This window comes from Leptospira adleri (assembly GCF_002811985.1).
Classification (GTDB): domain Bacteria; phylum Spirochaetota; class Leptospiria; order Leptospirales; family Leptospiraceae; genus Leptospira; species Leptospira adleri.
The window spans coordinates 1-57,671 of record NZ_NPDU01000014.1; the positions used below are offsets into that span (position 1 = coordinate 1).

Genomic DNA, 57,671 nt, shown 5'->3' on the forward strand with positions numbered 1-57,671 from the left:
TTTCGGTGATGATGTCCATCAACTGAATCCCGGCGCGGTCCGCTGGAGAATCGTTCATGATCTGAACTACGACCGCCCCTCCGGAAATTTTCAACTGCTTCGCGTCTTCTTCATGAAGATAATCCACTCCGACTCCGAGCCAGGCTTGCGCGGGGCGTTTTACTTTTCCGGTCGTAGTTCAGATCATGAACGATTCTCCAGCGGACCGCGCCGGGATTCAGTTGATGGACATCATCACCGAAATCAACGGAACGAAGATCAATTCTCCCGAAGAAGTCGTCAATACGGTGAAGAAGAGCAAGGTGGGAGATAGGATCAACGTTACGATCATCCGTCAGGGAAACGTTTCGAGACTTTCGATTCAGCTTAAGGAAAGACCGAACTGATTGGCGAAATCCCATACCCTCAATCCGGAAGAAGAATTTGAAGAAGAGTCGGGCCTGCGCCCGTCTCTTCTCGGCGAATTTATAGGCCAAAAAGAAGTCCTTAACAATCTGGGCGTCTATGTCCAAGCCGCTAAGAATCGAAAGCGCGCCCTCGATCACGTTCTTATATCCGGTCCGCCGGGACTCGGAAAAACCACTCTCGCGGGAATCATCTCCAACGAACTCGGAACCAGACTTACGATCACTTCGGCTCCCGTGATCACAAAGGGAGCGGATCTCGCGCGTCTTCTCACGAGCATGGGCGAGAACGAAATCCTTTTTATTGACGAAATTCATACGCTTCACAAAAAGCTCGAAGAGATTCTTTATCCCGCGATGGAGAATTATATGATCGATCTTGTCATCGGCGAAGGTGTGACCGCGCAGATGGTTCAGATTCCTCTCAAACCTTTTACTCTGGTCGGGGCTACGACCAGAAGCGGTCTTATCAGCGAACCGCTCAAGAGCCGCTTCGGAATTCAGCTTCGTTTGGATTATTACAGCGACGAGGAGATGAAGGAGATCGTTTTGCGTTCTTCTAAAATTTTGGGCGTCGAAATCGAGGACGACGCCGCTCTGGAAATCGGAAAACGTTCCCGTAAAACTCCAAGGATTGCAAATCACTTGCTCAAGCGGATCCGAGATTTCAGCGAGGTCGACGGCCATTCTTCCGTCAAAAAGGATCTTTGCACAAAAGCATTTGATAAGATGGGGATTGACGATCTGGGACTGGATGCTATGGATAGACAGATTCTCGGTTGTATGATCGATCGTTACAAAGGCGGTCCGGTTGGTTTGAAGGCGATCGCGGTCGTGGTCGGCGAAGAGGAAAAAACCATCGAAGATACGTACGAATCTTTTATGGTTCGAATCGGACTGATCAATCGAACTCCTGCGGGAAGAGTCGCGACCGAAAAGGCGTATCAACAACTGAAGCGAATGGGAGATTTTCCCGGAAATCATGGACAAGACCCGACTTTATTCTGAATATTCCGGAATCCCCGAAGACGATAAAAGGCTGATCTACGCTTCTTTTCTCGTCCTCGCGCTCGCGTCTTTTTTTACCGCTCATCTACTCACGCGCAATATGCTCTGGAAAATTCTCGGAAGCGAACCTATGGTTAAGATGGAAAGCAACGAGGAAAAAGAAAAAATTTACGAAGTCCTCTTGGAACAGGACTTCGTGGACAAACATATCAAGGACGAATACAAAGCCCTTTCCAACGTGGACGCGGCGGGCGCGGGCGGAATCACGAAGAAAGAAGGTTTTCACTCCGCCAGTCCGTTCCGCGAATTCGTGATGGGAAGCGTCGCGAGAAGAAATTCCGAAGCTCAGAAACAACAGTCTCTTGAAAAAAACGACGAAAAGGCCTTTGAAGTCGGAATATACAAGATCGATCCGGTTCAAACGTCTAACACGGATAATACGAAACAGAGCACTCAAGTCTACGGACGGATGACTAAAATTCCGTTCAACTATCGTTTTGAGCAGGACTTTCTTTTTCGTTGGGACGGAAGCCAGGCTCTGTCGATTCCCAGAAAAAAACTCGCCGGTTACGAATACTTTAAACGGATGCTGAAACAGATCGAAGGGAGTTTTGCTCCTCCCGGCGGCGGCAACTTCGCCTATCGGGACATGGCCGGAACGGTAATCCGCGCCGGAATTTCTCCGGGTCAGGTCAAGGTTCAATTTTTGTTAAGCGACAGCGGTCAGGTGTTGGACACAAGACTTATCTCCACGCAAGGTCAGGATATCGTCGGCCAAGCCTGCGTTGATTCCATTCGCGGTCAGAATTTCGGAAAGGTTCCGGAAGAAGTGAAAGCGCAAGGTATGATCTTCGGTATCAACTTTATCTTCCCAGAGATGAGAAGCCGTTAGTCGAGAACTCTTTTGGATCCGATTCAGAAAGCCTTTCAAGAACGCCGAAAACTACAAGAGGCCGAAATTTCAGACTTTCGGAAGTCTTCCGCTCGAAAGACAAAACTTAGGAATCTTAAAAAGAACATACTTTTATTCTTTCGATGTCTAAGCAGAACAACACCGTTTTTGTATATTCAAAAATTCTTACGTTTTGTCCTGGCCGATCTCTGGATCCTCAATCAATCTCCGATTCTTTGGATCCTGGGAATGGGGCTTCCCAGCTTTTATATCACGGTTCTTTTGGTTCCGGAAATGCTGGAAAGTCCGACGATCGCCGCGATATTCGCTTTTTTCCCGCTCCTTCTCGCGGTCGATTGGTTTCGTTGGATCGGATTTCGAAGAATTTTTAACAAACTTTCGTTTCCCGTTTTCGGATTCGAATCTTTTTACGAGAATAAAAAATTGGACTACTACCGGTGGTTCGAACTCGAAGTCCGAATCCAAGCCGACCGCAATCGCGACGCGATCGAAGCTATATTAGAATCTTTTTGTATTCTTTCCAAAAAACTTTTTTACGCTCCTTACGTCGATGGCGGATCCGATCCGAGAAAACCTTGGAAACACGGCAAAAGTCCGGCCGCGATCGGAAGCGGGAACTCAAGGATCGCTCTGCTTTTGGTTCGGGATCTTTTTAGAAAATTGGACCGGCTGAACCGATTTGAAACCTCGATTCAAGGAGTGACAATCCTTATGACTTCGGGTCCGGTTTATGTGGATTCTCTCAGCAATCAGAGCAACGACTAAGATATATTCTAACTTTATAATCTACTTTCGAATTTTTTTGTAAGGCGAAATACACGGGGACTCGATCGTTCATCCCGATTTTACCCGGATTGATTCTGGAATTTCGTTTTGGGCAGCTCTTCCGAAAGTTCGATTGATCCGATGTTTGACCGAAAGTGTATTAGTAATATGGAATGTATATTTTGAATTGATTTTCGAGGCCGTCAGAATCGAGATCGAATTCCGCCTTGAGTTTTTCGGCTCGCATTCGGATATTGTTCATTCCGATTCCGGCGGATTCTTTCGGGTCGAGAGTGAATTTTTTTCCGTCGTCCGTTACTTTTAAACAGAGATTCTTTCCCTCTTTGTTCCACGAAATTTCGATCCGTTTCGCCTCGGAATGTCTGAGAATATTGGACATCAACTCCAAGAATATTTTCTGCACGTGAAGGCACTGATCCAATCTCAGAGCGTCCGAAACTTCCTTGATCTCCGTTTTGACCCGTATCGATCCCGTGCCTTGGATTCTTTCCGCGTATCGAATCATCACGTCCTCAACGAGTTCTTTGTGAGTTCCGGTGTGGTGCATAAGAAATACGATGTCACGAACGTTGGATATAAGATGTGTCACTTCGGTTTTTAGTTTTTTGAGCGTGGAATCGTCTTTGTTCTTGGATTCCAATTCGAAAAGAATTGCAGTGAGTTCGGAGCCGATCGTATCGTGAATATCGGAAGCGATTCTTGTCCTTTCCTCGGCTTGAAGTCTGAGTTGTTCGTTGTATTTGATCTGAAGTTGCGCGAACGCCTTGGCTTTTTCCAAGTCTTCCGTAAATCGTGAAGAAATGATATAAGAATTAAGAGCTACGAAAACGACGAGTCCCAACGGAAAACTATAAGGAAATAAAATATAGACTTCGAATAAGCCGTAGATCACGTCGTTCATCATCGTAAAAACGAGAACAAATCCGGTGATCACGATCGTTTTCGCTCTCGGTTCCCGATTTCGAAACGCCGCTATCATCGGGAAAAGGATGAAGACCGCGTAAACGGGCGGCGCGTAGAGAAACGCGGAATACAATCGAACCAGATTGTTTTCGTCCAGAGTAAGAATTCCGATCGCAAAAAAGATCGTGCTTGCGATCGCGATTCTGATCCATTTTTTTCCGAATTGTTCGGGAAACATTCTGCGCAGGATCAGATAAACCGTAGGAAAAAAAGAGACTTCGCAGAAAAATTCGATCCGGATTCTAAGATCGAGAGATAGACTCGGAAGAGCCATGTATTGAATCCCGGAAGTGATGAAAGTATAAAGGGAAACCAAAAAACAAAACATGGCAAAGTGCAGCGGCACGGGATCTTTTCTATAAGCAAAAAAGAATACGATATGATAGATCCCGAAAGCGCAAATAACGCTGATCAGGATGATCTCCAACCATTCCTCTTTTCTTTCCTCAAGATCGATTGAATTTCCGTTTCCGATCCGGAAAGGATTTCGAATCCCGCCTTTCAGATGATTTCCCTTAAAATTGGAAACTACTACGGTGATCCAAAAATCTCCGGACGGAACCACCACGCTCGTGATCAAAGGATGGGCCAAGAATACCGTATCGATCGTGTCCGTCCCGGTCAATCCGTTGGAATATACTTTGTGATCTCCGAAATAGACGTCGTAGACTCCGGGAAGCCTCGGGATTCTTATCTTGAGGTTCGGACGATTCCAGTCGCATAACACGTGCAAACGGTATGTCGCATAACCTTTCCAAGTGTAAGACGGATCGTAGTCCCTCCAAATCCCCGGAACCGGCTCGTATCGAGGAGTTCCCGCGGCGTTTTGGTCCGGTTGTATCAATTCTTTCCAGTGGAATTCCCAATCCCCGTTCAGGGTCGTTGTCTGTTCGTTGAGGTTGAAATTTCTGAGATCGATCGTTCCCTTTTGAGCGTTCGGGCGTTCGTGGGAAGAAACGGCCGGAGAACACCGGACCGTCAAAGAAAAGAGTATAATAAAAATTGAATATAATGTCCGTTTCATGTCGACCTTACGGATAACCGGGAACGTCCCGGATGATCCCCATTCTTCTTCCACGAATGATGGCCTCGGACCTGGAATGAACCTCCATCTTTTTATAAATTTTTTCGATATGCCTGCTCACCGTATGACTGGAAATATCCAACTCGTCGGCGATGTCGGGAAACGTCATTCCGAGCGCGACAAAGTTTAGGATTTGCAGTTCTCTTTCGGTCAAACCTAGCGTGTTCACGATCGGAGGGTTTTTTGTTTCCTCTTTTTTGGCGAATTCCCGGATGATCTTATCCGCGATCCTAGGCGTTAGAGGCGCGCCTCCTAACACGATCACTCTGAGTTCCGCGAGAAACAACTCCGGGGACGTGTCCTTTAGAAGATATCCCGACGCGCCGCCTCGAATCGCTTCCACAATTTTATCCTCGTCTTCGAAGACGGTAAAGATCACATACTTAGTGTTAGGCGTTTTGTCCTTGAGTTCTTTCAGACATTCCAGGCCGTTTTTTCCGGGAAGGCCGATGTCTAAGATGACGATATCCGGCGCCTCTTTCGGAAGAGAGGATATCGCTTCTTGCGCATTCGCGTAGTGCTTTAAAAATTTTAGATCGCCGGATGTGGAGAGCAATTCTTGAAGATTGAGCGCCGTATGGAGGTTGTCTTCGACGATCGAAACGGAATGGGTCGTTTGGGATTCTTTGACCATCGGCCTGATTCTTTGGAAGACTTTCTTTCGGTAAATTGTTTTTTATTTCGTTACGATCTTTGAAATCCTCTCGAGCTTGAGTCTCCGGAGATCGATATTCATCGTGATTCACAAACGCTTAGAACGAGCGGAGTCGAATCGCGGATTAATTAAAGAATTCGTTCCATTCTTCTTTTGCTTTTTCCCATCTCCGTTTGCGGTCTTCTTTGTCTTTGATCTTCAGATAAAGCCTCGGTTCCGCGCCGGGATACGTGATTCTTACCCTATGTTCGTGAAGAACTTCAACGAGGATCGTTCGATTTTGATCGGAGACGATCCGGTAGTTTACGACGCTCTTCATCTGCAAAGGAAGGACGCCTTGTCCGAGGTTCGCGATTCCTTTTCTAAAATCGAGTTCCACACATTCCACCGGTTTATGCCATGTATCGCAGAATTTTCCTTCGGGGGGAGGAACCGGTTTGAGTCCGCAGTCGGCGGAGACAAAAACAACGAAAAGTAAGAACGTCGAACGGAACGTTCTTTGAAAAGCCGAGGATGTCGTATTCAATTTCATTTCGTTTAACATTTTCCCGGATTCGAAATCTTACTGATCCGTTTCGAGTTCGAGATTGAGTTTTGTCTTGAGAGCGGGTTTTTCTTCGATGATCTCTCTTGCAAGTTTGATGATCTCTTCCTTTCTTTCCTCCGCTTTGGGAAAAAGTTCTTCCAGGATCGTAATCGACTTTGCGTGAAGATTTTGAAGTCTGAAAATTTTCGCTTCTAAGATCCAGGATCCTGTCGTGATAAAATCTTCGTTTTCATTTCTTACTTTCCGGATAAAATTCAAAGAAGAAACATACTGGCCCGCACGGAACTCGGAAAGTCCCGTAAGAAAATGAGCTTCTCTTTCCGTCAGTAGAATCGATCCAGTGGACTCGGGGCTCGCGAGATTCTTCTTTAAAAATTCCGTGTCTCCGGAAAGGGACGCTCCCAAAAGGGAAATCCAAGTATAACCCGTCTTAAACTCCGGACTGACTTTGTCGTAAGGAATCGAATTCAAAAGACTCGTCAGCGATTTTCTGGAAAGATGTTGTTTGATGGTTTCTCCGAAGGCGATCATCACTTCGTTGTCCGGATTCTCCTTCATCGCCGGGTCGACGGCCTTTGCGCGAAGAGCGTTGCGATACATATCTTCCAGAATCGGAAGATATGATCCGTCCTCTTGGAGAAAATCGTTAAAGCCGGAATAGGAAAGCTTGACTAACGTTCCTGAATCGAACGAAAAACCGTTCAGTAAAAAAGAATAATAATTTCCTAATGCGTTATAGAAATATCCCAGTTCGTCCGCGGGATTGGCGGTAACAAAATCTTTCGCGGCGCTCTGAAAATTTTTGACCGAACTTTCCTCCAAATTTCCGGCAAGGATCTGCTGCTGGACGTTCTTTCTTTCCTTTTCCAGAAGAATTTTTCGATCTCCAGCGAAGAGATTCTTGATATCCTGGCGGAAAAAAAATCCAAGCCCTCCTAAGGTAATCAAAAGAATCGTAAGGATATAAGGTTTATAACTGGTTTTCTTTTTGTAACTCTTCAGGCCGGACTGATACAGCATAATGCGTCCTAGTTTTTACCCGCCTATCCAGGGTTCACGTATTTTTTGAATTTGTTTCAGGCCCTAAAACTTGACACTAAAGGCACCTTTGATTCCGTTGGATCTATGCCCTACGATTACGATTTTGACGAAGAGTTTGAACTGGAAACCGGAGACGACGAAGATGCTACGGACGAGGACGTTGTAACTTTTGCATGTGAGGATTGCGATCACCGCTGGGAAGAAGAAGCCTTTGAAGCGGAGGATTACGGTCCGGAAGGGGCGATCTGTCCCATGTGCGGTTCGGCGGCAGTAATCGAACTTTGAAAAACGCCCGGCCGGTCAGGCGGTTCCAAGAGAATTTTGCCTTCCGGCTTCTCGGGTTTGCAATCATACTTTTATTTCTAATTCCCCAAAAACCCATTTCTTCCACAGATTTCAGCGACGTTTATGATTTTTATAAGAAAGGGAACTATGATACTCTTGTAAAGGTTTCTCGTTCCGCTCTTCGAAAGGAAGAAGTGGACTATCGAATTCTTCTTTTATATACCGCTGCGGAGAAGGATCCGGAAGAGATCGATAAAACTCTAAGGAGTATTTACGAAAAGAAATCCTCTCATCCCGGAATTTTTTATAACTCGGTCTTTTTGTTTTTGGAACGTTGTCTGGTATTGGAGGACGAGTCTTCCGGAATTCATTGGGGAAGAATTTTTTCGGAACACGGAGCGGCATCTGTGCGTTATGCGGAAGGTCTCTATACGTACGCCTGCATCCTGTTCGAAGCGGGAAAATTTCCGGAGGCCAAGCAGGTCCTTTCCAAGTTGAAAGAATGGAAATCGACCGAAAAGTTGAATAAAAAAATCCGGATCTTAGAATTGAGCATAGAGAAAAAAATGGAGACTCAAACATGAAATTACTCAGAGTGCAGACCGGAAAGCTGAAGGGTAAGTCGATAGAAACGCCTCCTGCGATCGCCGGGAATATGAACTTCACTCCCGCGATCGTTAAAAAGTCCGTCTTCGACGTGTTAGGTTCTCTTGTATTGAAGGGAAGGTTGATCCCGGAAGATTCCGCTTTTATCGATTTTTTCGCGGGTTCAGGTCAGATGGCCTTGGAAGCTCTGAGCCGAGGATTCGCGAGGGTCGTTTTGTACGAACTCGCTTGGGAAAGGTCGGACAGTCTTCGAAAGTTATTCGATAAGATCGGAGGAACTAGGGAAATCTTTCGGAAAGACGTATTCCGTTTTTATGATAAACTCGATATCCCGGAAAAATCCAGGATCTATTTTTTGGATCCTCCGTATTCTTTTTGGGATAAGAAGAATGAAAAACTAAAAAATCTGACGGAGGCTCTTTTGAACGAAGAATCCACCGTCGCCGTTTTTATTCAATCTCCCGTATTGCCGGGTTGGTCCGATTTTGTGACCCGCAAATTTGGAAAGAATTATTTGACTTACAAGGTGCGAGGGGTGGACGACTTCGAATCGGAATCGGACGGAGAAGTCGAGGAGCAGGAAGAATCGGAATCGGAAGATTGATTTCTTGATAGGGACGTTTCACGTTTGTCGGTGAAGAGCTCAGCGTCGTATTTCCATAAGTCGGAAAATCTTTTAAAATCGACAAGGTTCCCAATCGGAATTTTTGTAGGAGTTCCTACGTTTGGGATTTTTACTTGTGGAAAGTCGAACTCTGTGATAGAGAAAAGTCACCCGGAATTTTCCACCACCCGCCCCACCACCCAAGTTCAGGGTGGGGCTTTTATTTCACGGAGGATTGTCGTTGTTACGACAAATTCTTTGAGAGGTTCGGCGCGCTTGCGGGGAATGAGGTAATGAACGGTTTTATGGAAGTATGGCGTCTCGGTCCGTCTTGGAATGATTCTTACAAAAACGGAGAGGCGAGCGCGAAAATAAATACATTATGGTAATTGAATATTCTGGAATCATAAAGTTTCGGCGTTGGGAAAGCCCGAAAACGTAGGCCGCAGACTGACTTACTGAAAAAGTCTGAGCCCGTTTGAGATAAGATGGGACTCGTCAATCGAAAACAAAAGAGAAAAATCAACTTGGAACAAATCCGAAACATCCTCAAGGACGCCGCCGTCCGCAGTTATCTTCGATTCTTTGGAATCGGAATGGGAATTTCTTTTGTAACCCTGATTCTCAATTCTTCTTTCCAGATCATGGGGGTCGATCTTTCCGAATTCAAATCTCTCTTTTTGTCCTTCCTTCCTTTGTTTTTAAAAGACTACTTCGGAACAATCGTTTCGAGCGGAATCCTCTTTTCCGCGATCGCATTACTTCTCTTCGGCGCGGACGATGGAAAGGCGGATGAGAAGAATCGGCTCTCGGTAAAAAAAGAAATCGCAGTTTTCGGCGTCTTTGTATTTTTACTTTGGATCCATTCCGTCGTCTTTTACCCCCAACTCTACGGAGAATTTTTCTTTTATCGTTTTTCGTTCTTGCGATATTTTCTTTTTTTTCTCACAGACCGGGTTTCTCCTTGGATCCCTCAGGTTGCCGCCTTTCTCATGTTTGGCGGTCTCGCGGGTCGGAGAATTCGTTCCTTGGTCGTTCGTAAACAATGGAAATCTCTGAGTTATTTTATCCTATTCGCTTTCTTTGCGTTTTGTTTTCACAGATTGGGAAACGTTTTTGGAATCTGGATCGTATCGTGGGTTTATATTTTTAGCGTAATATTCCAAAATTATAAAGTATCCGTTTCGGTTTGGGCGGGAGTTTTTCTTTTTGTTTTGGGGATTTCTTGGAATGGAGGAAATAGGATCTCCGGATTGCGTCCCGAACGGCCGATCTCCGAAAATCTTCCTAATATTCTGATCATCAGCGCGGATAGTTTGCGCTACGATAGAATGGGTTATTCTCAAGGTAAAAAGGGACTGACGCCTAACATCGATTTATTGGCAAAAGATTCGATCGTTTTTCAGGATCATCACACTACGATTCCGAGGACTTTCCCCGCCTGGGCCGATCTTCTGACAGGACAACCGAGTTTTGTGCACGGGATCCAAGATATGTTTCCGGACGCAAAGGATCGGGGCGGTTTGAATGAACCTTCGTCGAGAACTCTTCCCCGGATCCTTGGGGAACTCGGATATAAAACCGGCGTGGTTTCCTCCTTCGCGGGAGATATCTTCCCGAGGGCCGAATGGGGATTTCAATCCGTAAGAGCGCCCGTCTTTCACGCGGGAACTCTCACGGCCCAGAGAATTTTAGAATCTCAGATTCTTCTTCTTCCGATCTTAACGGGATCTCTTCCAGGCGCCGGAGAATACTTTTCTTCGCTCAAGGGTCTTCCGAGTTTGGGGGACGACGAAAAGATTCTTCCGGATCTGTTGCCGGAACTGAAACGGGACGAATCCCCCTTTTTTACGGTTTTCTTCTCTTCCGTCACGCATTTTCCGTTCAGCCCCCCGTATCCCTATTACCATCGATTTACAAATCCTGAATATTATGGAAAATTTAAGTATTTCAAATTTGTGGATCCGAGCGATTCTTCCGCTCTGAGCCGGGAGGATCAAGATCAGATCAACGGACTTTTTCAGGCGTCCATCGCATCCTTTGACGAGTCGGTCGGAAAGATCATCGCTAAGTTAAAGGAAGAAGGGATTTACGATTCCACTCTCATCGTCCTCACGAGCGATCACGGAGAATCCCTTTTCGAAGCGGACCACAGTCACGGACACGGAGAACATCTGCGCGGAGAAGGGGTCACGCACATTCCTCTCCTCATTAAATATCCTTCGAACGCGGGCGCCGGGAAATCTTTCTCGGGAATCAGCAGTTCCTTGGATTTGTTCCCGACTCTTCTTGATTTCGTTTTAAAAAAGACAGGAGATTTTCCGGATAAAAAATCGATTCTCGAGGAGATCCGCATTCGACCGGGAAGGGATCTTTCTCTTGCGTTTCAATCTCCTTCCTGGAAGGACGATCGATCGGTCTATGGGGAAACCGGGATTTGGTTCAGCGATCGAGGAAATCATTTTTTTCAAAAGCAGAGAATCTTTTATCCGAACATTCTCCGGCTTCACTCGATCGAAACGGGAGAACTTCCTTTCATTTCCATCGGAGATTCTTACGCGAAGGAAAGCGTGATCGTTTCCAAACACAGGATGTTTCAGAACGGGAGATACAAACTCATCTACATTCCCTCCGAGGACGGAGTCGTTTGGGCTTGTTACGATCGAATCGACGATCCTTGGAATACGAAGATTCTTCCGGTTTCTCAGTGTTCTTCTCTCAAGGACTCTCTTCATTCGTTTCTTCTCGAGTCCGGAAAATTTAAGAAAGCAGGAGAGTATTTGCTCCCTTTGTCAAATTGATGCTTGAAGGATAGGGCTAAACTAAAAACCTGTATTTTAGTATGCCTAGAAGAGAAGATATCCGCTCTGTACTCATCCTGGGTTCCGGTCCGATCGTTATCGGGCAGGCATGTGAATTCGATTACTCCGGGACTCAAGCCGCGAAGGCCCTTAAAGAAAAAGGGATCCGCGTCATTCTACTCAACTCCAATCCGGCCACGATCATGACGGATCCGGATCTCGCCGACGCGACTTACATCGAACCGATGACGGTCCAGGTCGTTCAAAAAATTCTTGAGAAAGAAAAGCCGGACGCAATCCTTCCCACGGTCGGCGGACAAACCGCACTCAATCTCGCTTTGGCTTGCAACACCGCCGGGCTTCTTGAAAAATACAATGTAGAATTGATCGGCGCCAAAGTGGACGCCATCAAAAAAGCCGAAGACCGGGATCTTTTCAAAAAGGCGATGGAAAAGATCGGCGTGAGAGTTCCCGCATCCGGTCTCGCAAACAATCTCAAAGACGCGGGCGAAATCAAAAAAAGACTCGGACTTCCGCTCATTGTTCGTCCCGCGTTTACGCTCGGGGGCACAGGAGGCGGAATCGCTTTCACGGAAGAAACTTTCGAGGAAGTCGTTTCCAAAGGACTCAAGGCTTCTCCGATCAGCCAGGTTCTTTTGGAAGAATCCGTTCTCGGCTGGAAAGAATTCGAACTCGAGGTTATGCGCGATCTCGCGGACAACGTAGTCATCATCTGCTCGATCGAAAATATAGATCCTATGGGAGTTCACACGGGAGATTCGATCACCGTGGCTCCGCAACAAACCCTTTCCGATAAGGAATATCAAAATCTGCGCGACATGTCCATCGCGATCATTCGGGAGATCGGGGTCGAGACGGGCGGTTCCAACATCCAGTTTGCGGTCAATCCGGCGAACGGAGACGTGATCGTGATCGAAATGAATCCGAGAGTTTCCAGATCTTCGGCCCTTGCGTCGAAGGCCACCGGTTTTCCGATCGCAAAGATCGCGGCTCTTCTTTCCATCGGTTATACGTTAGACGAAATTAAGAATGACATCACCCGAGTTACCCCCGCGTCCTTCGAACCCTCGATCGACTACGTCGTGACGAAAGTTCCGCGTTTCGCGTTCGAGAAGTTTCCGGGAACGGACGATACGCTCGGAGTTCAGATGAAAGCCGTGGGCGAGGCGATGGCCATCGGAAGGACCTTTAAGGAAAGTTTTCAAAAAGCCCTTCGTTCCCTCGAAACGGATCGTTACGGTTTCGGTTCCGACGGATACTTTCAAGAATTATTATATGCAAGAAGTCTAAACGTAGGCCAGAGAAAAGAATGGATCGATTCCTTTCTGAAACGCCCGAACGACAAACGTATTTTTTACATCAAACTCGCCTTCGACGAAGGTTATACCGTGGATCAGATCCACGACCTCTGCAAAGTGGACAAGTGGTTTCTCTGGCAGATGGAGGACCTTCTCAAACTCGAAAAAGAATATTCCGAAAAGGGAAACTCGATTCTTAAAAAGATGAAGCAGGCGGGTTTTTCCAACAGACAACTCGCGTTCTTAAAATCGAAAAAGGAAATTCTGGAACTTTTGGACGGAGGTCTTCGTGTAGATCTCAAGAAGATGGAGATTCAGAATCTTCTTAAAAAAACGGAAGAGGAAATCGAAGCCGAACTGGATTCTAAAAAACTCCAACCGGTTTACAAACGCATTGATACTTGCGCGGGAGAATTCGAGGCTTATACTCCGTATTTTTATTCTTCCTATGACGAGGAAGACGAGTCCGACGTAACTCCGGCGAAGTCGGTGATGATTCTGGGCGGCGGTCCGAACCGGATCGGTCAAGGGATCGAATTCGACTACTGCTGTTGTCAGGCTTCTTACGCGCTTCAGGATCTCGGTGTGGAATCCATAATGGTCAATTCCAATCCGGAAACCGTTTCCACGGATTATGATACTTCGGATCGATTGTATTTCGAACCTCTTACTTTAGAGGACGTTTTTAGAATTTATCAAAATGAAAAACCGGAAGGTGTGATCATTCAGTTCGGCGGTCAGACTCCGTTAAAACTCGCGAAGGAGTTGGAAAGAAAGGGAGTAAAAATCCTCGGAACCAGTCCGGATTCAATCGATCGCGCGGAAGATAGAAAACGTTTCGTCGAAGTATTAGAAAAATTGAAACTAACTTCCCCTGAGAGCGGGATCGCAACTTCCATGGAAGAAGCGAGGACGATCGCGCAGAAGATCACGTACCCGGTTTTAGTTCGTCCAAGTTACGTTCTCGGCGGAAGGGCGATGCTCATCATCAACGAAGAGAAGGAATTGGATCGTTACATGGAAAAGGCCGAGGAGATTTCCAAGGACAAACCTCTGCTCATCGATTCCTTTTTGGAAGACGCGATCGAGGTGGACGTGGACGCGCTCTGCGACGGAAAAGACGTCTTTGTCACAGGAATCATGGAGCACATCGAAGAAGCGGGCGTTCATAGCGGGGACTCGGCTTGTGTTCTTCCTCCTCAAACACTTTCCAAAAAGATGATGGATGAAATCCGTTCCGCTACGGTCGCGCTCGCGTTGGAGCTGCAAGTCAAAGGTCTGATCAACATCCAATACGCGGTCAAAAACGAAATTCTTTACATCATAGAAGTCAATCCGAGAGCCTCTAGAACCGTTCCTTTCGTTTCGAAAGCTCTCGGACATCCGATCGTAAAATACGCGACCAGAATCATGATGGGAGAATCTCTGAAGAGTCTGCCTCTTCCGAAGGAGATGGCATTTTCCCAAGTTTCCGTTAAAGAAGTGGTTCTTCCGTTTAATAAATTTCCCGGGGTCGATACGATTCTCGGACCCGAGATGCGTTCCACCGGAGAAGTGATGGGAATCGCGGCAACCGCCGGTGAAGCGTTTTTGAAATCCCAATATATGGCCGGAGACGAACTTCCGTCGCAGGGAACCGTTTTTGTGAGCATCAACGATAAGACAAAATCGGAACTTCTATCTTATATCAAGGATCTCTCCGAACTCGGGTTCAATTTGATCGCAACTTCGGGAACCCACAAGTATCTATCTGATAACGGGATTCTTTCCTCCAAGATCAACAAGGTCTACGACGGAGTTTTTCCGACCGCGTTGGATTATATCCGCGAGAATAAAATCCATCTCATCATCAATACTCCGCTTTCGAGAGTAACGAGAGACGATAGTTTTACGATCCGTCAGGCAGCGATCCGCTTTAAGGTTCCTTGTTTGACTACGTCTAACGCGGCAAAGGCGCTGATCAAGGGTATGGTGGAGATGAAGAACAAAGGATTTACGATCCATTCTCTTCAGGAAATCCACGCGATGCCTAAGATTTTCTGACTGCGTCTATACTAGATAGGAACGCCGTTTAACATCCGAGAAGAAACGAAAAATGTGATCGAATCGAGAAAGTTCGAATCCACTCTATTCTACAAAATGAATGAGATTTGAATCCGCTGGTGAAATTTCGGCGAGCCACGAAAAAAAACTCGCAGTCTCGCCGATCGAAATCTCAGGAACCGAAATAGCCGGCAAAACGGATCACCTTGCAGGAAAGAGCGTTGGCAAAAGGTGGAAAGAATTTATTTTTGTGCTTCTATGATAAATCGTAAGCGCAACATCCGAAGTCGTTTTTTTTCACTTCTTCTTTTCATTTTCTTTGCACATTGTACGAAAGAAATCGTAAGAGTGAAAAATCCGGTTTCCGACGCGGAGAAAAATTCCTTCGGGGTGATTGGCTTCGGTCTTTACGTCCACAACCCTAGACACAAGGATTTGTTGAATTTGTTCAGTAAGGATTCCGGAACCGTCTTTCGCGAACTGGGAACACGCGGTGTTCGATTTTCAGAGATTCTTCTGAAAGACTCCAAAAATAATCCGAAGGACATTCGGCCGTATCCCAACGAAGATCCTGTAACCGCTGAAAAGTTCGAGTCCACACAATACTACGAAGGGAAGACCGGTTATTTGTCTCCGTTTTATCTTCTTCTATCGCTGGATCCTACGAAAGAGTTTTTGATCACCGAAATCAATTATTTCTATCAGATCAACTGTGGACAAAACTGCCGAAGAATCGTGTTTCGGAATTTTCCGGTCGATCCTTCGAAATCCTTTCGCGCGTTTCCGATTCAAACAAAGGCAGGTGAAATCACTTTCGGCGGAATCGTAATGGCAAAGGTGGCTCCGACGACTCCGGAGGATCCGTACGGAATTTCCGACGATACTCCGTCTTTGACCGAAATTTTTTCCGGAAACAAAGTGGCGGTCCAGTTGGAACCGGGAGAGGAGTATATTAAGGGAATGGACTCCGATTCTTTAAAACATTTTTTTTACGGAACCGGCGGAATTGTTGAAAAGAAGAATGCCGAAAAGCTGTTTTACGATATTCTCATTCAATCGTATCCGAACGGATATTGGAAAACGATAGCCGAAAAGAAAAGAGCGGCTTTAGGAAATTAAGTTTACAGCGCGTCCCAAAACCTTATTTTATTTTGTCGGAAAGATCAAGCTGCAAGGTCCTGTCCCAGTTTTGGGACAGGTTCTTATCTAAAATAGAAACAGCCATTTGGATCGAAGTCCGGTTCGAATGGCTTCGTTCAAATCGAATTTGAACGAAGCCATTCGAGGATCGGTTTTTGTTTACGGAAAAGGATTTAAGAAGTCGCTTCTTCTTCAATTCTCAAGTTTTGAAATTTTTTCCCGGATCGCCTCGATTCTTTTGCGATTTACCCCGAGATCCGATTTTCCCAGACGGGACGCTGAGCGGACGTGAATCGTAGACGAATTCGGATCGAATAAAAATTCCACATCGTCTATAAATCTCCAGATCAAACTCGTAAATTCCACATAGAGATAATTCGAATCTTCTTTTATGATTTCTGTCCTCGCAATTTCGCCTATCGCGGCCTTGAGTTTTGCTTTTCCTTCTTCCGGAGTTCCCTTATAACTTAAGGGCTTGATGTTATGCTCCGCGTCCGATTCCGGCACGAAGCTGCTCACACAATTCGGGGTTTGGGGACAAAGGCCCAACTTGCCGTTCTGCGCTCCGAGTGTTGTGGGTCTTGTGCCATTGCATTGGACCAAAATCGAGAGGGATACGGAAACGAGGAGAAGAGTTCTTTTTTTATACGAAGAACGGGCGCCGTCGCAGAAGAATAAATTTCTAATACGATCAAAGCCGAAATTCAGCTGACGCACGTTAGATTGCGGGGTTTCTAAAGGATAGGGGATCGCACGAGATTGTAAAAAGGATCTATTTTTCATAGGGGAAGCATAACAGGAAAATCGGAATCTGACAAAGGATTTTAGAATCTTTCCTAAATTTCTTCTGACTTTCTATAAAAAATTAATTTCATGAAATAAATAGGATTCCACTCTAAGTCCAAATCGATGTCTCTCCTTGAATCCGAAAAAATTCCGCTGGGAAGTTTGCTGCCTACGTTTCAGCTTCCGGACCCGACCGGGAAGGTTTATTCCTCGGAGAACCTTTCGGGTTCTACCGGTTTATTGCTGGTTATAACCTGCAATCATTGTCCTTATGCGCAGGCGATTTGGCCCCGTTTGATACGATTTGCGGGAGAGATTCTTTCTTTGGGAGTCAAGACGGTCGCGATCAATCCGAATATTCGTCCCGATTACCCCGACGATTCTCCGGAGGCGATGCTTACGAAGATTAAAGAATGGGGGATCCCTTTTCCCTACCTCGTGGATGAAAGTCAAGACGTTGCGCGAAACCTAAAGGCGATGTGTACTCCCGATATTTATCTCTACGACGGTGATCGTAAGATGTTTTATCACGGGAGAATGGACGACAATTGGAAGAATGAAAAGCAGGTTTCCCGGAAGGAACTTGAATACGCAGTCCATCAGCTCGTAAAAGGAAACCCGCCTCCTATCAATCAATTACCCTCGATGGGTTGCTCTATTAAATGGAAGGAATAATCTCTTGCCCGCAATAACACCCGATCAAACACCAGTCGCCGCCGAATCGTTTCAAGACGCAGAATTCTTAACGGAACACTATCGGGAAATGGAGGCTAAAACCTTGGAACATTTCCGCGCGGAATTTCGAAAGAATGAAAGCGCGCTGGAAAACATATCCACCTCCGGGCTCATTCCGTATTTGAGAAAAAGCGGAGAGCTCTATCAGGACTGGAGAGTTCTAAAGAAGAATCTTACGGAAAAATATTCCGAACTTCAGAAGAGCAGAAACCTAGAATACGAACTCATTTACCGAAAACTCGTCGCCGATAAAAATCATAAATCGAAATCGAATTCTCTCATAGGGGATATTTTCCAATCCGTTGTGGACGGCGTTTTGAACACGGTTTATAATTGGTTCGATTCGGACAAAAAAGCGGAGACGCCGCCGCCCGTGAAGGTGCAACCGAAATCCACACAAGACGACGATCTGAAAAAACTCTATCGAGAGATGGTTCAAAAAAAACTAAAAGAAAGAGACCGAAGTTTTTCATTCTTTCAGGATCTATTAAAAGAATCCGCCTTGAATTGGAATCAGTCTTATCGAAAAAAATTCCATCAAAGTCTCGCCTCCACCGTGAAGGAATTGGAAACCTCCAAGGCAAGCAAGGCGGAAATTCTTAATTCTTCCAAGTCGGCAAAAAAATCAGTTCTAAATTTTCACGACGAGGATAAGATACAGAAATATTCCATTTTTATGATAGACTATTTTTACAATCGTCTTCTCAAAAAGGAACCGGTCGCTGAAATCAAGATCGCGCTCCCGGAAAAAACGGAAGAGCCTCAAAAGGTCGAAACCAAAAACACACCTCTGATACCGAATCCGACAAGAACCGAAACTGAAACGCAGAAGACTGTGGAAAGAATCGTAACCGAATCCGTGAGGGAACCAGAAAAAACGGCCGCGTCTAAAAAACATTGTCCGATTACGGATCTTCCAGATCATCTCATCAAAGAATGTTACGCCGATTATCTGATCGTGGACGTCTCCACGCGCGAAAAAAGATTGGAACTTCATCGAATTCGGTTGGGCAAAGAAAATCAGAATACGAGAGCGGAAGCCATCGATTTTTTCGGTCAGTGTATCAACAAGGATCCTACGGTTATTCCTTTGGCCGAATCCGTATTAAAACGCCATAATATAACCAAAGAAGAGGAAAGCAAATTGAACGAGATGATTCGTCGTCAAAAGGCCTGTAAGTAAGGATAATTCCTTCGAAAACTTCTTTGGGGCATATCGAAAAGATCATCGATCGATACGGAGGAGGGAAGCTCTGGGATCGTTTGGAATCGATCGACCTGAATCTTCTATCTTTGGGCGGTCCGCTTTTGGAATTCAAAGGGATCAATCGGACTTTTTTAAAACCTCATACGTTAAGAATCGCTCCCAAAAAATTCTTAGCCGAGTTTTTTGAATACCCCGCTCCGGGCAAAAAGACGGTATACCGAAACGGAGCGGTGGATGTCTTCGATTCGAACGAGAAAGAAATCACATTCAATTTATTGAATTATCGAAATACGTTTCACGGTTTGAAAAAATACAGGCTTTGGACTTCATTGGACGCTTCGTATTTTTTCGGTTATGCGATCGTTCAATATCTGAGTATTCCTTTTCTTTTAAAGGAATTCTCCGTTCGAGAGACCGAATGGAAAGGCGGAGTTCGAATCGACGCGGAATTTCCGGACACGATGCACGTTCATTGCAGAAAACAATCCTACTACTTCGATTCGCAAGGACTTCTCGTAAGAAACGATTATACCGCAAACGTCGTCGGAGCTTGGGCGCACGGGTCGCATTTTACGGAAGAATATCGGGAGTTGGACGGACTTCCGATCGCGACGAGGAGAAACGTTTTTGTTCGACTCGGAAGGTGTGCGACTTCGATTCCGGTTCTTTTTGCCGAACTCAAACCGATCCGAGTGAACTTTTTTTGATTTTATCAAAGAAGAATCGGGTTTTTCTGTTCTGGGACGCTTTTTTGGAAAAGTATGAGTTCCTACTTTTTCAATCCTTGTAGATGAATCGGAGCAGAATTCCGAGGCGGGAGGCATTTCCGCAAAAGTAGGAACTCCCGCTCCCGAAACGGTGCGACATAATCACAAAAGGGAAGAAGATAATTTAAAAAACCGTCAAGGAATTCCGTGAAAGATCGATTTTAATACTGCGGAGCTCAGTATGAATATTTCAGGCGATCTTTCCATTTCAGAATACAAACCTCAAGCGCGCATAACGGATCAGCCGTTGAGTGTGTCCTCCCTTTCCGGATTGATCGGAAAGAATTCTTTTATGGATCTGATGAAATCGCTCAAAGGATCCGCGCAGAAGGGACTCGATGAAACGTTCGCGGGAATTCAGAGTGCGTTTTCCAAGATAGAAGCTCCCGAAAAAAAGGAAGAAGAAATAAAAGAAGTTTCCAAAGAGGATAAAACGGAAACTGCAACACCGGAAATAACCGAAACGTCCGCCGTCTCTGAAAAAGAAGAGGCCTTATCGGAAGAGGATGAACTCGTCGCTTCCGAAGAATTCTCGAGCGCTTCCGTTCTTCCTTGGTTTCTCGTGGCAGACGCGAAGGCCGAAGAAACCGTGGATCCGAAAATCGAAACCGAAATATTAAACGAATTAGAATCCGAAATCGTTTCGGAAACTTCCGAATCCGAAATCGAGATAAAACCTCTTACAACGACCGACTTGGTTCAAACTCTTTTTACCAAAGAAGAAAAGGCCGAATTGTTAAGCGAAGTCGTGATGGAGGAAGAAGCGGAAACGATTTTCACCGAAAAATCGTTCGAAGAAACCGCGGTTAAAACGAATCACAAGGACGGAAAGATCAAGCCCGATCAAAAGGAAGAAATTTCTTTTGAGAAAGAATTCAAATCCGTAGAATCGGAATCCCGTTCCGCCGAACAGCCGTCCAAAGACTCCAAAGAAAATCTGAAAAGTTTCTCGCAGAAGGAAACGTCCTCGAAAATTTCCGAGGAAAACAGGACGGAAGTAGCAAAAGAAGTCGCCGTGGATTCCGAAAAATGGAAGATCAGCCGGGATAAAAAATCCGATTCCTATCTTCAGTTGAAAAATACGGCAAGGGAAGAAATCAAAACCGCGGTCCTCAATCAATTCTCCGAAAATTCTTCCGGCAAATCCGGGCAAGAGCAATTTTCCCGAGGCGCATCCGGAGATTCTTATTCTTCCTTGGTGAAAGGTGCAACGACGCCTAACGCGGTGGGTCGGGAGATCTCCGGGACTTCCAAGGAATTTTCAGCCGGCAAGGAGACTAACGTTCTTTCCAAGAGGGATATTCAACAGAACTTTCAAAACTTGATCCGTTCCGCTCGGGTTCAAATTCTCGATAACGGTAAAACGGAGGCGAGCATCCGTATGAATCCGAAAGATCTAGGCCAGATGTCCCTTTCGCTTTCCACGGATAAGGACATCGTTCGCGGAAAACTTCTGGTTGAATCCGATTTCATTAAACAACAGTTAGGCGCCGAACTCGCGAACTTAAAACAAGAATTGAAAGCGAACGGTCTCGAACTCGAATCTCTCGTAATCGAAGTCAGAGAAAGAGAAGAATCGTTCTCATTCAACGGCGACTCCGAAAGGCAAAGACAAAACTCCGATTCTTTTCAAGCCGCTTCCGGAGAAGAATGGAACTCCGATTTCAAAAATTCTTCCTGGGAAGAAGAGGATCTTTCCTTTGAAGAAAATTCTTCAGAGCCTCATGGTTTTTCCGAAAAAACCGAAGGGAAAACCGAGAAACTGCTCGATCTGAAAGTATAGGCCTCGGAGGAAATCATCATGCCAGAAACATCCGGCGTAAGCCAACAAGCGACGAGAGATCATTACCTCGAAGGAGACAGAAGTTTCAAAATCCGGAACCACATGGAGAATCTGGAGAAGGAAGAAAAGAGCGGACTCAAAGGAATCGAAATTCGTTCCACGGTGAAGTCTCTCGGTAAGGATGATTTTCTAAAACTTCTCATCACTCAACTTTCTTCGCAGGATCCAACCAATCCGGTAAAGGATCAGGATTTTATCGCACAGATGGCGCAGTTCTCCTCTCTTGAACAGATGAACAATATCTCCACCGGAATTCAGAAGATGGGGAACCGTCAGAGTTTTTCTCTCGTTGGAAAACTCGTTTCGGGTCCTGATTTCGTAAGCGGAGAAAATATCGCGGGTATCGCGGGTGCGCTCTTTTTCGACGGAGAAGGGAAGACGTTCGTTCGAGTCAACGGAAGATCGATCGACGTGGAACAAATCACGCTGATCAGCGACCCGACCGTTCTCAAAGAACAGGAAGCCGCCTACAATCAAGCGCAGGCTCAGACAACAGCGCCGACGACTCAAGCAGCGCCTAACGCACCTCAGATGAAATCGGATACGAAGGAAAATTCTTCCGATTCGTCCGCAGCACAAACGCCGGAACTCAAAGACAAAACCGCGACGGAAGAAAAACCTTCCGACTGGAAGTTTCCGGGCAAAGACAAAAGCAATTCATACGAATAAACAAAGGATAATCAAGGTAACAGCTTTATGATGAGGTCACTCTATTCCGGTGTTTCCGGACTTAAAAACCACCAGGTCCGAATGGATGTCATTGGAAATAACATCTCTAACGTCAATACTCACGGTTTTAAAACCGAAAGGGTTACGTTTCAAGATATGATTTCGCAGGAACTCCGCGGAGCTTCCGAACCGAAGGAGAATATCGGAGGTGTGAACCCGCAACAAGTCGGCTTGGGATCTTTGATTGCTGCGATCGATAAAATCATGACTCAGGGTTCTCTGCAAACGACCGGAAAGAATACGGACGTCGCAATGTCAGGCGAGGGTTTTTTCATCGTCAAAGACGGAGACAAACAATTTTATACGAGAGCCGGCGCTTTTAATTTGGATAAGAACGGATACTATGTAAACCCGGCTAACGGACTAAAGGTGCAAGGTTGGAACGCGAGACTGGACGATAAAGGAAATAAATTTATCAATTCCTCGGCTTCTATCGAAGATATCGTGATTCCTGTTTATTCTAAAGAACCAGCGAGAGCGACTTCGCAGATCGACTTTAAATCCAACTTGAATTCTTCCGTACCTGCTGTACCTCCGGATGCGACTCAAGACGAAATCAGCGCGATGATCAACGATCCGGATCCGAAGATGAGAAGAGGGCACGTCACCACTATCAAAACTTTCGACGATCAGGGGATTCAGAGAGAATTCAAGATGGAACTTTATAAGGTTCGAGATAACACTTGGAAAGCTCGTCTGAGTCTGACCGATGCGACTCAACTTTCAGTGGACGTCGCCGGAACCGGCGGTCAAAACACACAACTTCCGGGGAATACCGAGATCGAACTCGGATTTACCCCGGACGGAAAACTCGTCTACGTTTCCGATGGAACCGATTCGATGAACACCGGTAAGTTGAATGCGAAAGTTTCATTTAGAATTCCGGGCAATCCCGCGGTTCAAAACTTCGACCTTAATTTGGGAGAAGCCGGCATGGTTGACGGAATCACTCAGTTCTCTTCCGATTTTACAACCAAGGCAGTAAAACAAGACGGTTATACCATGGGTTATCTGGAATCTTTTTCGATCGATAATTCCGGAACCGTAACGGGTGTTTTCTCCAACGGAGTTCGCCAACCTCTCGCGAGAATTGCGACAGCCGTTTTTAATAACCCCGCCGGTTTGGATAAGGCGGGAGATACGATGTTCGCGTATTCCATGAACTCGGGAGAACCTAACATCGGTGAGGCGGGAGTTCAAGGAAGAGGAAAAATCAACGCGGGTCTTCTTGAAATGTCTAACGTGGATCTTTCCGATCAGTTTACCGATATGATCGTAACTCAGAGAGGTTTCCAGGCAAATTCGAGAACCATTACAACTTCGGATCAAATGATCCAGGAAGTCTTGGGTCTGAAACGTTAAGGATTCCTTAATAACTTCCTCTTAGACTCCGCTTAACGCCTAAGAGGAAGTCTCCTTCTTTGGAGAATTTTTCAAAACATTGTTCATTTTTATCTCAGATCGCCTTTTCTCCGCCTCCGATTCTTTCCCAAAACCGAAATTTACGAAGAATTCATTTCTTAAATAACGGTTAATTTTTTTTGACATGTTTGGGGAAAAATTCTCTTTCCACTATATTTCCAGTACGGTTTCATTGGTTCCTGGTAAGGATGAGTCAGAAGTTTCCTAAATACATCATTACGGACTCCCGTTCAATCGCCAAAAGACTCAATCCGGTCGTTTCTCGTTTAGAAGTCCAATTTTTAGAATTAAAAGAATTCTTCGAATCCGAGTCCATTCGGGATTCCATCGGTTTTTTAAACGTTATCTTTTATCTCACCATTCCCACGCTCAAAGAATATCAGAAACAGATCCATAAACAGTTTCAGAGCAACCCTCTGATTCTAAGCCGATTTATCCTGAACGATAGCCTTGATTTTACGGAATCGCCGGATTTGAAAATTGAGGAAGATTTGATTTTTGCGATTCTTCCGGAAACTTCTTCGGATGTGATTTTGAATAAGACGGTCTTAAACGCGTTCACTCAAATTCAGATGATTACGGATCAGTTCGATCTTCAACACAAGGTCAATACTACAAAATACGAAATTTCAAAACTGACTCGAATCGGAATCAGTCTCGCAGACGAAAAGGACTTTAATAAACTTCTGAGAGAGATTATTTTCAGCGCTCGAGAGATCGCGGTCGCCGATTCGGGTTCGCTTTATCTTGTCGAAAAGGACGAACTCGGCTTTATAAAAAATCTTAGATTCAAAATTTCTTCGATGGATATCGATACGGAAGAATTCTTACTTCCGATTAACAAGTCGAGCATCGCGGGTTACGTTGCGGCAACAGGGAAAATTCTGAACATTCAGAATGTCTACGATTTGCCCGAAGACGCCGAATATACTTTCAACAGTAATTTCGACGTACTTTCCAATTATCACACGAAGTCCATGCTCGTAGTTCCTATGAAAAATCATAGAAACGAAGTGGTGGGAGTCATCCAGCTCATCAATAAAAAAAGAAACTTCAATCAAAAGTTGACCGTGGATCAGATGAAAGGAAAGGACATTCTTCCTTTTGACGATTATTCCGCTCAGCTTGTGATGAGCGTCGCCGGCCAAGCCGCCGTCGCGATTCAGAATAATAATCTTTTACAGGAAATCGAAACTCTTTTCGAAGGATTTGTCACTGCGTCCGTAAACGCGATTGAATCCCGGGATCCGACTACGAGCGGTCATTCGTTCCGTGTGGCCCTTTTGACGGTGGGACTCGCAGAAACCGTGGATCAGTTCGAAGAAGGGAAATACAGGGATATCAAATTTTCCAAGGAACAAATCAAGGAAATACGTTATGCGTCTTTGCTTCACGATTTTGGAAAGGTCGGAGTTCGCGAGAAAGTCTTGGTCAAGTCCAAAAAACTGGAGGACTACGAACTCGAACTGATCCGCTGGAGATTCCAATACATCAAAAAAGATATAGAATCGAGAATTCTGCAAAAAAAAACGGACTATCTCAAAAAGCACGGAAGCGCCGGATTTTCCGACTACGAGACTTCTTTGGAATTTGAGCTCCAAGTGGAATATCAAAAGCTCGATCAGATGTTTCAGATCGTAATCGATTCGAACGAGCCGTCCATATTAGAGGAATCTAATTTTCAAATGTTGGAAGAGATTGCGAAGGTGAATTACTCCACGACGGGCGGGGAAAATCTGAATCTCATCTCTCCTTACGAATTCGGCTTTCTTACGATCAAAAAAGGATCTCTGGACTTTGCCGAAAGAAAAGAAATCGAGTCGCACGTCGAACATACGTTTCAATTCCTAAGCAAAATTCCTTGGACCGGAGATCTGAAGCTGGTCCCGTCGATCGCGCACGCGCATCACGAGAAGCTGGATGGGACCGGTTACCCGAGGGGATTGGCGGGAGATTCGATTCCGGTTCAATCTCGAATCATGACGATCTCCGATATTTTCGACGCTCTTACGGATAAGGATCGTCCTTATAAAAGAGCGGTACCTCTGGAAAGGGCATTGGATATTTTGCAGATGGAAGCTCGTGAGAATCACGTCGATCCGGATCTTTTGAAGATATTTATCGAAGGAAAAGTTTATGAAAGACTTTCCAATTCCGGACATCTGCGATGATCGGGATCTTTACTTTATGATTTTTTCGGTTTGAGTTTTATTTTCGTTCTTTGAGAAAGGATTCGACCAGGGAGAGAAAATGATTTCCCCTTTCTTCGAAATTCTTATACTGATCGAAGCTCGCGCATGCGGGCGAAAAAACTACCGAAGAGACTGAAACTCCGTTTTCCAGTTGAATTTGGAAAGAATCGTCCGGCGTTTCCGGATGTTTCGTTTTTCCATTTTTTAAGATTGTAAAAGCGTCGCCTAACGTATTCACCGCAAAAAGCCGGTTCCCGAGGAGTTTCCGAATCCCTTCTTCCCACGCGGGGCGTCCTTCTCCGATGAGAATCACACAACCGATTCCTTGTATTAGAAAATCATAAAGCGGTTTCGGATCTTCCAGTTTCGGTCTTCCGCCTAAGACGAGACAGGTTTTTTCCCTGTTTTTCCAAGTCGACATTCCGGCAAGCATACTGTGAAGGTTCGTCGATTTAGAATCGTTGATAAACGAAAAGCCGTTCTTTTCTCCCGCGATCTGAAATCGATGCGGAAGGCCTTTGAAAAGAGGAATCTGATATTGAATCGATTCGGGTTTTCCGCCGATCGCTTCCGATACAAGAATGGAAGCGGCTAGATTCTCCCGATTGTGAGTTCCGGGAAGATGAAATTGAGAAAGATCGTAGTCGAATTTTGCGGTTCGAATTTTCAAAGAATCCTCATCCAAAAACGCGTCGGCTTCAGCAGTTCTTCCAAAACACAAAAGTTTACAACGAAATTCTACGGAGTTCAGAATTCTTTCTTTGATCTTTTGCGAAACTATCAAGGAATGATTTTCATTTTGGAGATCCGCAATCTTTAACTTTGCTTGGAAATAATTTTCCATAGTTTTGTGTCTTTCCAGATGATCCGGCGCAATATTCAAAAACACGGAAGCGTCCAATCGAAGCGGAGACGAATCGTCCAATTGATAGCTCGAAAGTTCAAGAACCGCCAAGGAGATCGGTTCCTTACAAAAGGAAGTGAAGGGAATTCCGAGATTTCCGCCTTCTCTTAGATCGGTGAAATCTTTTTTTAAAAGATGAGCCGTAAGAGCCGTTGTCGTGGACTTTCCATCCGTCCCAGTAACTCCTATGATTCTTCCCTTAAAGAAATGTCTTCCGAGATCGATTTCCGAAAATACCGGAATTCCTTTTTCTTTTGCAAAGATAAGAATCGGATGAGTCGGCAAAATTCCGGGCGACTTGATGATAAGAGAAACTTGAGGAAGAAAATTTGGTTCTGTAGAATCCGAAAGATAAACGATCGAGCTTTTGTTCGGAGGATTTCGATCACAAAGAATGGGATCCGCTCCTAAAGCTATCAAAAGATCCAATGCTGAATTTCCGGAGATTCCTCCGCCGAGAACAAGAGTCTTCTGGCCTTTTAGGGACTCGGGAAATTTCATTTTTTGACCTTGGAACAGTGATTGACAGGTTATTTTCACCCCCGATAGTTGTCAGTAGCAAAAACTTAAGGATATTCCCTTGCTCGATCACAAAGTACGCGACGGTGTTTTGATTGTTTATCTCAAAGGACGTTTGGATGTTTCCATCGCCAATGAAGTAGAGGAAAATCTGAATGATCTGATCGACAATCAAGGTCATAAAAAAGTAATTCTGAATATGCAGGAAGTAGATTATATGTCTTCGTCCGGATTCAGAGCTTGTATTTCCACCCTTAGAAAACTCAATTCCAAAGAGGGTGCATTAAAGATTAGTAATATAAAACCGGCGGTCAAACGTATCTTTGACGTAATCGAACTCACCTCTCTTTTCGATATTCGCGAAACCGAAGACGAGGCTTTGAAATCTTTCTAAGCCTCTGATGTCTTCTACTCAATTGCACCGGGTCCTCCGGGAAATCATCACAACCAAACAAAACGAAATCAAGAATACGCCGAGTTACGATCCGGTCCCTTATCAAGGTCTCGGACTTCGGGAATCTCTGAGAAGCCGTAAATTCTCCATCATCGCGGAATGCAAAAGAAAGAGCCCTTCTGCGGGTGAAATTCGAAGCGACTATGATCCGGTAAGAATCGCGAGCACTTATGAGGACTGCGGGGCTTCCGCGATTTCAGTTCTTACCGATAGGGATTATTTCGGCGGTTCTTTGGAAGATTTAAAGAACGTTTCTTCCAAGGTGAGAATTCCCGTTTTAAGAAAAGATTTTATCCTAGACGAGATTCAGATTCGAGAAGCGAGAGAATTCGGAGCGTCCGCGATTCTTTTAATCGTAAGAATTCTGACTCCGGATCAGATTAAGACGTTTTTGAAATTCGCTTCTTCCTTGGGAATGGACAGTCTTGTGGAAGTCCACACGTCCGAAGAGGCGAAGTTGGCCCTGGACTGCGGCGCTGAAATCGTCGGGATCAATACGCGAGATTTGGATACGTTTCAGATTCATAAGAATTTAGTGGAGGAAGTTTCTTCCTTTCTTCCGCCTAACGTTGTCAAGGTGGGAGAATCGGGCGTGAAAAACCGTTCAGACTTGGACAACTTTCGAAAGCTCGTGGACGCCGCTTTGATTGGAACTTATTTTATGGAGAAACCGGATATTCACAACGCTTGGCTGGATCTATTTTAGAAATTTCGAATATATTCTTATCTCTCCTGCAAACTATCTCACCGAAAAAACTTGCTACGGACTTAAAATCCGTTCTCTGTTAGAATTTCGGCGGAGCTTTCGTTCTTTTAAATTCCTCAAAAACGTTTTAACTTCGAGAGTTCGGTCCGATGACAAAGAGCAGTCTTGGGAGATCTTCAGGAATAGACATTTATCAATAAAGAGGTTCGAATTTTAGAATGGTAATTTCCGCAATTTGAGAATCGTTTTTAGAAAAAGTGAGGAAAGCCATGATTCGATATTCATTTTTTTGGTTGCTTCTTCTTGTGTTCGCTTTTCTAAACGCAACGATAAGAGAGCTTACTTATAAGAATTTTTTCGGTGAATTTTTATCTCATCAAATTTCGGTTTTTACTGGAATCGTTCTTTTGAGTATTCCGATCGCCGGAATTGCTAAATTCTTTCCGTTTTCCAGCGCCCGACAATCGTTTCTCGTCGGAATTCTGTGGCTGATTCTTACCGAAATTTTCGAATATACGATGATCGTTCTATGGTCTCGAAAGCCGAACTCCGACTTCTTTCAGGCGCATGATGTTTTTCACGGCGAACTATGGATTTTTATTTTAATTTGGATTGTCGTTTCTCCTTATTTATTCTATCGAGCCTTCGGTCGTTCGTAGGCGGATAAAATCGGGCTCGAAGTTTTTTTCATAGGAGTTCCTACTTTGAAGATTATAGACTTTTTGTAGGTTGAGGTTTTGCGAAGTTCGCCTAACCGCACATCTTTCCTATAATTCAAGATTGTCGTAGTTCCGACGAAAAGAGTTGGTTAGACTTTTCAAGTGAAGCTGCGCCTATAAGAAGTTCGTATAAACGCACATCTTTCCTACAATTCAAGATTGTCGTAGCTCCGACCAAAGCGTCGGCTAAACTTTTCAAGTGAAGCTGTGTTTATGCGAAGTTCGTATAACCGCACATCTTTTCTACAATTCAAAATTGTCGTAGCTCCGACGGAAATAGTTGGTTAGACTTTCCCGTTAAAGTCGCGCTTGTGCGAAGTTCGTATAACCGCAGAAAGCTCGGTGCTAAACTTTGCATATTCTTTTCGAATACCGCTCGTGATCTGCTTTTGCTTTGTGTCGCTTCCTCGGCTATGAGGTTTTATGCGAAGTTCGCCTAACCGCACATCTTTCCTATAATTCAAGATTGTCGTAGTTCCGACCAAAGCGTCGGCTAAACTTTTCAAGTGAAGCTGTGTTTATGCGAAGTTCGTATAACCGCACATCTTTTCCATAATTCAAAATTGTCGTAGCTCCAACGGAAAGAGTTGGTTATATTTTTCCGTTAAAGTCGCGGCTACGCGAAGTTCGCCTAACCGCACAGCTTTTCTACAATTCAAAATTGTCGTAGCTCCGACCAAAGCGTCGGCTAAACTTTTCAAGTGAAGCTGTGCTTATAAGAAGTTCGTATAAACGCAGAAAGTCCGATTTCAAAACCTAAGTCTCTCGCTCAAAAAGGAGAACAATTTTCAAAAGGTTGTTTCTGTTCTTACCCGATCCTCTTCAAAACGCAACAAGCCTGAAAGCCATATCTCCATCAGATCCGATGACCGGCTTTAAAAGAGAGGACTTAAGATCAAAGGATGCAGTTAGGGAACATAAGAATCTTTCAAAGAAAATTCGCGATGTTTTGAAAGGAAGAAAGATCGTTGTCTTTGGATTTTAAAAAGAGTTCAGCTTTGCATCATCTTGTGGGGATTCTTTTTTCTCTTCTCCGAAAAATCACCGTTGAAAAGAGTTTTCTCTCAGACCCTAACGAAAAAAATCGACTGGAAGGACGATTCCCATGACCCAAGAAACGCTCGGAGAAGTTCAAACCGGAAAGATTCCTTTGAAGGGGAGAACCTTAAAAGAACTTTCGGATATCATGTCCTCTCTGGGTGAAAAGCCTTTTCGAGCAAAACAGATCTATCATGGTCTCTATGTAAACCGTTACGAATCCTGGGAACAATTTACCACATTCTCGAAGGCCCTCAAAGAAAAATTGGAAGAACTCTGTTCTCTTACGCGTCTTCAAGTAGTGAAACATCTCAAGTCCGTGGATGGAACTCAAAAATTCACCTTCACTTCCGAACTCAACAGCGGAAAGGAATTTGAAGCGGTCTGGATTCCATCCGGAGACGGAGGAAGAAAGACGATTTGTATCTCTTCTCAAGTGGGCTGTACTCTTAACTGTAAATTCTGTGCCACCGCGAAATTGGAATTTCAGGGCAATCTCAAGGCCCACGAGATCGTAGATCAGATTCTTCAAGTCGAAAAAATCGTGGGCGATAGAGCGACTAACGTTGTTTTTATGGGAATGGGAGAACCGTTTCACAACTACTTCAACGTGATTCGCGCGGCGTCCATTCTTCACGATCCGGACGCTCTCAACTTGGGCGCGAAAAAAATAACGATCTCCACTTCCGGAGTGGTAAACGGAATCAGACGGTTTATCGAAAACAAGGAACCCTATAACTTCGCGATATCTCTCAATCATCCGGATCCGAGCGGAAGAAAGGAAATCATGGATATCGAGGAAAAATTCTCTCTTCCCGAACTCATTCAAGCTGCCAAGGATTTTACGAGAGAACTGAATCGAAGAATCACTTTCGAATACGTTATGATCCCCGGAGTCAATATGGGACAAGAGAACGCAAACAAACTCGTAAAGATCGCGAGATCCATGGATTGTAAGATCAACGTGATTCCTCTCAACACCGAGTTCTTCGGATGGAGAAGACCCACGAGGAGCGAGGTGGAAGAATTCATCGCGCTCTTGGAACCGGCCGGAGTTCCGATTCTCAACCGAAGATCTCCCGGAAAAGATATTTTCGGCGCCTGCGGAATGCTCGCCTCAAAAAGTTGACCTCAGCTTTCCTTTTTGAAAAATGGGGCAATGAATCCGAGAAGAATTCTTCTTTTCCTCTTATTAACGATCTTACCTTTTGTTTCCTGTCAGGAATACGTTCAACAGAAATGCAGTTCCGCGTGTAAGTTCTTCGTTCAATGCGCGGTGACCACGTTCAAGGACGTTAAAGTCACCGAACTTGAAAAGAATCAAGCGATGATCGACTGCGAGAGCGGTTGTATCCGGGAACAAAGTTTCGTTCTTCCCTGTTTCGAATCCGAAACTACATGCAAAGGTTTTAATACCTGCGTACTCGAATCCGGATTTATGGATTAAAAAAGGAATAAAAAATGAATTCAATCTCATCCGATAAACCCTTGATTTCCGTCAGAGTTCTTTTTGTTCTTCTTTTGATTTCGATTCTTCCTTTGCTCTTTACGCTTCCTCTCGACGTGATCGACATCGATTCCTCCCAATACGCTGAAATTTCGAGAGAGATGGTGGAGGGCGGAAATCCGTTTTTTATCCGAGACAACGGACGCAGATATCTCGATAAACCGATCCTTACGTTTTGGAAAATTTCCCTTTCGTTTCTCGTCTTCGGTTATCAAAACTTCGCGTTTCGTTTGCCGGCTCTTCTCTTCACGTTTCTTTCCTTCTGGGGAATTTTCAAACTCACCGAATTGTATTCCGGAAGCCGGCTTCGCGCTTGGATTGCGGTATTTTTATATTCCCTTTCGCCCGGACTCTACTCGATGGTCGTGGATCCGAAGATCGACGTCTACTTGACTCCGTATCTGATCTTAGTACACGCCTTTTATTATTTAGGATTTAAGAAGAATCGAAATTACTATTATCTCATGTATTTTGCGATGGGCCTCGGGTTTATCACAAAAGGACCGATCGCAATGGTGATTCCCGCTTTGTCGATCGGAGGAGACATCCTTTTTAGAAGGGATTGGAAGCGGCTTCTGGAGATGAAATTGTTTCCGGGTGCGATTCTCGCGATCCTTCCGCCTATCCTTTGGTCGATTCCTCTTTATCTTGAGTTTCAGACTTACGGTCCTTATTTCTTTTTGTGGATTCAATCCTTCGGAAGATTCTACGTGAAGATGTACAATCAGAAGTTCAATCCTCTCTTTTTCTATTCCAACTTTTCCTGGGCTTTCGGAATTTTCATTCTCCCTTTTGCGGGTTTTGTGATCGATCGGGTAGGGAAATTTTTCAGAGGAGGGAAGTCTAAATTTGTTTTTCAGAATATTCTAAAAAATGAATATAAGAATCTGGATTTTGTTCCCGGATTCTGGCTTTTTCTGTTCTTATTTTTGATCAGCTTCTCGAGATATCAGCTTCCCCAGTATATCTACTGGTGTCTTCCCGCGGCGGCGGTGATCGGCGCCGGAGTTTTGGAATCGATTCTTCTCTCTTTGAAAGGATCGGAAGAACGGGATTCTTTTTCTAAAATCGGAACGGTTCTTCTTTTGATCACCGCGGGAGCTTTTTTCGCAACGATTTTGATTCTTCCCGCATTGAGTATCGAAGTCGGATGGAATTATTTGATTCTTCCGGCGGTTTACTTTGCGGTTTTTATTTGGATTTTTTTTCAAACGGGTAAGGAAGGGCGCTTGCTTGCGTCTTGGATTTTTCCCGTTTCTTTATTTTTTTCCATCGTGAGTTTGTATCTTTATCCTATGTTGACTTCGTATCAGCCTTCGAAAGAAATCGGTTCCTTTATCCGCGAGAACGAACCGGGAAAGGAAAAACTTTTTCTCTTCGGAGTTCCCGCTTCGAAAAGATCGTACGCATACTATTCTCAAAGAATTTCAAGAACCCTTTTTGATCCGGCGATCTTGGTCGACGCCATTCAAAAGGACGGGCAACGTTATCTGGTCGTTCAGGACAAATGGGTGGGTAAGATGGATGAGTTCTTCGGAAAAGACGTTCGTTTTGAAACTGTAAAAGAATTCCCTTCTTATAAAGTGGCGACTCCGGAAGGGAAATTCTTCTTAAAATCCCAGAGAGATAAGATTGCGGGAAAGGTGATTTTAATGCGGGCCACTTTGGTAAAATCCGAGAAAAAATGAAAGGCTCTAAAAAATGATGAGGAGAATTTCCAATTTTCCCGAATAATAAAGTAGGCTAAATTGTGAGCCTGGTTTGGTTTTGGTCCCTGGGTAAAACCGGGGACTACTTTTCTCCCTCTTTTCTCGCTCGAGAAATCTGAAATCCTCTTTCGAACAGTGTGGGAACTCTTACGTTTTAAAAGTAGGAACTCCTATGTTTTAAAAAAATCGGAGAATCTGCGGGAATATTTTTCTCAATGCTCTTTGAGCTGGAATTGTTCATGTTCCGCCGACGACGCATAGGTCGAAAAAAGGTTGAAATCGGACTTGAAGTCCCGTTGAGATAGAACGCGTGAATCAATTCTTTTAAGAAAGGAATTTTCGTTCATTTTTTCTTAAAAATAATCTGAAAGGACAAAAAGGATAACTTCTATGGATCTGGAATATTTCGTGGAAAAACTTGCCAACCCTGCAAAAAGAGCGATTCTTACCTTGAAGCTAAAAAGAATCCAGGATTTTGCGAAATACACCAAAGAGGAGATTTCCAAACTTCATGGAATCGGCCCCAATGCGCTCGCCCTGATTGAGAAGGAGATGAAATCGCTGAAGATCAGTTTTAAAAAATCCGGCGGGGCGGATTCTTCCGCTAAGGGAGTGAAGTTTCAAACGATAGACGAGTACATCGCTTGCTTCCCGAAAGAAATCCAAAAAATGTTAAGCGAAATGAGAAATCTCATTAAAAAATCCGCACCGATGGCCAAGGAAAAGATAAGCTATAATATGCCGGCTTTTGCATATAATGGAAATCTCGTCTATTTCGCGGCTTTTAAAAAGCACATCGGATTTTATCCTACGTCGAGCGCCACAAAAGTATTCGAAAACGAATTGGCCCCTTATAAATTCTCGAAAGGTGCGATTCAATTTCCTCTGGATAAGAATTTACCGAAAACTCTCATCTCAAAGATAGTTAAGTTCAGAGTCGAGGAAAACCAAAGCAAATCGAAATGAGCCAAAATCAACCTTTTGACTTGTAAGTTGGCGGATCGCATCGACTACGCGGATCTTGACGCGAGTGAGGTCATAAGAACATGCGAAGATGATAGGAAGATCATCCTTGATTTTGAAAATCGAATTTATAAAGGAGAACCATGAAAATCGTTTTACTAATCTTTTTTGTTTGTTTCAGTTTATCTTTTGCCGAAGACGTTGCAAAACCGATTCCTGCGCCCAGTGTATCTAGAAAAGAATTACTGATCGCGTTTTTAGGAGGAGAAAAGAACGTTTCAAATGTCAAGATCGTCGAAGTGATTTTAGAAAAGCGGCAAGGAGCTTCGTTGCATCTGCATCCTTGTGATACGATCGGAGTGGTAACACAAGGAACGATCACTTTTCAGATCGAAGGTCAGGCGGAACAATTCTTAAAAGCCGGAGACGCTTTTTTTGAACCGGAGAATGCAAGGATAGCGAAATTCAATAATGAAAGCGAAGCGCCCGCAAAGTTCGCGGTATTCTATCTTTTGCAAAAAGCGGGCGATCCGACGGTTCAAGTTCTTGAAAAATAAAAAAGCAAAACTCGTTTTTAGGCGATTGTTAGCTTGAGGCGCAATGAGGTTTTTGGTTTTACAATGACGCAGATCAGTGTGAATAAAAAGTCGCCTTTCGGAAAAAGCGAATGCGATTTGCTTTGGCGTTTTTAAAAAAACTGAATGAAAAGAATTCGGAGCATAAAGAATATTATACCGTGTTTGTACAAAACCAAGAAATCAAAAAAAATATCGGAAGAATTCTCATCGCCCTTTTTTCGGCGATTTTCTGTTTTCATTTTTTAATTTTGATCGGAGTCATTCCGTACACGATCGTCTGGGGCGGGAGGCTGGAGAATCTGCAACAGATGTACGGATTCGAAGCGGTTTCCATTCTTTTGAATTCGTTCTTTCTTTTTGTGATCCTTATGGAACGCAGATGTATACGAAGATACTTTTCGAATTCGGTTCTAAAAGTAATTTTATGGGGAATGGTCGTTTTGTTTTTCTTGAATACTCTCGGTAATTTGAATTCCCTCAATCAATTGGAAAGCATCGTGTTTACACCGATTACATTTTTGATCGCTTTGTTTTGTCTTCTGCTGGTCTGAATCGGAACATTGATAAGCGACATTCTAAAAAAAAAATGAATATGAAAACTGACAAATCGGATTCTTCTTTTAGGGCGACGGAAGAGAGGGCGGCGGTCGGAAATGTAAATTCGCACGACGCCTTCCTGAAAATGAAAAAGATTCTGTTCGATCCCTTCGGCTTGGAGCCGAAAAATATACTTATCGAAAAGGAAAGTACGGAATACGGCGCGTGTCGATTCGAGCTGGACGGTTTAAGAATCACTTTTCGAGTCGCGAAAATTACTCCTACAAAGACCGGTCAGTTTGTTACTCTTTGGAAACGCAAAAAGGAAGGACCGATCGAACCCTATCATATCAAAGACGACGTCGATCGTTATATAATTTTCGTGAATTTTCAAAGTCGATCCGGACAATTTATTTTTCCGAAAACGATCCTACACGAAAAAGGAATTCTATCCGGCAAAAAAGAAGGCAAGCGGGGTTTTAGAGTCTATCCTCCTTGGGACTTGTCGCTTAACAAACAAGCTCAAAAAACTCAATCCTGGCAGTCGGATTATTTTATGGAGAATCTTTCGGACCCGATCCGCGATAAGATCAATGTTCGTAAACTTCTTTCTTAAGAGGATGAAATTGGGTTTCAGCCGACGTTTAGTTTTCTTGCTGATCCTGATAAATTTAATTTCTCTTTCCGGCGATCCCGCTTTATACGATCCGCAGAAGATAATCCTGAGTATCGAAAATCCCGCGAAGAAAAAAAGTTTCACAAAAAAGAATCTTGTCTTATTCGGAAAACGAAAAGAGTTCGTTTTGATTCGGGGATTCTTTCACGAGTTGGAAGTATTGGAGGAAGCGACTAAAAACGGAGAACGAGGGTTTTTAGTTTTGAAACCTTTTTCTTTTGTGAGGGAATCCAATCCTTCCTCGGGTTGGCCTTCATGGTATGCGTTAGACGCCGTGCTGGTGAATGTTGGTTGGGTCCCTCTAAACGGATTGAATCATAAATATAAAAATTTAAATTATGATGAGCCTTTGTTCAGGGAACCGATAACGATTTACGGGAGGATTCGAAATTCATCGAGTCAAAAAATTTATAAAAAATCGGGAGTTATCCTTTTAAAGCCGAGGAGCATTGTCGAACTCTGGGAGGAGATCGACAATAAGAGAAACGTTTCCGATCTTCCTCCCTACGCCTTAAACGCGCTGCCGATTTGTTTGGATTTGATTTCGAACTTGTGATTTTTTTTTAGAATGAACTCCATATTCATTCTTTTCGGTTTCCGAGATCGGCCTTTCGCGGATCCTACCAATCGTCCTTAAAAGTAAAAAAAGTTATGCCCGCACAAAAACTATTGGAATTACTCGCCGACTTAACCTGTCCGATCGATCCTTTTGTCTTCGCCGGTTTTGGATCTGAATACCAAGAAGAATATTTGTCCAAGAAAGATGATACTTTCGATCTCGAGGATCGTCATATCGAACAATTTTTTCGTTCTTGCGATATCGAAGAAACCGTCTCTCATCTGTTTTCAATTCTTATAACAAAACCCACCGATTTTTATGAAAACCTGGCAACGAGAAGATCGGACGCTTGGGATCATTCGGTGAACCTAATGATTTCGAAGGCCTCGGAAAAGAAACCGGAAATAGTCTCGTCGGTTTTTTTACGATCTGCACACGAAAATCCCCGTCTTCAAAAAAAGATGATCGAATTGCTCGGTTACTTGGACGTAAAGATTTCTTTTCCGATTCTGCAGGAGCTTGAATCTTTGTGGAAGGAATTGGACCAGGATGAAAAAGAAATCTTCGATTTTATCCGCTCTGAGTTTTCCAAACAGCGCAATCTCTGATTCACTTCGTTTATCAATTCTTGCGGTAATACTAACGGGATATAGGCGACCTTTTTTGTTTCTCTTTTTTAAATCGAGAATGGAATGATAATTATATCCGCCTCCTTATAAGTCGGGCCGAGTTTTCAGGGGTTTTTATCGGAATAAATTAGAATTTATTATATAAAACATTTGTAATTCACTTTTATTTTCCGGCATTCCAATTTTAAAATTTAATCCGCAAATTTTTTTTTCTCTTTTGTTGCCACGTTGCAAGAAGGGTCTTGGAGAATTCTGCAAGATCCTTGAAAAATACAGAGGGATTATCAATGAAACAAAAAACTATCTTATTGGTGCTAAGTATTCTTCTCTTTCCTGTTTTGGTTTATGGAAAAGGGCCGACTAAATACGTAGCGTCTTTGAAGGATTCGACTCAGCAAAACGTAAACGCAAGAGGAAGTGTGGATGCGATTCTGGACGACGAAACCAGCAAATTGAAAGTATCCGGATCCTATGAATATTTCGGAACGAACGCGACCGATATTCTCGTTCAAGTCGAGGGCGCCGCTGCTCCGATTTGTTCCTTCAAACCTCCTTACAACGCGACCAACAGTCCTTGGAAAGATTGGGGTTCTTGCGATTTAAACTTGGATCAGAAGAAAGCGTTGAACGCCGGTAAGGTTTATATCCTTATCAAAACGATCGGCCGCGAAGACGGACAAGTAAAAGGTACGATCGCTCTCGAGGCAAAAAAGTAATTACCATTTAAGAATTTCCATTAACTAATCGATTGAATTCGAGTTTGTCTTAGGCAACCCGAAGCCTAAGGCAAATCCCTTTTTTACCGTTCGATCGTCTCGAGCCTAGTAAAAACGAAGCGATCCGCGGGAAAGGCTTCGTCTACTTTATCAAACTCCAAAGAATAAAGCCGAACTTATATGAAATATTTTTACTTCGCGGTTTGTGTCGCGGTCTTTCTGATCGGATGCTTTTTTACTCTGGAAGCTAAATATATGGGTTTTCCTTCTTCCTCAGGAGGAGCGACCGAATTGGAAAGAGCGGAAAAACCTTTGTTCTATCAATACGGTTCCTTTTGTTTTTTTACCGCCGCCGCTCTTCTGATTCTTTCTTACAAAACAAAAGGATCTCGATCGAGAAATGTTTTAAGAATCGCAATTCTTCTTTTATTCGTCGTTCTTTCTGCGGTCGCGTATTGGATCGAACTGAAATATATTTCCACCTTGAACGGAGGAGAAGGCGGATAACGTAAATTTTCCAAACGTTGAAAAAATTTCGGCTTCGATTGAAGCGCGGATATAATGGAAAGATTCTTTCAATACTTCGGGTTTTAAAAAAAAGAAATCCAATAAGAATCGCCGAAGATCTCCGAAAAAGGGAAGTATTCTATTTTAGAAAATTCGAATCTGATGTTTTATATTCTTATCCTTGTTTGCAAAAGGGATTTGTTCGAAACAAACTTCGGCAAACCCCTTTTTTGAATTTTACTGTTCTATACAAAGGACTCTCGCTGTCGTATTACAAGTAATTGTTCCGCCGTGAATCGACTGAATATCTCTTTCGTTCGGAAGGCCGATTTCTCCTCCATCCCCTGCATCCGCGGAGGTCCAAAAGGCGCAGGATCCGATCGAGCGCCAGTTTCCCTCTAATGCAGTCCAGATTCCGGTTCCGGCGGTCGTCGCAAAGGAGTTTTGCAACAAATTTGCGGGAAGGAAGTCGAAGAGTCGTCTGCTGTTGGTTCTAAATACGACGGTCGTTCCATCCGTCCTTCGATATTCCGTATCAGCTTTTAGAACCCAGTTCGTTTGTCCGTCCCCTAAGCCGTTAAAGTTTGCATCCACGTTCATGGACGCAATCCTAGTGCTGTCCGGATTCCCTATTCCCGTAACGAGAAGCGCTTTGAATCTTCCCGTTGTGCCTAGTCCGGCCGGTTTTTGTGTTTCACAAAAATTATCCGCTCCGCTAACTCCGCCGAGGTTTCCGTTGTGAGCGTCGGTCGTCACGAAAAGATATCGAAAGCCGCGATTGTTAAGCGAAGTCGCCGATGTAGATTCGACGCTTTGTTTGAACATGAGTAGATTCAAAATATCCGAATCTTTGGAATTACTTTCTCCCGAACAAGATATATTCAGGAAAACGAATAGGAGGGTCAGTAGTGTTTTGATTCTCGTTTTCATACTTGAGCTAACCGAAGCGAAAATTTCGTTTTTCAGGATCCGAAAAAAACAAAAGGCCGGCTTATAAAAGAGGTCTTAGGTTATGATTCGTAATTCTTCGTTAGGTGATAATCGCTCAAACTCGTTTCAAAACGGATGCAGAAAGTTGGAAGAATCGTAGTCGATCGAGATAAGATCCGTTTTGAAATATCTTTGTCCGATTCGATTGGCATAGCGATGTTAATTTTAGATTTTCGAAGAATCGTGAATCAGGAAGGATTGCGCGGATACGGATAACGTATGAAAGCGACAAGACCCGAAAGAAAGGCGCCGACATAGCGATGTTTCTATAATTCTACAAAGATCACGCAGTAAAATTCTTCCGGCGCAACGGGTCTTCAAAAAAGTAAATCCCGATTTTATCGGAGAATACGCTTCAAGTCCGCGCAACTGTTTTTTAGGGAAGAATCCCTTTGTCGGAACAATTCACTCGATCAAAACGAGCTTGCTTTTTTTAAAAATTCATTCGAGGGCGATCTCCAGAACGACCGGACAATGATCGGAAAGTCCTCTTTCGCTTTCCGGAATTCCGTCAAATTCTCCGTCGTCTTCGGGAAAAGGGAATTGTCTGAAGTCCGCGTTCGAAATCGAAAGATCCGTCAAAATAAAATCGATCAAAGATTCGTGTCCCCAGCAGGTCTGTTTCGTATAACGTCCCGGATTTTTCAGATCCAAGCCTTTTGAAAGAAGATTCCAGGATCGATTGTCCTTTCCAAGAGGAGAATTCATATCGCCCAGAAGAAAATAATTCTTCTTTAATTTAAGAATTTTGTTCAAAACGTCGAGTTGTCTGGAGCGGAGTTTTTTGTCTTTTTTAGAATTTCCAGCCTTGAGATGCACTCCCAGGAAGGAATAATTCTGATTTCCGATGGATAAAACGGCTTCTACTCCGCCTCTCAGGCCCGGTTCTAAGGAAAGAACGGAGTAGTGGACCGCGTCCACGGTTTGAAATTTATTTTTCCAGCAGATTGCGACCCTTTGATCGTATCCTGCGATTGTTTTCGTAAGGGAGCAGGCAAAGGATGTGGGAAGAATTTTCCAGATCGCTTCTTCGTTTTCGACTTCCTGAAGAGCGATGATATCCGGATCGATCTTGGAAAGATGCGTTCTGATTTTTTCAAAGTCGGAATCTTTTCTCGGGATTCTTCCTTTTGGAAATTTTTTCCCGTCTCCGACCTCGTCGTAGAGAAACATCGCGTTGAAACTCGCGAGTTTTAGTTTCAAATCCTGTGCCTTGAGCGATTCTATATTCAGTAGCGCTGCAAAAAAGAGAAGAATCTTCCAAAAAATTCGAGCGGATAGAAGAGGTTGAATGAGAAACATCGAAAGAAAAAACTCCTTAGACGGTCCAGGTTTCCAAACTTTCCGTTTTTTGAATCCTTGTTTTATCAAAAAAGTTTGTTTTTTCTCGATGTTCCCCTTGGATCCGGAATATTTTTTTTTATAGTTTCAGAACTTTTTTTAAAACAGATGAAACTTTTGTAATTGATATCAATTCTCAAATAACCTTCAAAATAAACGCAAAGAAAAGGCCCCGGATCTTCGTTTACTTGCAATTTTTCACAGAGACAAAAATCCTGTTACCAATACCAATATTGGATTCATAGGGACTTCATACGAATGAATAACAGAGCACTGAAACTTTCGGTACCGCTCATTGCCATCGCGGCCGTAGCGTATCTGATTTTCTCTCCCTCCAAGTATGTTGGGTATGCGCCCGATCAGCCTATACCCTTCAATCATAAGATACATGCCGGAGATAATAAGATAGACTGTAAGTACTGTCACACCGGGGTAGAAACCTCAGCACACGCCACAGTCCCCTCCACCTCAACTTGCATGAACTGCCACTCCCTCGTTGCAACCTCCAAACCTCTCATCAAGACGCTTACAAAATCGTATAACGAAAACAAGCCTCTTGAATGGGTGAAGGTGCATGATATGCCGGATCACGTTCAGTTCAACCACTCTCGACATATATCGAGAGGAGTGGATTGTTCTCAGTGTCACGGTAACGTAGCGGAGATGGTCAAAGTGAAACAAGTAGCGTCCCTAAACATGGGATACTGCGTGGATTGTCACAGAGAGAACAACGCACCGACCGACTGTTCAACCTGCCACAGATAACCGGGAGTAATACTAAGCATGGATCAAAAAAATTTCCAAAAAGAAAAGAAGGCTCACTGGCTCTCTTATGATCTCAGAGACAAAGAAGAAGAAGTTAAGGAAATGCAAAAAGCGGAATTCTTCACTTCTCCGGATCCTCTGATCGCGAGAATTAAGTCGGGAGAATTCGATCGTAAATCCTTTCTCAAATTGATGGGCGCCGGGGTCGCGATGACCTCTCTCAATTGCGTGCGTAAACCGATCGAGAAAATCGTTCCTTATGTGGATCTCAATAAGCCGGACGAAAACGCTCAATATGATTTCGTAAAACACGGACATTCTTACTACTACGCTTCCGTTTATGCGGGGACCGGAATTCTTGTAAAAGCAAGAGACGGACGTCCTCTCAAACTGGAAGGAAATCCGGATCACCCGGTTTCTCAGGGCGCGCTCGGCGCCGCGGGTCAGGCTTCTATTTTCGATCTTTATGACCCTGACAGAGCGCAGACTCCCGCCACCATCGAAGGCGGAATCGAAGTTAAGTCGGATTGGGCAACCGTCGACGCAAAAGTAAAGGCGGCCCTCGCGGCAAACAAAGGGAAGACCGTGGTCGTTACGAGACCTCTGGACTCTCCTTCTACAAAGTCGATCATAGGCGACTTTCTCCGTACGGTCGGCGGCGGAAAACACTACGAGATTTCCCTTACTTCCGCGGAAGAAGTTGTAGCAAAAGGTCAAGCGGCTTCCTACGGAAAGGCCCTGATTCCGAACTATCACTTCGATCTCGCGAATGTAATTCTTTCCATCGATTGCGATTTTATGGGCAATTGGCTTTCTCCGGAAGAACACCAAAAAGATTTCTCTAAGAGAAGAAATCTTCGCAACGGCGCAAAAGACGTAAACTTCTTCGTAGCTGCGGAATCGATTCCTACGATGTCCGGATCCAATGCGGATCTTCGTCTTCCGATTCGTCCCGGAGATCAAACCGCTCTCGCTCTTGCGATCGCCGCGGCTTTGGGTGAACTCGGAGCCAATACAAAAGACGCGTTAGGCGGCGCTACCGTTGCAAGCCTCGCTTCTTCTTTGGGCGTGAGCGAAGAAAATATCCGTAAAACCGCAAAGGCTCTTTGGTCCAACAAAGGCAAGTCTCTCGTAGTTGCGGGAAGTCTCGCAGCGACTACAAAAGACGCGGTGGATCTTCAAGTCCTCGTAAACCTTCTCAACAGCGTTTTGGAAAACGACGGCAAAACCGTGGACCATTCCAATCCGAAAAAAGAAGGCTCTGCGGATTATTCGGGCAATCTGAATTCTTTGGCTTCCGAGCTGAAAGGAACTAAAGTAGGCGTTCTTTTCGTAAACGACGTCAACCTGGTTTACCAAGCGGGAGAAGAATGGAAAAATCTTCTCCACCAAGCCGCGTTAGTCGTTTCTTTGAGCGATCGTGCGGACGAGACTGCGCTTGCGTCTAACGTTCTCGCGACAACCACTCACTTCCTCGAGTCTTGGGGAGACAGCGAAGTTACAAAAGGAATTTTCTCGATCCAACAACCTGCGGTTCGTCCTCTCTTCAACTCACGTTCTTTTGAAGACAGCTTGATCGCTTTCGCGGGCGGATCTCTCGGCGGAGAAACGAGCTTCTACGAATACGTAAAAAATTCTTGGACTAAAAAACTCGGTTCTAAACAAAAATGGGAAGACCTCTTAAGAATCGGAACCACCGTAAAGGCGTCCGATCGTAAGAAGTCCGCCGGTTCTTCTCGGAACTTCAACCGTTCCGCGCTCAAAAAGATCGCTTCGGGTTCTGCGGGTCTCAAACTCGCGTTGTATGAAACCTCTGCGATCGGAGACGGAAGAGCGGCGAACAATTCTCAACTCCAAGAACTTCCGGATCCCGTAACCAAGGTGACCTGGGACAACTACATTCTTCTTTCTCCCGCTCTTGCAAAAGAGAAAGGGATTTCTTCCAACGACGTTCTGGTTTTAAAAACCGGTAACAAAACGATCGAACTTCCGGCGCAGATCCAACCAGGAATGCACAAAGAAGCGATCGGCGTTGCGGTCGGTTACGGAAGAACTGCGGCGGGCGCCGTTGGAACCGGAGTTGGTAAGAACGCTTACGTTCTTTCCGAAAACGGAATTTATTCCGGGATCGCGATTACTTCTCTGGAGAAAACGGGTAAGACTTACAAATTGGCTTGCACTCAGCATCACCACATGTTGTCTCCCGGTTTTAACTATCCGGACCGTCCTCTCGTTCAATCCACTTCCATCGAAGAATATCGTAAAAACCCTGCCTCCGGCAAGGCTCCTTCCGAGATTCCTAAGATCTTGAAAGACGGAAAACTCGTGGATGCAGTGGGTGCGAACCCGAATTATTCTTACCCTGGTTACAAATGGGGAATGAGCATCGACCTTTCTTCCTGCACAGGTTGCGGTTCTTGCGTGATCGCTTGTCAGGTGGAGAACAACATTCCGGTCGTTGGCCGTGATGAAGTTCGCGTAGGTCGCGAGATGCACTGGCTCCGTATCGACCGTTATTACATCGGCGAACCGGACAGGCCGGAAACTCTCCAAGTAGCTCATCAGCCTATGCTCTGTCAGCACTGCGACAACGCTCCTTGTGAAACCGTTTGTCCGGTTCTTGCTACCGTTCACAGTTCCGAAGGGATCAACGACATGGTTTACAACCGTTGTGTGGGAACTCGTTACTGCTCGAACAACTGTCCTTACAAAGTGAGACGTTTTAACTGGATGCAACACTGGTATAACGGCGCTGAAGGCGCGAAGGCTCCTCGTTATCTGGGACTCAATCCTGAAGTTACGGTTCGCGGTCGCGGGGTAATGGAAAAATGTAATTTCTGTTCTCACAAAATCGCGGAAGCGAAGATCGCCGCTAAAAATGAAGGTCGCGTTCTGAAAGACGGAGAAGTCAAAACCGCTTGCCAACAAAGTTGCGCCGCGGATGCGATCAGCTTCGGGAATACGAACGACAAAACTTCCGAAGTTGCGAAACTTTCTTCCGATCCAAGATCGTATCGTGTTCTCGAATATCTGAACGTCGGTCCCCAGGTTGCGTACCTTACCCGAGTCAGAAGCTCAATTTAATGGAGTAACGTAAAAAGCTATGTCAATGTCCAACGCAGTCAAAGAAGCCCTGGATATCCAGCCTCTCGTAACCGGCGGTAAGTCGGTTCGAGACGTTACCGAAGATATCCTTAGACCGGTCGAAGCGTTCCCCACTTCTTTGTGGTGGAAGGCTTTCCTTCTGGTTCTTACCATTACAGTCATCGATTTAGGTATCATCGGATATCTAATGTGGGAAGGTCTTTATATCCTCGGGATCAACAATCCCGTGGCTTGGGGATTTTTCATCGTAAACTTCGTATTCTGGATCGGGATCGGTCACGCCGGAACCTTGATTTCAGCCGTACTTTATCTGTTCCGCCAAGAATGGAGAACAGGGATCAACCGCGCCGCAGAAGCGATGACCATCTTCGCCGTGTTGACCGCCGCTTCCAACCTGATCATCCACATCGGAAGACCTTGGGTGGGATTTTGGTTGTTCCCTTATCCGAACGAAAGAGGACCTCTTTGGGTCAACTTCCGTTCTCCTCTGATTTGGGATACCTTCGCGGTTTCTACTTACTTAACGATCTCTCTCGTGTTCTGGTATATCGGTTTGATTCCGGATATCGCGGCCGTAAGAGACCGTTCCAAAGGAGAAATGAAACGGAAGATCTACGACATTCTTTCCTTAGGTTGGGTGGGCTCGAACAAGGCTTGGTCTCACCTCGAGATGGTGGCGATGATCCTCGCGGCTCTTTCCACTCCTCTGGTTCTTTCGGTTCACACGATCGTATCCTTCGACTTCGCGGTTTCCATTCTTCCCGGATGGCATACTACGATCTTCCCTCCATACTTCGTGGCTGGGGCGATTTTCTCCGGATTTGCGATGGTTGTGACCCTGATGGTGATCGCAAGAGAAGTGTTCAATCTGAAAGACTATATCACGATGAAACACTTGGAAAACATGAACAAGGTCATCATGGTCACCGGTTTGATCGTGGGTCTTGCTTATTCCACCGAGTTCTTCATGGCTTGGTATTCGGGTAACGAATACGAAGGATTTACTTTCGTCAACAGAGCCTTCGGTCCGTACGGTTGGGCTTACTTTATTATGTTTAGCTGTAACGTTTTTTCTCCGCAGGTATTCTGGTGGAAAAAACTCAGAACCAGCATTCCGGTCATGTTTATCATTTCTATCGTAGTAAACATCGGGATGTGGTTTGAAAGATACGTGATCGTAATGACTACGCACGCGGACTTCCTTCCATCCAGCTGGGATATGTATATCCCTACCGTTTACGACTTCATGATGCTCATCGGAACGTTCGGAATCTTCTTCACGTTGTTCCTTCTGTTCTGTAGAATCATGCCTGTTATCGCGGTTGCGGAAGTAAAAACCGTAATGCCTCACAAAGACGGAGGACACCACTGATGTATAGACCTCATAAAGAACAATTTCATACGTTTGAAGAAACGAGCGCCGGTGTTTTCGGGCTCTTCGACTCCCCTGCGGAAATCATTTCCGCGGCGGCGAAAACAAAAGAGAAGAATTATACGAACTTCGATTGTTTCACTCCGTATCCGGTTCACGGATTGGACGACGCGATGGGAGTTCCCCGTTCCGGTCTTCCTTGGGTCACCTTTTTTATGGGACTTTTCGGTTGCACCGTTGGTTTCGGAATGCAGTACCTCACACACAAGTTCGACTGGCCTATCAACATCTCCGGAAAGAACTTGAACGCTTGGTTTGCTTACATTCCGATCACGTTCGAATTCACCGTGTTTATGGCCGGTGTGGGAACTGCGGCGGCGATGTTTTTCCTAACGAGACTTCCGAAAATTAATCGGAAAGTTTTACATCCAGATATCACTACGGACAAGTTTGCACTCTGGATCCCTTCTTCTTCCAAAGGTTATAAGGAAGACGAAGTGGTTAGCTTTATCAAAGGTCTTGGCGGAAAGAACGTCGAGGTTGTGAAATAGGAGCAGCGACAAGAATGAAATTTACTAAATCACTGATTTTTCTTTTGGCCGCCGTTCTATTTTGGAACTGCGAGTCCAAAACGCCTCCTCTGGAATACTTTCCGGATATGGCGGATTCTCCGGCGAGAGAAGCACAGGAAGCGGATCCGATTTCGAGCAACGGGGCGGCATCCAGAATTCCTCCAAAGGGAGCGATCCCCGTGAACTATCATCCATACGAATTCCTCGGAATGGACGTAACACAATTACCTAATAAAGGACTTTCTAATCCTTATAAGGACGATTTGGCGAATCTCCAAAAGGGAGAGGCTAAATACCAAACCTATTGTTCTCCTTGCCACGGTGTAAGAGGAGCAGGGAACGGAAGCATCGTAGGGCCGGCGCCAAGAATCGGGTTTCCGGTTCCAGCCGTGATTTCTCCTAAGATCCAAGGGTATTCCGACGGACAAATCTATCACGTAATCACAGCGGGTTGGGGAAGAATGAAGAGTTATTCCTCGCAAGTTTCTCCGGAAGACCGCTGGAAAATCGTTCTCTACGTGAGAAAACTCCAGGAATACGAAAACAGAACTAAAAAAGACGTGGCCAGGAATTAAGAATCATGGAAGTCAAAGTCGAACAAAATTTGATTAACTTTAAACTCGACTCCAAAACTCGTAGCGCCCTTTTCGGGATGATCGGGATCGGAGTTTTGAGTTTACTCATCGGGTATTTTACCCTATCACACACTCCTCCCAGACACGAGGGTGGACATTCCAATCCGGCATGGTCTGCGTTTTTGATCGGAACCTTTTTTATCACCGGGATCGCTCTTGCAGGTGTATTCTTTACTGCGATCAGCCATATCACCGGTTCTCATTGGTCCGTGACAGTAAGAAGACTTGCGGAAGGATACGGTTTATTCCTACCGGTCGTCGCGGTTCTTTTGCTGATCGTAACTTTCGGAATTCACGATCTTTACGAATGGAGTCACGAAGACGTCGTCGCCCACGATCACCTTCTGCAACACAAGAAACCCCTTTTGAACATTCCATTCTTCGTAGTTCGGATGATACTTTTCGGAGCGGTTTGGTCGGTGTTCGGATGGCTTTTTTACAAAAGATCCACGAAACAAGATCAGGATAAGGACGTAGCGCATACGCAGTTCAACGCAAGATTGTCCGGCGGTTTTATCGTATTCTTCGCTCTTTCCTTTTCTCTCGCTTCTTTCGATTTGATCATGTCTCTTACGCCGCACTGGTTCTCAACCATGTTCGGTGTGTATTGTTTCGCAGGCGCGTATCAGACCGGACTTTCCAGTCTTGTGATTATGATCTACTTTCTGAAGAAGAAAGGATATCTCGGAAACCTCGTGAACGAAAATCACATTCACGATATCGGGAAGTTCATGCTCGGGTTCTGTACTTTCTGGGCTTACGTAGGATTCTCTCAGTTCATGTTGATCTGGTATGCGAACATCCCGGAAGAAACTTTTTTCTATGAACAAAGATTGACCGGCGGATGGGAAGTGCTTACTTATGCGCTCCCTTTTATCAAGTTCGTGATTCCTTTTCTTCTTTTGCTCAATCGTCCTAACAAAAGAGATATCAACGCACTTGTAAAAATCGCTCTCTGGATCGTTTTCACCCAGGTGATCGAAATTTATTGGCTGGTTTTCCCGGCGAACTTCGAGCACTTCAATCTTTCAGGATTGATTCTTACTTTCGGAGCGGTGATCGGTTTTATCGGTCTTTTCGCTTTCGTAGTTCTCAAACGTTACGAGTCTGCTTCCTTGATCCCGGTCGGGGATCCTAGATTGGATCAAGCTCTCCATCACCATCAATAAAGAGGAAGAAGAATGAAAAGAAATATAACACTTGTTGTTCTCTTGACCGCAACGGCTCTTCTTCTGGGAGCTTGTTCCAAATTGGCTCAGGTTACAAATCATAAGAATTGTGATCCGTCTTTGGTGAATCCTTCTTTGACTCCGACCGTCCCTATCTTTGCGGAAGCGGATGCGACATCGGCTGTCAAAGAAAGAGTAACGCCCGGAACCGTGGTAAGAGTTTATGAATACAGAAACCATGGACCGAACCCAAGACCTTTCGTTCGCGTAAAAACCGAAAAGGCCGAAGGTTGGATCAATCCCCGTTGTTTGGTCGTAGGTCAGGATCCTGAAAAGTCAGTTTTTTCCTGGGGCTATCGCAAAGACTACGTTCACTTTTACAATCCGGAAGATCACGAACACTATCCGAACGGATACGAGTTCCCGGATTATGCTTCTCTCCCAAAGGATAAGGTTCCGTTGGCCGAACTTGCTCCCGAACTGAAGAAGTAATTCCGCAACCGTTACAACCATTAGAAAGTTCCATGCCTCTTCGAAAGGAGGGCATGGATTTTTTTTATCTACTTAAATCCGTAAGAAATCTTTTCCTTTAGACCTGCCTCCGATAAACATTCGATCCCTACCGGTTTATTTCATCTGTAATTTTATAGTCCATAAGCGGTGTCGCCGAAGTCAGTTCTGAGGGTTTGAGATTTGGTGCGAATTTGCGGTTTCTCCGGGGGTTAAAACCGCCTAATTATAGTTAGCCTAATGTAAAGAATTATGTTTTTTGGGTATATTCCTTATTTAGTGTATTAGTGTATTCGAAATTTATTAAATATCAATAATTTAACGTTAGGCGCGCTTCGGAGTCGATCTTTTTTTGGAGAATCGAGCAAGAACCTATTTTTGCTATATAAGCTAATTATAATTGTGCGCGTAAAGAGTTGCCGCCTTATATTTTAGTTTTAAAATAAACTGAATACTCGGATCGAAGGATGGAACCTTATCGGTCCCAAATGCATGTCAAATGCAATCAGTTCTAATCGCGGCCTCCAACAAAAATTGATTTTTCTTTTCTCAGTTATTGTTTCTTTAACTTGGGCGCAAGCGCTCACCGCGAAGACGGCGATAAGGATCACGGTAAATACGGATTCCTTTTCTGATCCTCCTTCTGAAGTCTGGATACGAGGAAATGGACTTTCGAAAGTTTATCCCTTCGCGGAAAAAAACGAAATAACGGTGGATATTTCTACTTTCGGAAAAGGAGTCTACGAAGTCATTCTCACGTTAAAGAGCGGGTCTATGGAGCAAAGATCGGTGGATATCGATTCGGATATTCAAAATGTTGAATTTACTATACGTCCTAAACGCGGGCCGGGAATCAACGTGATCGGGAAGAGACAGGAAGCAATTCCTAGTTACGTTATGAGTCAGGAAGACGCGGTTCGTATGCCGGGCGGTTTCGGAGACGCTGTAAAAGCCGTTCAATCTATGCCTGGAGTGATTCCATTGTTTCAAACCTATACAGGTTCTAGCTTTCAATCCGCGATTCAAACTCTCAATCAAACTTCCGGGCTGGTCAAAAACCCGGATAAGCCGAACGGAGAGAGCGGGTTTTTAGTGATGCGAGGGGCGGGAAGCCGGGCCAATCAGTTTTATTTCAACGGATTTCCTATGAGTTATCCGTTTCACGCCGATGGATTGACTTCGGTAATTAACAACAACGCGATTCGTTCCCTCGAATTGTATTCAGGCTCCTATTCGGCGCGTTACGGCTTTGCGACCGGTGGGATCATCAACATCGAAGGTTATAGTAAGCGACATTCCAATCTGACGGTAGGCCATATAAACGCGTTTTTGACGGATGTATACGCATATCGCAATATTACAAAAGACTTAAATGTGTCGGTATCCGGTAAAAAATATTATCCGAACGTAGTCTTAGGCGCGGTGCCAAACCTAATTCCGACGGAAACATTCCTGAGTGAATACCAGGATTATCAGGCTCGAATCGGTTGGGATATCAATGAAAAACATTCCGTTTCATTTCAAAGTTTCGGCGCGAAAGATCGACGCTATCCGTTTAAAGAGTTTAGCGAGTATAATCCTAAAAAAGCCGTCCAATCCATTGCGAGACCTCCTTCTTCATTGGATGCCGCTAGATTGAATCGTACTTTCAGAACGGACGCGTTCCAATACGAATGGAAACCGGCCCGTAGCGTTAAAAATACGCTCAATATTTCGCGGAATTATTTTCAGGAACTCACTGAGAACGGAAGCGATCAGCTCAGTTTGGATATTAAGAAAATCGGTTATCCTCCTTCCCTTTATCACAGGCTGAATACGATAGAAAACGAATATTCAAACGATCTAAAGCAGATCGAGAATATAACCGAACTCGAACCGCTGGGCAATAACTGGAAAATTCTCCTCGGAGGTCAGTATAGAGAAACGGAAGCCGGGTTTAAAGGAAAGATAACGCAATACGATTTCGATCCGAACGTCGCTTTTACTCAAAGGATGATACTCGGCTCGCCGGAAGCACAAGGCGTTTTGAGAGGAGATTCGGTTCGAACGCGACAGATCGGATATTTTTTCGAAAACCGCTTCCGATTGCGTGAGACGAGTTTGAACCTCGGCGTAAGAAGGGACTACTACGATAAGTCCGGTGAATGGAAAACTTCTCCAAGAATTTCCCTGTCGCAGGAAATTCCGTATACGCAGTCCAGATTTTTTGCGGGATACGGAAGGCACTTTCAGGCTCCGAGCGACGTTAGCCGATATTCCTCGAGAACCGGAAACCCTAATCTGAAAATGGAGGAATCCGATCACGCCGAAGTCGGTTGGGATCAAAAAATCGGCAGCCTTTGGAATTTTAAAATAGAAGGATATAGTAATACGTTTTCGAATCTTTCAGTGGCGGATCCGTATATTAGGGATCCGTATTCTTCGAATCGAAATCTTGTCGAACAGGCGTTGGATCCGAACGCGAATGTTTCGCTTCTGCGCGCGCAAAATCTGAATTTTTCCAATTCTATGACGGGATATTCCCGCGGAGCGGAGGTATTTATCAAAAAAGAAGCTCCGACTGAGTCCGGTTTTTACGGATGGCTGTCCTACACTAAGTCGATCACGAAACGAAATCGGAATCTTCCGGATTTGAATCAGCAGGATTATTCGGACTGGGTTGCAAAAAGCTCATCCAAGGATTTGGTATTTCAGGAGAACGATCCGAACTATTACGCGAACTTTTATCGGGACGGAACCGCGGATATTCTTTTTAAGAATTCCAAAGAGGAACTTTACGATTTCGATAGAACTCATGTTTTCAATATGGTTCTTGGTTGGAAATTCGGCGACAAGGCTCAACTCGGTTTCAAATTCACATATATGACAAATTATGCATATACTCCGATCGTAGGATCCAATTCGCTTAAACTTCACGACAAGCTCGCAGCGTTATTCCCGGAACTCCAATCGACCCCGGCTCCTCCCGGAAACGACTCGTTTTCGACACGGGTATACGAACCGATTTATTCGGATTACAATCGATCGGCAAGGCTTCCCCAGTATAGGCAGTTCGACTTAAGATTCGATCGATTTATTTACACCGATTGGGGGAAAGTCACCGCGTACGTCGAACTCGTGAATATTACCGGGAATAGAATCGCAACGGGGAGCGGATCCATGGTCCCGCTGTTTCCGTTTGTTCCGAAGGCGAATCCTGAAATGCAGTATATGTATTTGAACGGCCAACCTTCTTTGACAACGAATAAAAATAAAATTCCATACTTGAACTTCGGAATCGAATTTCGTTTTTAAAAAAGATCACGATTCAGAGGAATTGGGCCATGTCGCATAAGAAGCTAACTTTTCCCGATAGGAGTAGATTCAAATTTTAGAATGCGATTCGGCGCTCCTTGTCCAAAGTTCCTCTTCGCAGAAAGGAGGTCGACATGTCTAATTGAACGTTTATAATCGTAGATTTCCTGAGTTATAAGCAGGGTTGTTGATTTCCGTGGATTGACCTACGATTCTCCCTAACGAAGAAATTCCTTGAATGTTCTTTGATGAAAGGGAGGAAGCCATGCGGAGAAATGTTTTTTTAATCGATCGGTTCGCTTGGTTTTTTCCTCTTCTATCCCTTTTTTTTGTGGGCTGTCTGCAGAATCGGAACCCGGATCCGGTGTTTATGCTTTTGGGAAGTCCGACTTCAATTACGAACGGGGATCTTAATTCTACCGTGGGAACTCCCCCAACTTTGACTTATTCGACGAGTTCGTTCGTATTCGTGAAGAATATTACGATTTCTGCGATTCAACCCGCCGTAACGGGAGTGTCGACCTCGTTTTCGGTTGCGCCGGCCTTGCCTTCCGGTCTGTCTTTGGACTCTGCGACGGGTGCAATCACCGGAATTCCGACTTTCAAACAAACCGCGTCTTCTTATACGATCACCGCTTCCAATTCTTCCGGCTCTTCCTCCTCTTCGATTCAGATTGCAGTCGATGCAATCAATGCGGAATGGGAAAGTCTTCTAAAGGCACCGAACCCGGATATTAGCGACACCTCTGGAGGATTTGATCTCGATCTTTCCGGAGATACTTTGGTTGTGGGAATTTGCGGAGAAGACAGCGCTCAAACAGCGATTCTTCAGAGTCCGTTTGCGGGTTTGACTTCTGCAGGCGACGACGATAGCGCGGTCGGCGCCGGAGCGGCGTATGTGTTCCGTCGTTCGGGGACAACTTGGGCTTTGGAAGCATATCTCAAACCTCCCAACATGGAAGCGAATGATCAATTCGGATGCGCCGTCGCAATCTCAGGCGACACGATCGCGGTCGGAGCTCGCGCGGAAGATAGCGGGAACTCCGCGATTCTTCATTCTCCCTTTGCAGGCTTGACTCCTGCGGGCGACGACGACACTTCCGTGAGTGCAGGAGCGGTGTATGTGTATCGCAGGACGGGAATATCCTGGGCATTAGAGGCCTATTTAAAAGCTCCGAATGCGGACGCTGGAGATCAGTTCGGCTCCACTGTTTCGATTTCTGGCGATCGGATTGCCGTCGGTGCCATTCAAGAACGGGGAGGTTCAGCTACGATCTTGCAAGCGCCGGCGCCGGGGTTTACAGGTGCGACCGACAATGATTCGGCGCCTTCATCGGGTGCGGTCTATATCTTTGAGCGGACGGGAACTACCTGGGTTTGGGACGCATATATCAAAGCTCCGAATCCGGACGTGAGTGATTTGTTTGCGGGAAAGATTCAAGTGAGAGGCGACACTTTGATCGCGGGTGCAATTAGCGAAGACAGCGCTCAGACTACAATCTCCAGTTCTCTTGGCCCGACTCTGACCTCCGCAGGCGACGACGATTCTATGGCCGCCGCAGGCGCAGTCTATGTATTTCGCAAAACCGGTCCGAGCTGGGCTTTCGAATCTTATCTCAAAGCTCCGAATGCGGATAACAGCGATCAGTTCGGATCGAGTCTCGATCTATCGGATGACGGAAACGTTGCTGTGGTCGGGGCTTACAGCGAAGACAGCGCTCAGACTACAATCTCCAATTCTCTTGGGCCGACTCTGACGACTGCGGGAGACGATGATACCGCGAATAGCGCGGGCGCTGTTTATGTTTTTCGTAGAACCGGAACAACCTGGGCGTTTGAAGCGTACTTGAAATCCCCGAACCTAGAAGCGAACGACAACTTCGGGAGAAGTGTTTCCGTTTACGGTGATACGATCGTAGCCGGAGCGATTGGAGAAGACAGTTCTCAAACCGGAGTCGTTCATTCTCCTTCGATTCTTCCTGCGCCCGGAGCCGACGACGATTCCGCAAGCAATTCCGGGGCGGCGTATGTGTTTCGAAAATCGGCAAGCGGCTGGGCCTTTCAGTCCTATCTAAAGGCGCCTAACGCGGAGGTTTCGGACGCTTTCGGAATTTTGGTTTGTATGGACGAAGATTTGATCGCGGTTGGAGCTCAGAACGACGACGACGGACTCGGAACCATTTGGAATAAATCCACCGGACCGGCTCCCACGCCCGCGACCGACAACGACAGCGTATCGAATTCGGGTGCGGTCGATATTTTTTACCGGTGATCCGTATCCGAACGCGAAATCGATTTTCTTTTTGATTGCAAAGAAGAATTCGTTGTGCGAATCTAATACCGAAGATCATTCGGATTCCGTGTGAATCCGATTTTTTTCGGTAAACCTATGAGACACGATCAAAACTTTAGATTCTTAGTTTCAATTCTTCTTTTTATTTTCAACTGCAATTATCATTACTACGTCCAGAAGAGCGGCTCGGAAACGACTTCGATTCCGAACGTTTCCAAGGTAAGAATCGTTTATCTCGGCTTTCGTCCTTTCGCCGCCGAGATGACTACTTCCAACGCGCAGGAAAGAATTTATACGGCCAGTCTAATTTATCCGGATCGGACCGTTCCTAAATTCCAAAACGGATTTTACGCGTCCGATCTGCGTTCGTTCGGTTTTAGAAAGGACGTTCCCTCGGAAAAAGTAAAAAAGTTTGTCCAGGACTATCTCAACGAAGTGAAAGAAAGCGGAGTCTTGGAACTTACTTACGTTACGAGCATCGAAAAAAAAGGAGAGGAAAGAATTTATAAATTAAAGGACGTGGGCGCGGATTACTACGTAGTCGGAATTCACAATCCTGCCTTTCAATCGACTAAAAATTTTGCGGGAAGTTTTGTTCAACTTTTTTCCTCAATATTTTCGGTGCTTACCTTCGGTCTTGTCCCGAGTTACGCTTCTTTGCGGGCGGAAACCGAAATCAAAATATATGATAAAAATCTAAATCAGTTGACTTCGATTCAATACGACAACGGTTATTCCGTCTTGGGCGCGGTTTGGGCTTCTTCCATTCCGGAAGAATGCGGAAGGATGGGGTGCGACGCTTTGAAACAGGTGACTTCTCCTCCAAAATTCGTTTATCAAGAATCGGGTCCGAAATTTGAAACGGATATCGTAAATTATATCCAGGCACAACCTTCGTTTCGTAAATGATATGCTTTATCTTGAATGGTTAGGAAATTCATTCTCGATTTTCGGAGGTTTTCTCGCGTTCCTGCTCGCGATTCCGGAACTTCTGCTTTCGAAGAGGACTAAGTTTCAAACTTTCTTTTCCCTCGCGCTGATTCTGATCGGGGTTTTACAACTTTTGAATGCGATTGCGCTCCAGGGAGTTTTTCAAAATCCTTCGCTTTATCTCGTTTTGAGTCTTCCAATTTTGTTTTCGATCGGACCGATCGTTTATCTTTCCATTCAGGCGATGGTCGACGAGGAGTTTCGACTTCGACTTTCTTCCCGGATTTCCTTTCTGCCGGCGGTCGCGGCGACGATTTCGATTCTCCTTTTTTCCTCGAACGCGAATGCTTTTCCGTGGAGCGTTTCCTTTAGCAAGCAGAGCGGCATGGAACGATTCTTCACTTCGCTTTATTGTTTCGCCGCGTTGTATTCCTTTTTTTTCGGAATTTTGATTATAAGAATTTTATCCTCCGTTCAAGAGGCAAAACTCAAGTTTTTGATCTGGATCTGTTTTGCGGATTTTTTATCGGTTTCCATTTTTGGAATATTAGGAATCTGTTATGAATTCTTATTTTTGAAGGTTTCCGGTTGGATCATCACTCTTGCCCTGTGTTTGATCTATTACGTAAGAAAAAAATATTCCGATTTGGAAGAGACGATCCACGTCGAACTCGTAAAGGCTAAATATTCCCGTTCCCGGCTTGGAGGAATCGAGGTGGATTCCGTTCTCAGCGAACTCGAAAGGATGATGAAAATCGAAAAGGCGTTTCAAGACGAAGAGATTTCGCTTTCTTCCGTCGCCGAGAAAGTTTCTCTTTCGACCCATCAGTTATCGGAGTTGATCAATCGGAAACTCAACAAAAGTTTTTTCGTTTGGTTGAATCAATACAGAATCGAAGAGGCAAAAAGGCTCCTTTTAGAGAGCGATAAGAACGTTTTGGAAATCGCGATGGAAGTGGGTTTTAACAATCGTTCCTCTTTTAACGAAGCGTTTTTGAAGTTCGCTCAAAAAACTCCCTTGGACTATCGCAGGTCTTCCCGCAAGGAAACCTCGTTTTCTTACCCTTCTTAAGATATTCAGCGTGATCGTAGGTTTGTATAAACCCTTTCAAAAAAAAATGTAAGCCTTTATAACACCGGTCGATAAGTTTCCGACGGTTCGTTATACTTTCCAATGTTGTTGAAGCTCAACAAGGTAGGTACGAATGCAAACGGAAAGTTTTACGATGGATCGGTCCGGAGAACGCGATCGAATATTGTCTCTTGTTTCGAAAATTTTTCTTCTTATGAATCTCGCAGTCTATGACGCTTTTGCCGTAGGCTTTTTTCTGGTTCCGGTGAAACTCGCTTCTTGGATCGGAATTGAAATTCAAACCAGCGCGGCTCTCGCGGATTTCCGAGCTATGTACGGCGGACTCTGTCTGGGAGTGGGAGCCGTTCTCGCGCTCGGATTGTTTAAGAAAGAATGGTTTTCCGCCGGAATCCTACTTTCGGTTACGACCGCGGGAGGACTTTTTTTGGGAAGAATTTACACGATTCTCCTGGATGGACCGGGTAACGAATACATCTACATCAGCATGGCGACAGAAGTCGGAGCGGTTGCGATTGGAAGTTGGATTTTGAAACGTTCTTGATAAAAACTTCCCTCGACGCGAGTCGAGGGAAGAAAATACACGATTACTGTTTCGTGCAACGTACTCGGAAAGATACGGTCGTATCGGGCGCGTTACCGCCTAACTCGTCCGTAACGGGACAGTCGATCGCTTGAAGGTCATAGACCGTGGCCGTATTTTCCTTTACGGTCGCCGAACAATTACCCGCAACTTTGTTTTTACCCGCCATATAGACCACTCCGGCGGCTTTGTCGATGTCCATTTGGGAACCTCCGGCGCCAATCGTCACGGTAGTTTTCGTGGGATCGATACTATGTAAGTTCAAGACCGGTAATACGTTCGGGAGTTGGCCTATGACGATTCCGACGTTTCCGATTCCCAATTTACAATCTTGAAGATCCGTCAGCGTGTACTGCACGGTTCCTAATTTCATGCTCGCCGTATTCAGCGGGGGCTGCGGAAGATCGGTCGCTTGCTGGGT

Annotated in this window: 52 protein-coding genes and 2 pseudogenes (1 of these 54 running past the window's edge); 44 read left to right on the forward strand and 10 right to left on the reverse strand. The window is 44.9% G+C overall.

The genetic code is table 11. The annotated features are described in order from the left end of the window. Positions 1 to 175: pseudogene (locus tag CH376_RS07090) on the reverse strand (serine protease); the annotation flags it as partial. Between CH376_RS07090 and CH376_RS07095 the strand changes: the two are divergent. The 4 genes and pseudogenes from CH376_RS07095 to CH376_RS07110 form a co-directional block, all read left to right on the forward strand. Beyond that, a pseudogene (locus tag CH376_RS07095) lies at positions 171 to 386 on the forward strand (PDZ domain-containing protein); the annotation flags it as partial. The pseudogenes CH376_RS07090 and CH376_RS07095 sit on opposite strands and share 5 nt — an antisense overlap. Next, positions 387 to 1,412, forward strand: coding sequence for a Holliday junction branch migration DNA helicase RuvB (gene ruvB / locus CH376_RS07100; RefSeq protein ID WP_100785863.1), 1,026 nt, complete (start codon positions 387 to 389; stop codon positions 1,410 to 1,412). Beyond that, the gene (locus tag CH376_RS07105) at positions 1,387 to 2,304 is read left to right on the forward strand and encodes an energy transducer TonB (RefSeq protein WP_100788035.1); all 918 of its coding nucleotides are present in this window, start codon (positions 1,387 to 1,389) and stop codon (positions 2,302 to 2,304) included. Before ruvB ends, CH376_RS07105 begins: the two co-directional genes overlap by 26 nt. A 168-nt stretch (positions 2,305 to 2,472) precedes the next feature. Then, complete coding sequence (locus CH376_RS07110; RefSeq protein ID WP_125231941.1) at positions 2,473 to 3,090, forward strand: hypothetical protein; 618 nt, start codon at positions 2,473 to 2,475, stop codon at positions 3,088 to 3,090. A gap of 160 nt (positions 3,091 to 3,250) precedes the next feature. Here CH376_RS07110 and CH376_RS07115 read toward each other — a convergent pair whose 3' ends face one another. The 4 genes from CH376_RS07115 to CH376_RS07130 all read right to left on the reverse strand — a co-directional run bounded on the left by CH376_RS07115 (position 3,251) and on the right by CH376_RS07130 (position 7,380). Then, positions 3,251 to 5,098 (reverse strand): sensor histidine kinase, encoded by a 1,848-nt coding sequence (locus CH376_RS07115; RefSeq protein WP_100785866.1) that lies wholly within the window; start codon positions 5,096 to 5,098, stop codon positions 3,251 to 3,253. Positions 5,099 to 5,105: 7 nt separating this feature from the next. Beyond that, positions 5,106 to 5,792, reverse strand: coding sequence for a response regulator (locus CH376_RS07120; protein ID WP_100785867.1), 687 nt, complete (start codon positions 5,790 to 5,792; stop codon positions 5,106 to 5,108). Positions 5,793 to 5,937: 145 nt separating this feature from the next. After that, positions 5,938 to 6,357 carry an LIC12806 family lipoprotein gene (locus tag CH376_RS07125; protein ID WP_420843529.1) on the reverse strand — a complete coding sequence of 140 codons (420 nt, stop codon included), beginning with the start codon at positions 6,355 to 6,357 and terminating at the stop codon, positions 5,938 to 5,940. Positions 6,358 to 6,375: 18 nt separating this feature from the next. Beyond that, the gene (locus tag CH376_RS07130; protein ID WP_100785868.1) at positions 6,376 to 7,380 is read right to left on the reverse strand and encodes a hypothetical protein; all 1,005 of its coding nucleotides are present in this window, start codon (positions 7,378 to 7,380) and stop codon (positions 6,376 to 6,378) included. A gap of 105 nt (positions 7,381 to 7,485) precedes the next feature. Here CH376_RS07130 and CH376_RS07135 point away from each other — a divergent pair, with 105 nt between their 5' ends. From CH376_RS07135 to lp30, 7 genes are all read left to right on the forward strand, one after another. Beyond that, complete coding sequence (locus tag CH376_RS07135; RefSeq protein WP_100785869.1) at positions 7,486 to 7,686, forward strand: hypothetical protein; 201 nt, start codon at positions 7,486 to 7,488, stop codon at positions 7,684 to 7,686. After that, the gene (locus CH376_RS07140; RefSeq protein WP_100785870.1) at positions 7,683 to 8,270 is read left to right on the forward strand and encodes a hypothetical protein; all 588 of its coding nucleotides are present in this window, start codon (positions 7,683 to 7,685) and stop codon (positions 8,268 to 8,270) included. Before CH376_RS07135 ends, CH376_RS07140 begins: the two co-directional genes overlap by 4 nt. Beyond that, positions 8,267 to 8,896 carry an RsmD family RNA methyltransferase gene (locus tag CH376_RS07145; RefSeq protein WP_100785871.1) on the forward strand — a complete coding sequence of 210 codons (630 nt, stop codon included), beginning with the start codon at positions 8,267 to 8,269 and terminating at the stop codon, positions 8,894 to 8,896. Before CH376_RS07140 ends, CH376_RS07145 begins: the two co-directional genes overlap by 4 nt. Positions 8,897 to 9,384: 488 nt before the next feature. Then, entirely contained in the window at positions 9,385 to 11,697 is a 2,313-nt protein-coding gene (locus tag CH376_RS07155) for a sulfatase (protein ID WP_100785873.1), read from the forward strand. Positions 11,698 to 11,738: 41 nt separating this feature from the next. Next, the gene (gene carB / locus CH376_RS07160) at positions 11,739 to 15,059 is read left to right on the forward strand and encodes a carbamoyl-phosphate synthase large subunit (RefSeq protein WP_100785874.1); all 3,321 of its coding nucleotides are present in this window, start codon (positions 11,739 to 11,741) and stop codon (positions 15,057 to 15,059) included. A gap of 100 nt (positions 15,060 to 15,159) precedes the next feature. Continuing rightward, positions 15,160 to 15,321 carry a hypothetical protein gene (locus CH376_RS24205; RefSeq protein WP_165781764.1) on the forward strand — a complete coding sequence of 54 codons (162 nt, stop codon included), beginning with the start codon at positions 15,160 to 15,162 and terminating at the stop codon, positions 15,319 to 15,321. Beyond that, the gene (gene lp30, locus CH376_RS07165; RefSeq protein WP_100785875.1) at positions 15,318 to 16,178 is read left to right on the forward strand and encodes a plasminogen-binding receptor Lp30; all 861 of its coding nucleotides are present in this window, start codon (positions 15,318 to 15,320) and stop codon (positions 16,176 to 16,178) included. The genes CH376_RS24205 and lp30 overlap by 4 nt, the downstream gene beginning before the upstream one ends. Positions 16,179 to 16,391: 213 nt before the next feature. On the opposite strand, the gene CH376_RS07175 is transcribed toward lp30, so the two are convergent. Then, the gene (locus CH376_RS07175) at positions 16,392 to 16,982 is read right to left on the reverse strand and encodes a DUF1499 domain-containing protein (RefSeq protein ID WP_100785877.1); all 591 of its coding nucleotides are present in this window, start codon (positions 16,980 to 16,982) and stop codon (positions 16,392 to 16,394) included. A 126-nt stretch (positions 16,983 to 17,108) separates the two neighbouring features. Here CH376_RS07175 and CH376_RS07180 point away from each other — a divergent pair, with 126 nt between their 5' ends. From CH376_RS07180 to CH376_RS07210, 7 genes are all read left to right on the forward strand, one after another. Then, positions 17,109 to 17,660: a thioredoxin family protein gene (locus CH376_RS07180; RefSeq protein WP_100785878.1), complete on the forward strand. Its 552-nt coding sequence runs from the start codon at positions 17,109 to 17,111 to the stop codon at positions 17,658 to 17,660. 4 nt (positions 17,661 to 17,664) lie between these two features. Beyond that, positions 17,665 to 18,903, forward strand: coding sequence for a hypothetical protein (locus CH376_RS07185; RefSeq protein WP_100785879.1), 1,239 nt, complete (start codon positions 17,665 to 17,667; stop codon positions 18,901 to 18,903). Between the two features lie 23 nt (positions 18,904 to 18,926). Next, complete coding sequence (locus CH376_RS07190; RefSeq protein WP_100785880.1) at positions 18,927 to 19,634, forward strand: hypothetical protein; 708 nt, start codon at positions 18,927 to 18,929, stop codon at positions 19,632 to 19,634. A gap of 241 nt (positions 19,635 to 19,875) precedes the next feature. After that, complete coding sequence (locus tag CH376_RS07195; protein ID WP_100785881.1) at positions 19,876 to 21,477, forward strand: flagellar hook-length control protein FliK; 1,602 nt, start codon at positions 19,876 to 19,878, stop codon at positions 21,475 to 21,477. 18 nt (positions 21,478 to 21,495) lie between these two features. Further along, entirely contained in the window at positions 21,496 to 22,206 is a 711-nt protein-coding gene (locus CH376_RS07200) for a flagellar hook capping FlgD N-terminal domain-containing protein (RefSeq protein WP_100785882.1), read from the forward strand. 27 nt (positions 22,207 to 22,233) lie between these two features. After that, positions 22,234 to 23,628 carry a flagellar hook protein FlgE gene (flgE, locus tag CH376_RS07205; protein WP_100785883.1) on the forward strand — a complete coding sequence of 465 codons (1,395 nt, stop codon included), beginning with the start codon at positions 22,234 to 22,236 and terminating at the stop codon, positions 23,626 to 23,628. Between the two features lie 248 nt (positions 23,629 to 23,876). Further along, positions 23,877 to 25,859 (forward strand): HD domain-containing phosphohydrolase, encoded by a 1,983-nt coding sequence (locus tag CH376_RS07210; RefSeq protein ID WP_100786016.1) that lies wholly within the window; start codon positions 23,877 to 23,879, stop codon positions 25,857 to 25,859. A gap of 37 nt (positions 25,860 to 25,896) precedes the next feature. On the opposite strand, the gene murD is transcribed toward CH376_RS07210, so the two are convergent. Beyond that, positions 25,897 to 27,285, reverse strand: a complete 1,389-nt coding sequence (gene murD / locus CH376_RS07215; RefSeq protein WP_100785884.1) for a UDP-N-acetylmuramoyl-L-alanine--D-glutamate ligase — start codon at positions 27,283 to 27,285, stop codon at positions 25,897 to 25,899. Positions 27,286 to 27,364: 79 nt separating this feature from the next. Here murD and CH376_RS07220 point away from each other — a divergent pair, with 79 nt between their 5' ends. The 14 genes from CH376_RS07220 (at position 27,365) to CH376_RS07290 (ending at position 38,601) form a co-directional block, all read left to right on the forward strand. After that, positions 27,365 to 27,697: an STAS domain-containing protein gene (locus CH376_RS07220; RefSeq protein ID WP_010575596.1), complete on the forward strand. Its 333-nt coding sequence runs from the start codon at positions 27,365 to 27,367 to the stop codon at positions 27,695 to 27,697. Between the two features lie 7 nt (positions 27,698 to 27,704). Then, positions 27,705 to 28,463 (forward strand): indole-3-glycerol-phosphate synthase, encoded by a 759-nt coding sequence (locus tag CH376_RS07225; protein ID WP_100785885.1) that lies wholly within the window; start codon positions 27,705 to 27,707, stop codon positions 28,461 to 28,463. A gap of 269 nt (positions 28,464 to 28,732) precedes the next feature. Continuing rightward, positions 28,733 to 29,122, forward strand: coding sequence for a hypothetical protein (locus CH376_RS07230; protein ID WP_100785886.1), 390 nt, complete (start codon positions 28,733 to 28,735; stop codon positions 29,120 to 29,122). Positions 29,123 to 30,287: 1,165 nt separating this feature from the next. Continuing rightward, a complete protein-coding gene (gene rlmN / locus CH376_RS07240) occupies positions 30,288 to 31,349 on the forward strand; it encodes a dual-specificity RNA methyltransferase RlmN (protein ID WP_100785888.1) in 1,062 nt (353 codons plus the stop codon). 30 nt (positions 31,350 to 31,379) lie between these two features. Continuing rightward, positions 31,380 to 31,667, forward strand: coding sequence for a Cys-rich protein (locus CH376_RS07245; RefSeq protein WP_069606545.1), 288 nt, complete (start codon positions 31,380 to 31,382; stop codon positions 31,665 to 31,667). A gap of 14 nt (positions 31,668 to 31,681) precedes the next feature. Beyond that, positions 31,682 to 33,415, forward strand: coding sequence for an ArnT family glycosyltransferase (locus CH376_RS24935; RefSeq protein ID WP_100785889.1), 1,734 nt, complete (start codon positions 31,682 to 31,684; stop codon positions 33,413 to 33,415). A gap of 573 nt (positions 33,416 to 33,988) precedes the next feature. Further along, a complete protein-coding gene (locus CH376_RS07255) occupies positions 33,989 to 34,402 on the forward strand; it encodes an iron chaperone (protein WP_100786017.1) in 414 nt (137 codons plus the stop codon). 140 nt (positions 34,403 to 34,542) lie between these two features. Beyond that, complete coding sequence (locus CH376_RS07260; RefSeq protein WP_100785890.1) at positions 34,543 to 34,956, forward strand: cupin domain-containing protein; 414 nt, start codon at positions 34,543 to 34,545, stop codon at positions 34,954 to 34,956. 110 nt (positions 34,957 to 35,066) lie between these two features. After that, a complete protein-coding gene (locus tag CH376_RS07265) occupies positions 35,067 to 35,528 on the forward strand; it encodes a hypothetical protein (RefSeq protein ID WP_100785891.1) in 462 nt (153 codons plus the stop codon). Between the two features lie 131 nt (positions 35,529 to 35,659). Next, positions 35,660 to 36,130 (forward strand): MepB family protein, encoded by a 471-nt coding sequence (locus CH376_RS07270; RefSeq protein ID WP_165781772.1) that lies wholly within the window; start codon positions 35,660 to 35,662, stop codon positions 36,128 to 36,130. Between the two features lie 37 nt (positions 36,131 to 36,167). Continuing rightward, the gene (locus CH376_RS07275; RefSeq protein WP_165781765.1) at positions 36,168 to 36,746 is read left to right on the forward strand and encodes an SURF1 family cytochrome oxidase biogenesis protein; all 579 of its coding nucleotides are present in this window, start codon (positions 36,168 to 36,170) and stop codon (positions 36,744 to 36,746) included. 95 nt (positions 36,747 to 36,841) lie between these two features. Then, a complete protein-coding gene (locus CH376_RS07280) occupies positions 36,842 to 37,357 on the forward strand; it encodes a hypothetical protein (protein WP_100785893.1) in 516 nt (171 codons plus the stop codon). A 308-nt stretch (positions 37,358 to 37,665) separates the two neighbouring features. Further along, positions 37,666 to 38,094, forward strand: coding sequence for a hypothetical protein (locus CH376_RS07285; RefSeq protein ID WP_100785894.1), 429 nt, complete (start codon positions 37,666 to 37,668; stop codon positions 38,092 to 38,094). A gap of 180 nt (positions 38,095 to 38,274) precedes the next feature. Continuing rightward, on the forward strand, positions 38,275 to 38,601 hold the full coding sequence (locus CH376_RS07290; RefSeq protein WP_100785895.1) for a hypothetical protein: 327 nt from the start codon (positions 38,275 to 38,277) through the stop codon (positions 38,599 to 38,601). A 237-nt stretch (positions 38,602 to 38,838) separates the two neighbouring features. Here the strand turns inward: CH376_RS07290 and CH376_RS07300 are convergent, their stop codons facing one another. Together CH376_RS07300 and CH376_RS07305 are read right to left on the reverse strand one after the other, a co-directional pair. Continuing rightward, positions 38,839 to 39,426, reverse strand: coding sequence for a DUF1554 domain-containing protein (locus CH376_RS07300; protein WP_165781766.1), 588 nt, complete (start codon positions 39,424 to 39,426; stop codon positions 38,839 to 38,841). A 606-nt stretch (positions 39,427 to 40,032) separates the two neighbouring features. Beyond that, positions 40,033 to 40,893, reverse strand: coding sequence for an endonuclease/exonuclease/phosphatase family protein (locus tag CH376_RS07305; RefSeq protein ID WP_100785898.1), 861 nt, complete (start codon positions 40,891 to 40,893; stop codon positions 40,033 to 40,035). A gap of 297 nt (positions 40,894 to 41,190) precedes the next feature. Between CH376_RS07305 and CH376_RS07315 the strand changes: the two genes are divergently transcribed. From CH376_RS07315 to CH376_RS07370, 12 genes are all read left to right on the forward strand, one after another. Next, positions 41,191 to 41,697 (forward strand): cytochrome c3 family protein, encoded by a 507-nt coding sequence (locus CH376_RS07315; RefSeq protein ID WP_083244061.1) that lies wholly within the window; start codon positions 41,191 to 41,193, stop codon positions 41,695 to 41,697. An 18-nt stretch (positions 41,698 to 41,715) separates the two neighbouring features. Next, positions 41,716 to 44,781 carry a TAT-variant-translocated molybdopterin oxidoreductase gene (locus CH376_RS07320; RefSeq protein ID WP_100785899.1) on the forward strand — a complete coding sequence of 1,022 codons (3,066 nt, stop codon included), beginning with the start codon at positions 41,716 to 41,718 and terminating at the stop codon, positions 44,779 to 44,781. A 25-nt stretch (positions 44,782 to 44,806) separates the two neighbouring features. Further along, entirely contained in the window at positions 44,807 to 46,174 is a 1,368-nt protein-coding gene (nrfD, locus tag CH376_RS07325; protein WP_100785900.1) for an NrfD/PsrC family molybdoenzyme membrane anchor subunit, read from the forward strand. Further along, the gene (locus tag CH376_RS07330; protein WP_100785901.1) at positions 46,174 to 46,725 is read left to right on the forward strand and encodes a DUF3341 domain-containing protein; all 552 of its coding nucleotides are present in this window, start codon (positions 46,174 to 46,176) and stop codon (positions 46,723 to 46,725) included. Before nrfD ends, CH376_RS07330 begins: the two co-directional genes overlap by 1 nt. Before the next feature lie 14 nt (positions 46,726 to 46,739). Further along, a complete protein-coding gene (locus CH376_RS07335; protein ID WP_100785902.1) occupies positions 46,740 to 47,321 on the forward strand; it encodes a c-type cytochrome in 582 nt (193 codons plus the stop codon). A gap of 5 nt (positions 47,322 to 47,326) precedes the next feature. Continuing rightward, the gene (locus tag CH376_RS07340; RefSeq protein WP_100785903.1) at positions 47,327 to 48,550 is read left to right on the forward strand and encodes a hypothetical protein; all 1,224 of its coding nucleotides are present in this window, start codon (positions 47,327 to 47,329) and stop codon (positions 48,548 to 48,550) included. A 12-nt stretch (positions 48,551 to 48,562) separates the two neighbouring features. Next, complete coding sequence (gene lsa16, locus CH376_RS07345) at positions 48,563 to 49,042, forward strand: E-cadherin-binding lipoprotein adhesin Lsa16 (RefSeq protein WP_100785904.1); 480 nt, start codon at positions 48,563 to 48,565, stop codon at positions 49,040 to 49,042. A gap of 510 nt (positions 49,043 to 49,552) precedes the next feature. Continuing rightward, the gene (locus CH376_RS07350; RefSeq protein ID WP_100785905.1) at positions 49,553 to 52,354 is read left to right on the forward strand and encodes a TonB-dependent receptor plug domain-containing protein; all 2,802 of its coding nucleotides are present in this window, start codon (positions 49,553 to 49,555) and stop codon (positions 52,352 to 52,354) included. A 265-nt stretch (positions 52,355 to 52,619) separates the two neighbouring features. After that, entirely contained in the window at positions 52,620 to 54,626 is a 2,007-nt protein-coding gene (locus CH376_RS07355) for a putative Ig domain-containing protein (RefSeq protein WP_165781767.1), read from the forward strand. Between the two features lie 117 nt (positions 54,627 to 54,743). Continuing rightward, complete coding sequence (locus CH376_RS07360) at positions 54,744 to 55,556, forward strand: Lp29 family lipoprotein (protein ID WP_100786019.1); 813 nt, start codon at positions 54,744 to 54,746, stop codon at positions 55,554 to 55,556. A 1-nt stretch (position 55,557) separates the two neighbouring features. Next, positions 55,558 to 56,649: a helix-turn-helix domain-containing protein gene (locus CH376_RS07365; protein WP_100785907.1), complete on the forward strand. Its 1,092-nt coding sequence runs from the start codon at positions 55,558 to 55,560 to the stop codon at positions 56,647 to 56,649. A gap of 133 nt (positions 56,650 to 56,782) precedes the next feature. Then, the gene (locus CH376_RS07370) at positions 56,783 to 57,211 is read left to right on the forward strand and encodes a DUF4345 family protein (protein ID WP_100785908.1); all 429 of its coding nucleotides are present in this window, start codon (positions 56,783 to 56,785) and stop codon (positions 57,209 to 57,211) included. Positions 57,212 to 57,254: 43 nt separating this feature from the next. On the opposite strand, the gene CH376_RS07375 is transcribed toward CH376_RS07370, so the two are convergent. Next, positions 57,255 to 57,671, reverse strand: the 3' portion of a protein-coding gene (locus CH376_RS07375; RefSeq protein ID WP_100785909.1) for a hypothetical protein. It continues 138 nt past the right edge of the window; the window shows 417 of its 555 coding nt (coding positions 139-555); its start codon lies beyond the right edge, outside the window; the stop codon is at positions 57,255 to 57,257.

What these genes read in the sequence shown, in the direction of transcription:
- CH376_RS07105 (WP_100788035.1), top strand. Translation starts at nt 1,387, where the DNA reads ATGGACAAGACCCGACTTTATTCTGAATATTCCGGAATCCCCGAAGAC.
- CH376_RS07115 (WP_100785866.1), bottom strand. Translation starts at nt 5,098, where the DNA reads ATGAAACGGACATTATATTCAATTTTTATTATACTCTTTTCTTTGACG.
- CH376_RS07120 (WP_100785867.1), bottom strand. Translation starts at nt 5,792, where the DNA reads ATGGTCAAAGAATCCCAAACGACCCATTCCGTTTCGATCGTCGAAGAC.
- CH376_RS07125 (WP_420843529.1), bottom strand. Translation starts at nt 6,357, where the DNA reads ATGTTAAACGAAATGAAATTGAATACGACATCCTCGGCTTTTCAAAGA.
- CH376_RS07130 (WP_100785868.1), bottom strand. Translation starts at nt 7,380, where the DNA reads ATGCTGTATCAGTCCGGCCTGAAGAGTTACAAAAAGAAAACCAGTTAT.
- CH376_RS07135 (WP_100785869.1), top strand. Translation starts at nt 7,486, where the DNA reads ATGCCCTACGATTACGATTTTGACGAAGAGTTTGAACTGGAAACCGGA.
- CH376_RS07145 (WP_100785871.1), top strand. Translation starts at nt 8,267, where the DNA reads ATGAAATTACTCAGAGTGCAGACCGGAAAGCTGAAGGGTAAGTCGATA.
- CH376_RS07155 (WP_100785873.1), top strand. Translation starts at nt 9,385, where the DNA reads ATGGGACTCGTCAATCGAAAACAAAAGAGAAAAATCAACTTGGAACAA.
- carB (WP_100785874.1), top strand. Translation starts at nt 11,739, where the DNA reads ATGCCTAGAAGAGAAGATATCCGCTCTGTACTCATCCTGGGTTCCGGT.
- CH376_RS24205 (WP_165781764.1), top strand. Translation starts at nt 15,160, where the DNA reads ATGAGATTTGAATCCGCTGGTGAAATTTCGGCGAGCCACGAAAAAAAA.
- lp30 (WP_100785875.1), top strand. Translation starts at nt 15,318, where the DNA reads ATGATAAATCGTAAGCGCAACATCCGAAGTCGTTTTTTTTCACTTCTT.
- CH376_RS07175 (WP_100785877.1), bottom strand. Translation starts at nt 16,982, where the DNA reads ATGAAAAATAGATCCTTTTTACAATCTCGTGCGATCCCCTATCCTTTA.
- CH376_RS07180 (WP_100785878.1), top strand. Translation starts at nt 17,109, where the DNA reads ATGTCTCTCCTTGAATCCGAAAAAATTCCGCTGGGAAGTTTGCTGCCT.
- CH376_RS07195 (WP_100785881.1), top strand. Translation starts at nt 19,876, where the DNA reads ATGAATATTTCAGGCGATCTTTCCATTTCAGAATACAAACCTCAAGCG.
- CH376_RS07200 (WP_100785882.1), top strand. Translation starts at nt 21,496, where the DNA reads ATGCCAGAAACATCCGGCGTAAGCCAACAAGCGACGAGAGATCATTAC.
- flgE (WP_100785883.1), top strand. Translation starts at nt 22,234, where the DNA reads ATGATGAGGTCACTCTATTCCGGTGTTTCCGGACTTAAAAACCACCAG.
- CH376_RS07210 (WP_100786016.1), top strand. Translation starts at nt 23,877, where the DNA reads ATGAGTCAGAAGTTTCCTAAATACATCATTACGGACTCCCGTTCAATC.
- murD (WP_100785884.1), bottom strand. Translation starts at nt 27,285, where the DNA reads ATGAAATTTCCCGAGTCCCTAAAAGGCCAGAAGACTCTTGTTCTCGGC.
- CH376_RS07225 (WP_100785885.1), top strand. Translation starts at nt 27,705, where the DNA reads ATGTCTTCTACTCAATTGCACCGGGTCCTCCGGGAAATCATCACAACC.
- CH376_RS07230 (WP_100785886.1), top strand. Translation starts at nt 28,733, where the DNA reads ATGATTCGATATTCATTTTTTTGGTTGCTTCTTCTTGTGTTCGCTTTT.
- rlmN (WP_100785888.1), top strand. Translation starts at nt 30,288, where the DNA reads ATGACCCAAGAAACGCTCGGAGAAGTTCAAACCGGAAAGATTCCTTTG.
- CH376_RS07245 (WP_069606545.1), top strand. Translation starts at nt 31,380, where the DNA reads ATGAATCCGAGAAGAATTCTTCTTTTCCTCTTATTAACGATCTTACCT.
- CH376_RS24935 (WP_100785889.1), top strand. Translation starts at nt 31,682, where the DNA reads ATGAATTCAATCTCATCCGATAAACCCTTGATTTCCGTCAGAGTTCTT.
- CH376_RS07255 (WP_100786017.1), top strand. Translation starts at nt 33,989, where the DNA reads ATGAAATCGCTGAAGATCAGTTTTAAAAAATCCGGCGGGGCGGATTCT.
- CH376_RS07260 (WP_100785890.1), top strand. Translation starts at nt 34,543, where the DNA reads ATGAAAATCGTTTTACTAATCTTTTTTGTTTGTTTCAGTTTATCTTTT.
- CH376_RS07265 (WP_100785891.1), top strand. Translation starts at nt 35,067, where the DNA reads ATGCGATTTGCTTTGGCGTTTTTAAAAAAACTGAATGAAAAGAATTCG.
- CH376_RS07270 (WP_165781772.1), top strand. Translation starts at nt 35,660, where the DNA reads ATGAAAAAGATTCTGTTCGATCCCTTCGGCTTGGAGCCGAAAAATATA.
- CH376_RS07280 (WP_100785893.1), top strand. Translation starts at nt 36,842, where the DNA reads ATGCCCGCACAAAAACTATTGGAATTACTCGCCGACTTAACCTGTCCG.
- CH376_RS07285 (WP_100785894.1), top strand. Translation starts at nt 37,666, where the DNA reads ATGAAACAAAAAACTATCTTATTGGTGCTAAGTATTCTTCTCTTTCCT.
- CH376_RS07290 (WP_100785895.1), top strand. Translation starts at nt 38,275, where the DNA reads ATGAAATATTTTTACTTCGCGGTTTGTGTCGCGGTCTTTCTGATCGGA.
- CH376_RS07300 (WP_165781766.1), bottom strand. Translation starts at nt 39,426, where the DNA reads ATGTTCAAACAAAGCGTCGAATCTACATCGGCGACTTCGCTTAACAAT.
- CH376_RS07305 (WP_100785898.1), bottom strand. Translation starts at nt 40,893, where the DNA reads ATGTTTCTCATTCAACCTCTTCTATCCGCTCGAATTTTTTGGAAGATT.
- CH376_RS07315 (WP_083244061.1), top strand. Translation starts at nt 41,191, where the DNA reads ATGAATAACAGAGCACTGAAACTTTCGGTACCGCTCATTGCCATCGCG.
- CH376_RS07320 (WP_100785899.1), top strand. Translation starts at nt 41,716, where the DNA reads ATGGATCAAAAAAATTTCCAAAAAGAAAAGAAGGCTCACTGGCTCTCT.
- nrfD (WP_100785900.1), top strand. Translation starts at nt 44,807, where the DNA reads ATGTCCAACGCAGTCAAAGAAGCCCTGGATATCCAGCCTCTCGTAACC.
- CH376_RS07330 (WP_100785901.1), top strand. Translation starts at nt 46,174, where the DNA reads ATGTATAGACCTCATAAAGAACAATTTCATACGTTTGAAGAAACGAGC.
- CH376_RS07335 (WP_100785902.1), top strand. Translation starts at nt 46,740, where the DNA reads ATGAAATTTACTAAATCACTGATTTTTCTTTTGGCCGCCGTTCTATTT.
- CH376_RS07340 (WP_100785903.1), top strand. Translation starts at nt 47,327, where the DNA reads ATGGAAGTCAAAGTCGAACAAAATTTGATTAACTTTAAACTCGACTCC.
- lsa16 (WP_100785904.1), top strand. Translation starts at nt 48,563, where the DNA reads ATGAAAAGAAATATAACACTTGTTGTTCTCTTGACCGCAACGGCTCTT.
- CH376_RS07350 (WP_100785905.1), top strand. Translation starts at nt 49,553, where the DNA reads ATGTCAAATGCAATCAGTTCTAATCGCGGCCTCCAACAAAAATTGATT.
- CH376_RS07355 (WP_165781767.1), top strand. Translation starts at nt 52,620, where the DNA reads ATGCGGAGAAATGTTTTTTTAATCGATCGGTTCGCTTGGTTTTTTCCT.
- CH376_RS07360 (WP_100786019.1), top strand. Translation starts at nt 54,744, where the DNA reads ATGAGACACGATCAAAACTTTAGATTCTTAGTTTCAATTCTTCTTTTT.
- CH376_RS07365 (WP_100785907.1), top strand. Translation starts at nt 55,558, where the DNA reads ATGCTTTATCTTGAATGGTTAGGAAATTCATTCTCGATTTTCGGAGGT.
- CH376_RS07370 (WP_100785908.1), top strand. Translation starts at nt 56,783, where the DNA reads ATGCAAACGGAAAGTTTTACGATGGATCGGTCCGGAGAACGCGATCGA.